The following is a 51,592-nucleotide window of genomic DNA, read 5'->3' as shown; positions in this document are numbered from 1 at the left end:
GGCTTCGGGGGTGGCGGGGGCTCCGAGGGCGTCCGGCTCGCGCTGCTCCGCCGCCTTACCCTCCTTGTTCTCCTCACCCACCTCACCCACCTCACTCTGCTCGCCGTGCCCGCCCGGCCCGTCCTCGTCCCCGTCCGCGAGTGAGGGCGGGGGCGCCTCGGTGCCGAACACGGAGGTGTGCTGCGGCCCGGGCCGCGCCTCGGGCTGCTCCGGCTCCCGCTCCGCCGCCGTGCCCAGGTTCCCCGCGAACCGCGTCAGCAGCCGGGCCGCGGCCGACGTCACCGACTCCTCGGGCAGCTCCGTGACGCGCCCGTCCGCGGTGGCCGTCCCGGCGAACGTGAGGGTGCAGCCGCCGTCGGCGTCCGACACGCGGAGGGTGAGCGCGAGCGTGACCGTGCCGGTGCCGCGCGACTCGGTGGCGTCGCCCTCGACGGCGTACGCGCCGTCTTCGCGCGCGGACAGACGCACGGAGCCCCGGTAGGTGATGGAGTGACTGCCGATGCGCACCTTGAGCCGCCCCGCGACAGGCTCGGCACCGGCGTCCTGCTGGAGCCCCGGAACCGCCCGGGCGACCCGGACGGGGTCGGCCAGCACGTCCCTGAGCCGCTCGGCCGGAACCGGAACGAACACCTCATGCTCCATGTCACGCCACCCTACCCAGCGGGCGCCCGACGCACCCCCCGTCGGCACAAAGTCACCCGCCCCCTCCCACGCCTCCCGCGAGACCCGCCCGAACTCGTTCGTACGAGGGACGGGGACGGGGGCGCGGACGGAGGCGCGGACACGAGCACGGGCACGGCCCGACGCGGGCTCAGTACCGCGGATGCACCAGCGTCGACGGCGGCAGGCCGTCGATCCGGGCACGGGACGCGGTGCGGGCGTCCTGGGCCAGGGACCGGGCCGTGAGGGTGCGCGGGCGGGGGCCCGTCGGTTCGAGCCGCAGGGCGGGGGGCGTGCGGGCGGCCAGGAGGAAGCCCCAGTCGCGGGGTGCGTCCGGGGTGGCGGCCGTGCGGTCGGGACCCGGCGCGAGGCCGGTGTCCCGGGCGGCGACGCGGTAGGGGGCGGTGCGCAGCCCGGCCGCGTGGAGCGTGGCGTCCACCGTCCAGAAGGCCCGAGGGCGGGCGGAGAGCGGACCGGCGTGCACGAGCAGCCGCCCGTCGGGGGCGAGCACTCGCCGGAGCAGGCCGTAGAACTCCTGCGAGTACAGCTTCGTACTGGCCGTGAGGCCCGGGTCGGGCAGGTCCGAGATCACCACGTCGTACGTCGCGGTGGGCGTCGAGCGCAGCCGGCGGAAGGCGTCCGCCGTGGTGACGTGGACGCGCGGATCGCCGTAGGCGTGCTCGTTCAACGCGGACAGTCCGGGGTCGTGCCGGGCCAGCCGGGCGAGCCCGGGGTCGAGTTCGACGACGTCGACGCGGCGCACGTCCGGGTGGCGCAGTACCTCCCGCGCGGCGAGGCCGTCGCCGCCTCCGAGGATCAGCACGCGCGCGTGCGGGCCGCTCATGGCGGGGTGCACCAGGGCCTCGTGGTACCGCCGCTCGCCACTGCCACCGACCCGCAGCCGGCCGTCCAGGAACAGGTCGAGCGGCCGGCCGTCGGCGTCGCCGGTGAGGACGACCTCCTGCACGTCGGTCTTCACGGCCACGCGGACGTCCTGGCCGTACACGGCGTGCCGGGCGGCGCGTTCGAAGTCGCCGGCGAGGACGGTCGCCGTGGCGAGCAGGGCGAGTACGACGGCGTTGGCGGCCAGCAGCAGCCATCGGGCCCGGCGGGTCATGTCCCGCCGGAACAGGCCGAGGACCAGGGCGGCGCCGACGAGCGCGTTGACGGTGCCGGTGAGCAGCGCGCCGGTCAGCTGGCCGAGGAAGGGCAGCAGTACGAAGGGGAAGGCGAGGCCGCCGACGAGCGCGCCGACGTAGTCCGCGGCGAACAGGTCGGCGACCGCGCCGCCCGCGTCCTGACGGCGGACGCGCTGGATCAGCTCCATGAGCAGCGGCACCTCGGCACCGATCAGCACGCCGATGGTGAGCGAGAAGGCGACCAGCAGGAAGCGCGGGCCGTCGGCCCACAGGCCGCCCCAGCCGCCGGTCCAGGCGAAGACGGCGTACAGCACCATCGCGCTGGAGCCGCCGACGAGGGCGAGAACGGCCTCGACCGCGCCGAAGCCGGCCGCCGCGAACCTGCGCAGCCGTTTGGCGGCGAGTGAGCCGAGGCCCATGGCGAAGACCATGACGGACAGGACGACGGACGCCTGGGTGACCGAGTCGCCGATCAGGTACGAGGCGAGGGCGACGAGTTCGAGTTCGTACACGAGCCCGCAGGCCGCGCAGACGAACACACCGGCCAGCACCAGGAACCGCCCGACGGCCGGCCGGACGGGCAGCCGCGCCGGCCCACCGGCACCGGAGGCGTCGGAGGGAACGGGTGAACCCGGTGAACCCGGTGAACCCGGTGAACCCGGTGAACCCGGTGAACCCGGTGAACCCGGTGAACCCGGTGAACCCGGTGAACCCGGTGAAGCGGAAGCACCTGATGGGCCGGAAGCACCGGACGTACCGCCAGTGGAACCGGGAGAGCCGCCGGGGCGGTCGGGAGAACCGTCGGGGCCGCCCCAGGACGGCGGAGAGCCGGGCGGAGCGGGCGCGTGCGGTTCGATCACGGGGTGACGTTACGTCACTCCCGCACTGCGCTTCGTCACCCACACGTGTGAAACTGACGATCTGTTGGGCACCACAGGTTTATCCCGCCCGGGCCGGCCTGGCCCCCCGCCCGCACCCGCTCACACCCCGGACGGGCTGAGCTGCGACGTCGGCACCCGGACGCCCACCCGGGTCCGGGTCGCCACCAGGTGGCCGTCCTGCGGATAGGCGTGCCACGTCCGCCAGTGCACCTGCCCCTCGTGCCGATGGGCCAGCAGCGCGGTGAAGGCGTGCGGGCTGCCGGGGAAGACGCCGGCCAGCCCGTGCGGGTGGTCGGCGACCAGGGCCAGCAGCTCCTGGGCACGTCCGGCGAAGGAACCCGGCGTCAGCACCTCCACGCGAGCGGCGAACTCGTACTCCCAGTCGCCCTTCCGCTTGGCGACGCCCAGCGGAAGGGGGGTGCTGCTGCCGGGGATGCACGCCACCGTCTCCGAACAGCTTCCCCGCTCCTCCTCCAGCAGGACTTGATGAGAGGCCCCCAGGAGTCTCAACTGCATTTTCGCGCCCGCCAGTTCGATATCGAGACTGGCGAGCGCGGGCAACGGCTCGCGCCCAAGGGCCCAGGCGAGGTCGGCCGCGCGCGTGTCGGTGTAGGCGGTTTTCAGGGTCGTGAGCATGGATCGGCTCCGCAAGCACACAAGGAGAGGAAGGTGTGGGGCCAGCGCATCCCGGTCACTGCCGGGGATGCGGCCCGCTCAGCCCAGTCGGCCGGTCAGGAGGGGGGGTCAACAGGTCGTCCGAGGAGCTGCGTTGGTGATGGAGAGGGAATCATGAACTGTGGCGCCGTCACAGCGTTTTTACCCAAGTTCGTGGGGTTTCCATCCCTCAGGGGGCTCCACAGCTCAACTGTTCAACCAGGGCGCACACCCCGCCCGTACGGCGCGCGCCGGTGTGTGGGAGCGCCCGCCGGGTGGGTTTCCCGGCGGGCACCGTGATGGGGCGCGGGACCCGCTCCCAGGTGCGGGCCCCGTGACGAGGATGCGGTTCCCCCTGCGGAGGCTCGGCTGCCCCGTGTCAGCCGCCGCCTCCTCCGCATCCGCCGCCGCCCCCTCCTCCCCCGCAGGACGACGACCCGCCTCCGCAGGACGAGCCTCCGCCGCAGGAGGAGCCTGTGTTGTGCCCGCCTGGCGACGAGCCGTCGGCCCACCAGCTGTTCCGGCGGCGGCCGCGGCTGCCTCCGCCACCGCTCCGCGCTCCCGCCAGAAGCCCCCGGACCACCAGGGCGCCGACCACGATCAGGATGATGCCGGTGACCATGGCGCCACCTCCTTCCGCTTCCCGGGCTCGCGCCCGGAGTTCCCCCGAAGCAGCCCCCCGTTGGGCGCCTCGCTCTCTGTTCGAAGCTCGTTGTGACGCTGCGAAGTTCGTTGCGTGAACGGGAGATGCCCCCCGCCATCACGCCCCAAAGCAGAGTTGAGGAACTCCAGAGCTTCGGCGCAGGATGACCTCCATGACCTCCATGAGCTCCAGCGCCCGCCCCTTCCTCAACCGCCGGCTCGCCGAGTTCGGGACGACGATCTTCGCGGAGATGTCCGCCCTGGCCGTGCGCACCGGGGCGATCAACCTGGGCCAGGGCTTCCCGGACACCGACGGTCCCGAGGAGATCAGGGAGGCCGCCGTACGGGCACTGCGCGACGGGCGCGGCAACCAGTACCCGCCGGGCCCCGGTGTCCCGGAGCTGCGTACCGCCGTCGCCGCCCACCAGGAACGCCGCTACGGCCTGTCCTACGACCCGGACACCGAGGTCCTGGTCACGGCCGGCGCCACGGAGGCCATCGCCGCCTCCCTGCTCGCCCTGCTGGAGCCCGGCGACGAGGTCGTGGCGCTGGAGCCGTACTACGACTCGTACGCGGCCTGCATCGCGATGGCGGGCGGTACGCGCGTACCCGTGACCCTGCGCCCGCACGAGGGCACTTTCCGTCTCGACCTCGACGAACTGCGCGACGCGGTCACCGATCGCACCCGCCTGCTGCTGCTGAACACCCCGCACAACCCGACGGGCACCGTCCTGACCCGCGACGAGCTGGCGGCCATCGCCGAGCTGGCCGTGGAACGGGACCTGCTGGTGGTGACGGACGAGGTCTACGAGCACCTGGTCTTCGACACGGCCGAACACATCCCCCTGGCGAGCTTCCCCGGGATGCGCGAGCGCACGGTGACCATCGGGTCGGCCGGCAAGACGTACTCGTTCACGGGCTGGAAAGTCGGCTGGATCACCGCCTCACCCGCCCTGGTCACGGCGGTCCGCTCGGCCAAGCAGTACCTGACGTACGTGGCCTCCGGGCCCTTCCAGTACGCGGTCGCCGAGGCCCTCGCACTGCCCGACTCGTACTTCACCGCCTACCGCGCGGACATGCGGGCCAAGCGGGACCTGCTGTCGGCGGGCCTGGAAGAGGCGGGCTTCGGCGTCTACCGCCCCGCCGGGACGTACTTCGTCACCACCGACATCCGCCCCCTCGGCGAGAGCGACGGCTTCGCCTTCTGCCGCGGCCTGCCGGAACGGGCCGGCGTCGTCGCCGTCCCCAACGCGGTCTTCTACGACCACCGTGAGGCGGGCGCCCCCTTCGTCCGCTTCGCGTTCTGCAAGCGGACCTCGGTACTGGAAGAGGCGGTGCGGCGGCTGAAGACGCTGGCGGGATGAACGGTGAGAGCCCGGCCCCGGCATCACCGCCGGGCCGGGCTCTCCTCACACGGGACGGACTATTCGCCGTCCTCGTCCGTCGGCTTCTCCGACTCGTTGACCTCCTGCTCCAGGCCGAGCTGCTCCACGAGCCACCGGTCGAACTCGATGGCGGCGCGGACCCAGCTGACCGTCGAGGAGACGAAGTGCTCCAGGCTGATGCCCATGCCGATCAGCATCTGCGCCTCGCCGATCAGGCGGACCGTGCCGTCGTCGTGGGTGTGGGAGTACACCTTGGGCCACAGGGTGCGCCGGTTCCAGTCGTCGATCGACTCCAGCAGCTGCGGCTTCTCGTCGATCTGGTGAGGCCGGTCGTAGAACGTCCGCACCGAGAAGACCTGCTGGTCACCCTCGCCGCGGAACATGAAGTACGTACGGAACTGCTCCCACGGCGCCGCGAGGTCACCCTCGTCGTCGACGACATACTTCAGCTCCATCTGTTCGAGGAGCTGCTTCACAAGATCCTGATCCGGGACGACGGGGCCCGCCGGTCCTTGGGACTGCGGCTCGGGCTGCTTGCCCCCGAAGTTCGGAATCGAGGACGGATCGATGGTCACCGTGAATTTCCCTTCGTACGGATCTGGCCATCCTCCCCCATGCGGGGAGGGGCGTGGCAAGCCCGCCGGGGGCCTGTCAGCCCTGGGCTGACACGATCCGGCCGGTCGGGTGGACGCCGGGCGGACGGACGCGGGCCATGGGGCGGACACGGAACGCGGTGGCGGGGCACGCGGGTCCGAACCGGACGACCGGAACGCCGGCCAGGCCGCCCTGCCGGACGGCGCGCGGCCGGTCGGGGAGCGCGCGACTCAGGGCTTCCAGGACATTCATGACTGCGCGACCTCCCGCATGCCTGGCACGGGTGTCCAGGACCGGCCGGCGCACACCTGCCCGGACGCGCCCGCGCCGGGGTTCCGCGCGGGCGTCGACGTCGACCTCACCGTGTGACGCACGGCGGCCCGCCACCCACCGGGGGTGACGGGCCGCCACGCAACGCGCGGGGACGGAGGGCCGGCCACGCATCGCGCCGTGCCTCCGGCGCCTCGCCGCCCTAGAGCGTCTTGCCGCTCGCGGCCGGGCCCACGATCAGCTCGTCGCCGAAGCGGTCCACGCGGACCGTGTCGCCGTCCTTGATCTCGCCGGAGAGGATCTCCCGGGCGAGCCGGTCACCGATCGCGGTCTGCACGAGGCGACGCAGCGGGCGCGCGCCGTACGCCGGGTCCATGCCCTCGTCGGCCAGCCAGGCCAGGGCCTCGTCGGTGACCTCCAGAGTGAGGCGGCGCTCGGCGAGCCGCCGGGCGAGGGAGCCGATCTGGAGCCGCGCGATCCGGCTCAGCTCGTCCTTGCTCAGCGCCGAGAAGACCACGAGGTCGTCGAGCCGGTTGAGGAACTCCGGCTTGAACGACGCCCGGACCACCTCCAGGACCTGCTCCTTCTTCTCCGCCTCGCCGGTCAGCGGGTCGACCAGGTACTGGCTGCCCAGGTTGGAGGTGAGGACCAGGATGGTGTTGCGGAAGTCGACGGTGCGGCCCTGCCCGTCGGTGAGGCGCCCGTCGTCCAGCACCTGGAGCAGGATGTCGAAGACCTCGGGGTGCGCCTTCTCGACCTCGTCGAGCAGCACGACGCTGTACGGCCGCCGCCGCACGGCCTCGGTGAGCTGGCCGCCCTCCTCGTACCCGACGTATCCGGGCGGGGCGCCGACCAGCCGCGCGACGCTGTGCTTCTCGCTGTACTCGCTCATGTCGATGCGGACCATCGCCCGCTCGTCGTCGAAGAGGAAGTCGGCGAGCGCCTTGGCCAGCTCGGTCTTGCCGACGCCGGTCGGGCCGAGGAAGAGGAAGGATCCGGTGGGCCGGTCGGGGTCGGCGATCCCGGCCCTGCTCCGCCGTACGGCGTCGGAGACGGCCCGCACGGCCTCCCCCTGCCCGATGAGCCGCTTGCCCAGCTCGTCCTCCATCCGCAGCAGCTTCTGCGTCTCGCCCTCCAGCAGCCGCCCGGCGGGGATGCCGGTCCAGGAGGCGACGACGTCCGCGATGTCGTCGGCGCCGACCTCCTCCTTGACCATGGTGTCCTTCGCGACCTCCTCCTCGGCCTCGGAGGCGGCCTCCAGGTCCCGCTCCAGGGTCGGGATCTCGCCGTACAGCAGCTTGCTGGCCGTGTCGAAGTCACCGTCGCGCTGGGCCCGCTCGGCCTGGCCGCGCAGCTCGTCGAGCTTCTCCTTCAGCTCGCCGACCCGGTTGAGGGACTGCTTCTCCTTCTCCCAGCGGGCGGTGAGGCCGCGCAGCTCCTCCTCCTTGTCTGCGAGGTCGCGCCGCAGCCGCTCCAGCCGTTCCAGGGACGCGGCGTCGGTCTCCTTGCCGATCGCCAGCTCCTCCATCTTGAGCCGGTCGACGGCGCGCTGGAGTTCGTCGATCTCGACGGGGGAGGAGTCGATCTCCATGCGCAGCCGCGAGGCGGCCTCGTCGACGAGGTCGATGGCCTTGTCGGGCAGGAAGCGGGAGGTGATGTACCGGTCGGACAGCGTCGCGGCGGCCACCAGCGCGCTGTCCGCGATCTGCACCTTGTGGTGCGCCTCGTACCGCCCCTTGAGGCCGCGCAGGATCGCGATGGAGTCCTCGACGGTCGGCTCGGCGACCAGCACCTGCTGGAACCTGCGCTCCAGCGCCGGGTCCTTCTCGATCCGCTCGCGGTACTCGTCCAGCGTCGTGGCGCCCACCATGCGCAGCTCGCCGCGCGCCAGCATGGGCTTGAGCATGTTCCCGGCGTCCATGGCGGAGTCGCCGCCGGCCCCGGCCCCCACCACGGTGTGCAGCTCGTCGATGAAGGTGATGATCTGCCCGTCGGAGTCCTTGATCTCGGCGAGGACGGTCTTCAGCCGCTCCTCGAACTCACCCCGGTACTTCGCCCCGGCGACCATCGCGCCGAGGTCCAGCGCGACCAGCCGCTTGTCCTTGAGCGACTCGGGCACGTCCCCCTTGACGATCCGCTGGGCGAGCCCTTCCACGACGGCGGTCTTGCCGACACCGGGCTCGCCGATGAGGACGGGGTTGTTCTTGGTGCGCCGGCTGAGCACCTGCACCACCCGCCGGATCTCCTGGTCCCGTCCGATGACGGGATCGAGCTTGCCCTCGCGGGCGGCGGCGGTGAAGTCGGTGCCGAACTTCTCCAGCGCCTTGTACTGACCCTCGGGGTCGGCGGTGGTCACGCGGCGCCCTCCCCTGGCCTTGCGGAAGGCCTCTTGAAGCTTCTTCGCACTGGCACCCTGCCCCTCCAGTACCTCACCGGCCGCGCCGCCCTTCGCGGCGATGCCGAGGAGCAGGTGCTCGGTGGAGAGGTACTCGTCCCCGAGATCCTTGGCGCGGGCCTGGGCGTCGGCGACCACGGCGAGCATCTCACGGCTGGGCTGCGGCGGTGCGACCGTGGACCCGGTCACGCTGGGCAACCCGGCGACGATGCGCTCGGCGCCGGTGCGCACGGCCGCGAGGTCCGCCTCGACGGCGGCGAGCAGGTCGGTGATGTTCTCGTTGTCCTGCCCCTGGAGCAGAGCCAGGAGCAGGTGGGCGGGGGTGAGGTCGGCGTTTCCCTCGGTCACGGCCCGGTTGCTGGCCGCGTTGATCGCGTCCCGGCTCCGGTTGGTCAGCTCGGCGTCCACGTTCTGGCTCTCCTCCTCGCGTCGGCCGTCGGCGGTCCGGCCATGTCTCCCAGTGCTGACTCAGGCAACGTACACAAAGTTGAGTCTATTCCACTCAAGGAGAAAGCGGGCGCGGGTCCCCGCCGAGGTGCCACACGGGTGCCCACTCCCCCCCGCACGAGAGCCTTTTTCTGCCAGCCCGGGAGCAGGGCCGACACCCCGAAACGTCGCCGAAAACGACAGCGGCGTCACCGTGTTCAGGTCACGGTGACGCCGCTGCCGGGGGGAAGCACCTGAGCGATTTGTAACGACGGGGGAATCGCGTCAGGCGCTGCGGGGGGTGGCCGAGATGGTCCTCACTTCGAGGTCCTCCGGCTGCGCGAGCCGGTGGTCCCTCTGGTCCAGGTTCACAAAGATCATTCCGTATCGGATGGCGCACCGCACCGGCTGCGGCGCCCCCCGAGGCCGCCGCAGACACCGGTACGCCCGCACATCGCCGTCCTCGTCCAACGTGACGACGACCGGTTCGCCGAAGACGGTCACCATCAGGGAGTCACCGGCGTGGGGGATCGCGGTGACCAGGTCGATGAAGTGCCATCCGGAGCGGTAGGCGGTGGCCATTTCGCGACGGAAGGAGCGGTCGTCGGGTGGTGTGGTCATCAGTCAGCCCCAAGTGCTGTCGTCTTCACCAAGGGGAGCAGGTGCCGCACTGGCCACGGTCGTAACCGTGGAAGCAGCCATTCCCCAGGTGCTGTCCGCCCGAGTGTCGACCTTCGCGCCAGAGAGACCAGTCAGTGCACCGACGGCCACGACGGCGGAGAAGGCGACAGCAAGCACCGAGCGAAGCAATCTGTTGCGCATAATCGGCTTCGTCCTCACTTGAAGGTCCCCTCTTCCCCCGTCGAACAAGACGATGGCTCATTCGGGCACGTCATGGCCACACAATCAGTGCATCATGTTCCTGCATGTTCAGGACCCTGGGGGGTGTAGATTTGATAACGAATCGGACTAAAAGGCCACATCCCCATGCGATGTCCGAACTGTGCGAGGAGGGTAGTCGCCTCTACGCAACCGCCCTGCGTATTGGACGCGTTGCCCGAGGAGACGCAGAAGCGGTTCCATGTCTGATGGAGTTCGCCCTTCTCCACCCAGATCCGGACGATGCGAACTGGCTGCGCCCTGTGCCTCCATCGGTCGCCTTGGCCCAGCGTCTCAACTCGATCGAGCGGGAGATCGCCGAACGCAGGCGAATGTCGATCGAGCTGGCCGATGCCTTCGAACCGTTCCTGACTCTCGGCGCACACGCCACCACAAACACGCACTCGATCGCAGTCCTCGAGGGACTCGACCGCATAAACGCGGCACTGGACCTGGCCACGTCCGAGTGCCAGTCCGAGATGCTCACGGTCCAGCCGAGCAGCCGGCGCCTGGAACACACGCTGCTGCAAGGGCTGGAGCGCGACAGGCCGCTGCTCGAACGGGGAGTGCGTATCAGGACTCTCTACCAGCACACGGCCCGGTACAGCCCGGAGACACTGGGCTACGTGTCCCAGTTCTCGGACGGCAAAGTCGAGTACCGGACGATCGACGAGTTGGTGGAACGCCTCATCGTCTGTGACGAGTCCGTCGCCTTCATACCCACGCGCGATGATCGCCAGGTGGCCCTGGAGCTCCGGCACCCAGGGCTTGTCCGGTACCTGATCAAGGTTTTCGAGTTCATGTGGTCCCGTGCGGTTCCGTTGAGTACAGGCGCTCCCTACGAGACCGCGCCCGACGGCATCACGGAAATTCAGCACTCCATCGCCAAGCTCCTCGTGGAGGGGCACGTGGACGAAGCCATCGCCCGCCGTCTGGGCATGAACGTGCGCACGTGCCGAGCCCACATCGCGAAACTCGCCACGGCTCTGGGAAGCGGAAGCCGAGCCCAACTCGGCTATCTCATAGCCCAGTCGGGGATCCTGGAGCAGGAGCCCCGGGGTCTGGGAGGAGAAAACCGCTCATGACCGACGAGACGCACCGGCATGGGGACGAGGCACTGTGCGAGACAGGTCTCAAGCTGTACTCCCGCGCACTGCGTGAAGGCGGCGTACCCAGCGCCACGGCAGCGACAGCACCTTGCCTGATCGACACCGGTCTCCTGCACCCGGCCATCGACAACCTGGACACGCTGGAGCCGACCGAACCGACCGTCGCCCTGCAGCGACTGCTGCGCACGTCGGAAGAGTACGTAGCCCGCGAGCGACGGCGCGGTGAACGTCTGGCGGATGTGTTCGAGCCTCTCATCCGCCTTGGCACGCGTGCGGCGGCGAGCGAGGCCACTCCGGCACTCAGAATCCTCAGTAGCAAGGAGCGGACGGGGCAGGCCATCGAGGACGCCATGGTCGAGGGCAGGCACGAGTTGCTGGCGATTCAGCCCCACGATTCGAAGGTCACCAGGCGCCCTGACATCCTCGAAGGGGCCATTAGGCGGGACCAGGCCTTTCTCGACCGTGGTGCTCGCATGCGCGCGCTTTACCAGCACACCGCACGCCACGCCGCATACTCACGCGCCCGCTACGAACACCTGACGGGCAACGTGGAGGCGCGGACCCTCGACGAGGTCACCGACCGCCTCATCGTCGTGGACCGCACCGTCGCCTTCATCCCCGCCAGCGCCGACCGCTCACTCGCCCTCGAAGTCCGCCACCCCGCCCTGATCGCCTACTTCATCAACACCTTCGACCGCCTCTGGCGCCTCGCTACCCCCATGTACCCCGAAACCGTCGAACGTCAGTCACTGGGCGGCATCACCCCCCGCCAACGAGCCATAGCCGCCCTCCTCATCGAAGGCCACACCGACGCCGACATAGCCGACCGCCTCGGCATGAACGTCCGCACCGCCCGCGTCCATATCGCCAAACTAGCCGCCACCCTCGGCAGCGAAAGCCGGGCCCAACTCGGCTACCTCATCGGGCAGTCGGGGATCCTCGACCCGGAGCCTGATCGGGCACCCTGATCGTGGCGGGCAGGCGCGGGGCGCCGTCCAGGCCGGCCTGGGCGATGCGTACCCCCAGCTGGGTACGGCTCGCCGCCCCCAGCGTCTCCGACAGGCGGGCGATGTGGGCCCGCGCCGTGCGGACGCTTATGCCCAGCCGCTCCGCGATCACCGCGTCCTGGTGGCCCTCCGCCAGCAGCGCCGCGATGGACTGCTCGCGGTGGGAGATGCCCTCGATGCCGGTGTCGGGGAGGGGCACGGTCAGGGGGATGGCCAGGCGCCAGAGGCGTTCGAAGACCGTGCCCAGGTAGGCGATCAGGGCGGGGTGGCGCAGCTCCAGGGCCATCGTGCGGTCGGTGTTGGCGGGGATGAAGGCGACCGTGCGGTCGAAGAGGATGAGGCGGTCGATGACCTCGTCGAGGGTGCGGGCCTCCACCGCGTCGCCCATCAGCTCCAGGTAGTTGAGCAGGCCCTGCCCATGCCGGGCCACGTGCGTGTACAGGTCCCGCATCCGCACCCCGCGCCCGCGCAGCGCCAGCGCCCGGTGCAGTCCCTCCGACAGCTCGGGCTCACGCCGGATGCCGCCGGGCTGGACGGTGAGCACCTCCGCCGTGCACGCCTGCGTCGCCTCGTCCATCGCGGCCTGGATGCGGGCCAGACCGTCCAGGACGCGGATCGCCGCGCCTTCCGTGCCGGCCGGGGTCTGGAGCTGGCGGCCGAGGCCCGCGTACCGCTCGAAGGCCTCCACCGCGGAACCCACCCGCCGCTGACTGGCGTTGACCTCGTCGTGGACACCGCGCAGCAGCCGGGTCATGACCTCCTGCGGCGAGGTCGGCACCAGCCAGTCCATGTCGTCGGGGTCGGGGTGCAGCAGGGCCAGTTCCAGGAGGCAGGGGACCGGCTCGGCGTCCCGGCGGGTCACCCGGCCACGTCGTACGGCCCGGGAGTACACGTGGTCCCCGGCCGCGCACAGCCGGTCGGCACCGTGTGGATGCTCATCCGCCCCGTGCCCGGCCATCGCCCATCCCACCCCCGGTTCCGGCTCTTTCCGCAGCGCAACTATGCGCGGCCGGGACCGGGTCCGCAACACGGCTCGGCGTGTGACGGCGGCCGGAACATGCCGGTTGCCGCAGGTATGTCCAGGGCGGTGGACGGGGGCCGAACCGGACTACTTGAGCCCGATCTCCGCGCAGTCCGCCGCGTACTTGGCCGTGCAGATGTCGGAGACCTTGTAGAAGCCGTCCGCGATGACGGTCTGCTCGATGTTGTCCTGCGTCAGGGCGACGACGGGGACGAGCTGCGCGGGGATGCCCTTGTGGGTGGGGCTGTCGACCTTGTCGCGGGCGAGGGCGTCGAACTGGATGTCCCGGCCCTGGACGCGCGCCACGGCCATCTCCGCGGCGCTCTCGGCCTCCTGCGGGTAGGACTTGTACACGCTCATGTACTGCTCGCCGGTGACGATCCGCTGCACCGCGGAGAGTTCCGCGTCCTGGCCGGTGATCGGCGGCAGGTCGGTGACGCCCGCGTCCTCCAGGGCCTTGATGACGCCGCCCGCCATGCCGTCGTTGGCGGAGTAGACGCCCGCGATGTTGTTCTTGCCGATCTTCTCGATCGCCTTGGCCATGTTCGCCTCGGCGTTCTCCGGCTTCCAGTCCTTGGTGTCGAAGGACTGGGCGATCGTCACCTTGCCGTTCAGCTCGGACGTCGCCCCCGCCTTGAACTGCTTGGCGTTCGGGTCGGTGGACGAGCCGTTCATCATGACGATCTTGTCGGAGCTGTCCGCGCCGTCGCCGAGCGCCTCGACGAGAGAGCGGCCCTGCACCTCGCCGACCAGTTCGTTGTCGAAGGAGATGTAGGCGTCGATCGGCCCCTCGGCCAGCCGGTCGTAGGCGATGACGGGGATGCCGGCGTCCTTGGCCTTCTGCACGGCGGTGCCGATGGACTTCGCGTCCACCGCGTCCAGGACGATCACGTCGACCTGGTCGTCGATCATCTGCTGCATCTGGTCGGCCTGCTTCGAGGCGTTCGCCTCGGCGTTGGCGTACTTGACGTTGCCCTGGTCGCGCGTGAGGTCGGCGACCTTCGCCTTGAAGTAGGGGTAGTCGAACTGCTCGTAGCGCGTGTTCGCCTTCTCCGGCAGGAGCAGCCCCACAGTGATGTCGTTGCCCTTGGTCGGACTCGCCTCGTCACTGCTCTCGGACGCGCCCAGCACACCACAGGAGGCCAGCGAGATGGTCATCATGGACGCGGCCAGGGATATGGCGATACGACGGGCACGGCTGTTCACTGCGCTTACCTTCCGACACACGGGTGTTGTGGTGACCCAGGTGAAGGAAGCCAACGCTGTCTTCACTAAATCGTCAAGAAGTACTAGACCAATGAGACAGCAACGTTGCGAACCGGCCCGGAGCGCCGGGTGGATCCGGTGGAACCTCCGGGCCGGTCGTCGCCGTTCTGCCTTGTGCGGGGCCGTCAGTCCGAGGACTGGCCGTGCCGCTTGGGCCGCCACACCACCAGGGCGCTGGTCTGCTGTACCTCCTGGTACGGGACCAGGTCGCGGCGGTACGAGGCGTGTACCGCCGCCTCGCGCTGGCGCATCGCCGTGGCCGCCCCGTCGAGGGCGTCCTGCAGCTCCGCCATGCGGGCCTGGAGCGCGGCGACCTGGTTCTCCAGTTCGATGATGCGCTTGATTCCGGCCAGGTTGATGCCCTCGTCCTGCGACAGCTGCTGCACCGTGCGGAGCAGTTCGATGTCGCGGGCCGAGTAGCGCCGCCCGCGGCCGGCCGTGCGGTCCGGGGAGACCAGGCCGAGGCGGTCGTACTGGCGCAGGGTCTGCGGGTGCAGGCCGGAGAGCTGGGCCGCCACCGAGATGACGTAGACCGGGGTGTCCTCGGTCAGTTCATACGGATTGCGCCGACGACCGTCCATCTCCGTCAAACTCCCTTCGCGGCCTGGAACAGCTCCGCCCGCGGATCCTCGTCCGCGGTCGCCTCGCGATACGCCTCCAGCGCATCACGAGCCTTCCCCGTCAGGTCCTTCGGAACACTCACCTCGACGGTGACCAGAAGGTCGCCGCGGGTGCCGTCCTTGCGGACCGCTCCCTTGCCCCTGGCACGCATGGTTCTGCCGCCCGGGGTGCCCGCCGGCAGCTTCAGCGTGACGGGCGGGCCGCCCAGCGTCGGGACCCGGACCTCGCCGCCGAGGGCCGCCTCGGCGTACGTCACCGGGACGGTGACGGTGAGGTTGTCGCCCTTGCGGCCGAAGACGGGGTGCTCCTTGACGTGCACGACCACGTACAGGTCGCCCGCCGGTCCGCCCCGCTCGCCCGGCGTGCCCTTGCCGCGCAGCCGGATGCGCTGTCCGTCCGACACCCCGGCCGGGATGCGGACCTGCATCGTCCGGGAGGACTTGGCCCGTCCGGAGCCCTTGCAGACGTCGCAGGGGTCCTCCGCGATCAGGCCGCGGCCCTTGCAGTCCGGGCACGGGTCGGTGAGCGAGAAGCCGCCGCCCGAGCCCCGGGCGACCTGGCCGGTACCGACGCAGGTCGGGCACACGCGCGGCGTGCCGTTCTTGTCGCCGGTGCCCGAACAGGCCTTGCAGGGTGCCTGCGAGGACATGCGCAACGGGACCGTCGCGCCCTCGATGGCCTCCGTGAAGCTCAGGGTGACCTCGGACTCGATGTCCTGGCCACGCCTGGGCTGGGTCCGCGTGCCGGTGCCGGGGCCGCCGGCGCCGGTGCGGTTGAACAGGCCCCCGAAGACGTCACCGAGCCCCCCGCCGAAGCCGCCGGCCCCTCCCTGGCCCCCGCCCTGGGCACCGCCTCCGAAGAGGTCGCCCAGGTCGAAGTTGAAGGTGCCGCCGCCGCCCGCGCCCGGCCCCGGACGGAAACCGCCGTTGCCGAAGAGGCTGCGGGCCTCGTCGTACTCCTTGCGCTTCTTGGGGTCACCGAGGATGTCGTTGGCCTCGGAGATCTCCTTGAAGCGCTCCTCCGCCTTGACGTTTCCCTTGTTGGCGTCCGGGTGGTACTCGCGGGCGAGCTTCCGGTACGCCTTCTTGATCTCGGCCTCGGTGGCGTCCTTGGGGACGCCGAGGACCTTGTAGTAGTCCTTCTCGATGAAGTCCTTGGTGCTCATCCCCGACGTCCCTCCTCTCTCGTCACGTCAAGCTCAGCCCTCGTCCGGGCCACCGCTCTCCTTGTTCCCGGCGGTTCCGGCGGTTCCGGCGTTCCCGGTGTTCCCGTCGTTCTCCGCGGAGTCGGCCGGTGCCTCGGTGTTCTCCTCGGCCGGCTTGGCCGTCTGCGCACCCGGCTGCGGCTCGGCCACCGCCACCCGCGCGGGGCGGATGGTGCGCTCGCCGATCCGGTACCCGGGCTGCAGAATCGCCACGCACGTCGTCTCGGTGACATCCGGCGCGTACGAGTGCATCAGGGCCTCGTGGATCGTCGGGTCGAAGGGCTCGCCCTCCTTGCCGAACTGCTGGAGGCCCATCTTGGCGATGACCGACTCCAGCGACTCCGCGACGGACTTGAAACCGCCGACGAGTTCGCCGTGCTCCCGGGCGCGGCCGATGTCGTCGACCACGGGAAGCAGCTCGGACAGGAGGTTCGCGACGGCGACCTCCTTGACCGCGACGCGGTCCCGCTCGACGCGGCGGCGGTAGTTCTGGTACTCGGCCTGGAGTCGCTGGAGGTCCGCCGTGCGCTCGTTCAGCGCCGTGCGCACCTGGTCCAGCTGGGCCACCAGGCCCGCGTTCTCACTCGCGTCCCCGGCCGGGGCCGCGCCCTCCTCCGAAGAGGGAGCGGCGGCCTTCGGCTCGGCGTCGTCAGGGGTGGCGCCGGAGGGGACGTCGGGCTTCTCGTCAAAACCCGGGGTCTCCTCCGTCACGCGGCACCGTCCTTGCGCTCGTCGTCCACGATCTCGGCGTCGACGACGTCGTCGTCGGCCGCCTTGTCACCGGCACCGGCGCCGGCACCCGGAGCCTCGCCACCGGCGGCCTGCGCGCCCTGGGCGTCGGCGTACATGGCCGAGCCCAGCTTCTGCGAGACGGCGGCGACCTTCTCCGTGGCGGTGCGGATCTCGGCGGTGTCCTCGCCCTTGAGCTTCTCCTTCAGCTCGGCGACGGCCTCCTCGACCTCCGTCTTGATCTCGCCCGGGACCTTGTCCTCGTTGTCCTTGAGGAACTTCTCCGTCTGGTAGACGAGCTGCTCGCCCTGGTTGCGGGACTCGGCGGCCTCGCGGCGGGCGTGGTCCTCCTCCGCGTACTTCTCGGCCTCCTGGCGCATCCGGTCGACCTCGTCCTTCGGCAGCGAGGAGCCGCCGGTGACGGTCATCTTCTGCTCCTTGCCGGTGCCGAGGTCCTTCGCCGTGACGTGCATGATGCCGTTGGCGTCGATGTCGAAGGCGACCTCGATCTGCGGGACGCCGCGGGGCGCCGGGGGCAGACCGGTCAGCTCGAACATACCGAGCTTCTTGTTGTACGCCGCGATCTCGCGCTCGCCCTGGTAGACCTGGATCTGCACGGAGGGCTGGTTGTCCTCGGCGGTGGTGAAGATCTCCGAACGCTTCGTCGGGATCGTCGTGTTCCGCTCGATGAGCTTGGTCATGATGCCGCCCTTGGTCTCGATACCGAGGGACAGCGGGGTGACGTCGAGGAGCAGGACGTCCTTGACCTCACCCTTGAGGACACCGGCCTGCAGGGCGGCGCCGATGGCGACGACCTCGTCCGGGTTGACGCCCTTGTTGGCGTCCTTGCCGCCGGTCAGCTCCTTGACGAGCTCGGCGACGGCGGGCATACGGGTGGAGCCACCGACGAGAACGACGTGGTCGATCTCGGACAGCTGGATTCCGGCGTCCTTGATGACGTTGTGGAACGGCGTCTTGCAGCGCTCCAGCAGGTCGGACGTCAGCTGCTGGAACTGGGCGCGGGTGAGCTTCTCGTCCAGGTGCAGCGGGCCCTCGGCGGAGGCCGTGATGTAGGGGAGGTTGATCGAGGTCTCGGTGGACGAGGACAGCTCGATCTTGGCCTTCTCGGCGGCCTCGCGGAGGCGCTGGAGGGCCATCTTGTCCTTGCCCAGGTCCACGCCGTGGCCGGACTGGAACTGCTTGACCAGGTAGTCGACGACGCGCTGGTCCCAGTCGTCACCACCGAGGTGGTTGTCACCGTTGGTGGCCTTCACCTCGACGACGCCGTCGCCGATCTCCAGCAGCGAGACGTCGAACGTACCGCCACCGAGGTCGAAGACGAGGATGATCTGCTCGTCCTTGTCGAGGCCGTACGCCAGCGCGGCGGCCGTCGGCTCGTTGACGATGCGCAGGACGTTGAGGCCCGCGATCTCACCGGCCTCCTTGGTGGCCTGGCGCTCGGCGTCGTTGAAGTACGCCGGGACGGTGATGACCGCGTCGGTCACCTTCTCGCCCAGGTAGGACTCGGCGTCCCGCTTCAGCTTCTGCAGCACGAAGGCGCTGATCTGCTGCGGGTTGAAGTCCTTGCCGTCCAGGTTGATCTTCCAGTCGGTGCCCATGTGGCGCTTGACCGACCGGATGGTCCTGTCGACGTTCGTGACCGCCTGGCGCTTGGCCACCTCGCCGACCAGCACCTCGCCGTTCTTGGCGAAGGCGACGACGGACGGCGTGGTCCTGGCGCCCTCGGCGTTGGTGATGACGGTGGGCTCGCCGCCCTCCAGAACGCTGACGACGGAGTTAGTCGTGCCCAGGTCGATGCCGACCGCACGTGCCATGGTGAATAACCTCCAGCTGACTTGAGTGGAACAGGCTCAAGTGTGCATGACGCCGATCGCTGGGTCAACAGACGTGAGTCGAGCAGACTCAACTCTTATCCGTTCCTTACACGCAAAGGCGCGCTGACCTGGGGTTCCTCGCCGCGCCTGCCCTGACGGACCGGAAAAATCGCCGCCCGGGAGGGCGCACGGGACAGGCCGGCCGTCGCCTCGGGGGACTCCTGGGGCCGTCCCCGCGGTTCCGCGCGAGGCCCGTGAAGTGACGCACGGGTCCGGGGATCCGTCCCCGCCCTCCGGGGCTCGTACACCCGTACCCGCAGCAGCCCCAGTACTCCGGCCGCGGCCCCGCCCGCCGGCCACAGCAACGCCGCCTCCCCCGCCCATCCGGTGTGCACGAGCGCGCCCACGAGCACCCCGCCGAACGAGGCCGCTCCGAGGGCCACCACGGCGCCCTGCGGAGTGAGCCCGAGCCGCCGCAGCCGGTGGGCGATGTGGTCGGGCCCGCCGCGCAGCAGGGGCCGTCCGGCCAGCCGGCGCGAGAGGAGTACGAGTACGGCGTCGACGCTCGCGAGGGCCGTCAGCGCGAACAGCACCCCCACGCCGGCCCCGGGCTCGTGCCCCGCCCGGGTGAACACCGCCGCCCCGGCGAGCAGGAAGCCCGCGAAGAGCGACCCGCAGGCCCCGAGCGCGATCCGCGCGGGATGCCAGTTGTGCAGCAGGAACCCGGTCAGCGCGGCGGCCAGCGCGCTCAGCAGCACCGCCAGCCCGTCCATCAACTCGGCGGCGGCACAGGCACCGACACCGAAGGCGGTGACCACCCCCACCGTGCCGGCCACCCCGTCGGCGTGGTCGAGCCCCCGGAAGGCGACGGCGACCACCGCGATCCAGCCCACGGCGAGCGCCCCGGCCACCGGCCCGGTCACCTCGTACGGCACCACGCACGCCGCCGCGACGGCCGTACCGGCGAGCAGCCACCGCCGCCGCAGCCGCCACACGTCGGCGGCCAGGCCGAGCGCGCCGACGGCGGTACCGGCCATCAGCAGCCGGCCGACCAACGACCCCAGCGGCACGACACCGGTCCAGTCCCCGGCCCACGCGACCAACCCGGTGACGAGGACGACGGCCACACCTCCGAGCAGGGGGACGGGCCGCTGCCGTCGCCGGTCGACGAGGGCGAGGCGCAGCGCGGACGCCCGCAGCAGCGCGGTGAGCAGGGCGGCGAGGAGGAAGGACGCGGTGGCGGCGATGATCCCGTAGAGCACGGGCACAACCTATGCCCGGAACAAGCCGAATATCATGATTTGCGAAGAATGGCGCGTCCGACTCAGCGAGACGCCGCGCCCCGCGACCGGGCCCGCCGGTCAGGGTTGCCTCAGCGACGCAGATCACCGCACGTCCGGCTACAGTGCGGCGGAGGATGGGGGTAGTCTCAGACGAACTACCTAAGTTACCGCTTAGTAATACCGCCCCCCTCGAAACCTCGCAGGCCCGAGGAGCCCCCAAATGCAACTCGCCGCGATCATCGTGTCGCTGGTCCTGATCGTGGTCGGCGTCGCACTGTTCGGCCGCGCCGTCCTGCAGATCTACAACTCCATGCGGCTCGGCCAGCCGGTACCGGCCGGCACGCGGACCAACGAACCCGCACAGCGAACCATCACCGTGGTCAGGGAGTTCCTCGGCCACACCCGGATGAACCGCTGGGGCATCGTCGGCGTGGCGCACTGGTTCGTGGCGGTGGGCTTCTTCTCCCTGCTGCTGACGATCGTGAACGCGATCGGCCAGCTGTTCGAGGCCGACTGGATCCTGCCGGTCATCGGCGACTGGGCGCCGTACAACGTCTTCGTCGAGTTCATCGGCACGATGACGGTGCTCGGCATCCTGGTCCTGATCGGGATCCGCCAGCTGAGCAAGCCGAACAAGCCGGGCCGCAAGTCCCGCTTCGCCGGCTCCAACTTCGGCCAGGCGTACTTCGTCGAGGCCGTCATCCTCATCGTCGGCGTCTGCATCTTCATGCTGCACGCCCTGGAGGGCGCCCTCCACCACGTGGACGGCTACGAGGCGTCGTTCTTCATCTCGTACCCGGTCGTCTCCGCGCTCCAGGACCTGGACGTCTCCACGCTCCAGAACCTCGTCTACCTCTTCGCCGGCCTGAAGATCGCGACCTCCTTCATCTGGATGATCACGGTCGCCCTGAAGACCGACATGGGCGTGGCCTGGCACCGCTTCCTCGCCTTCCCGAACATCTGGTTCAAGCGCGACGCGAAGGGCGGCACGGCCCTCGGCGAGCTGCTGCCGATGACCTCCGGCGGCAAGCCGATCGACTTCGCCGACCCCGGCGACGACGACGTCTTCGGCGTCTCCCAGGTCGAGCACTTCTCCTGGAAGGGCCTGCTCGACTTCTCCACCTGCACCGAGTGCGGCCGCTGCCAGTCGCAGTGCCCCGCCTGGAACACGGGCAAGCCGCTCTCCCCCAAGCTCCTGATCATGTCCCTGCGCGACCACGCGCACGCCAAGGCCCCCTACCTGCTGGCCGGCGGCGGCAAGACGATGGAGGGCGAGGAGAAGGCGTCCGAGGAGCAGCTGGCGGGCGTCCCCGCGGCCGCCCTCGCCGAGGCCGAGCGCCCGCTGGTCGGCACCCTCGAAGAGAACGGCGTCATCGACCCGGACGTCCTGTGGTCCTGCACCACCTGCGGCGCCTGCGTCGAGCAGTGCCCGGTGGACATCGAGCACGTCGACCACATCGTCGACATGCGCCGCTACCAGGTGATGATCGAGTCGGCGTTCCCGTCCGAGGCGGGCACGATGCTCAAGAACCTGGAGAAGAAGGGCAACCCCTGGGGCCTGGCGAAGAAGCAGCGCCTGGAGTGGCTCAAGGAGCTGGACTTCGAGGTCCCGGTCGTCGGCAAGGACATCGAGGACCTCACCGAGGTCGAGTACCTCTACTGGGTCGGCTGCGCCGGCGCCCTGGAGGACCGCGCCAAGAAGACCACCAAGGCCTTCGCCGAGCTGCTCCACATCGCGGGCGTCAAGTTCGCGATCATGGGCGGCGACGAGAAGTGCACCGGTGACTCCGCCCGCCGCCTCGGCAACGAGCCCCTGTTCCAGGAGCTCGGCATGGAGAACGTCATGTCCCTCAACGCCGCCTTCGGCGAGGAGATGGACGAGGACGGCAAGGTGGTGCCCGAGTCGGCGAAGCCCAAGTCGGCCAAGAAGATCGTCGCCACCTGCCCGCACTGCCTCAACACCCTCGGCAACGAGTACCCGCAGCTCGGCGGCGACTACGAGGTCATCCACCACACCCAGCTGCTCCAGCACCTCGTCGACGAGGGCAAGCTGCTCCCGGTCACCCCGGTCGAGGGCATCATCACGTACCACGACCCGTGCTACCTGGGCCGCCACAACAAGATCTACACGCCCCCGCGCGAGATCATCGCCAGCGTCCCGGGCATCCGCAACGAGGAGATGCACCGTCACAAGGAGCGCGGCTTCTGCTGCGGCGCCGGTGGTGCGCGGATGTGGATGGAGGAGCGGATCGGCAAGCGCATCAACAACGAGCGCGTCGACGAGGCCCTCTCGGTCAACCCGGACATCGTCTCCACCGCCTGCCCGTTCTGCCTCGTCATGCTGACCGACTCGGTCAACGGCAAGAAGAACGACGGCAAGGCCAAGGAGTCCATCCAGGTCGTCGACGTCGCCCAGCTCCTGCTGGACTCCGTCAAGACCCCGGCCGACCCGGCGGGCGAGCCGGAGACGGAGAGCGAGCCGGCGCCGGAGCCGGTGAAGTAACCGGCCCCGCCCGGCCCGGCAGTCCGAGTGACGGCGGCCCCTGACCCCGAGCGGGTCAGGGGCCGTCGCCGTTCCTCCCCCGGCGGGCCGGACCGCCGGTGCCTGGTCCGGGGCCGCTGAGGTCTGCCCGCCCCCGTACGGCCGGCCCCTAGGGGACGCCCCGCTCAACCCCCGTAGGGGATGTCACAGCTCGGCAGCAAAGGGCCCCCCGAAAGGCCGGGCCACGCACGTCACTCTCCGGGACCAGGTACGTTCGAAGGCGTGGCTGGATTCAGGATCGGACGCGGCCGGAACAACGGCGCTCCCAACGCGCGACCGCAACACCCTCCGTACGGACAGCAGGCGCCCCAGGGACCGTCGTACGGCGGTCCCGCGACGCCCCGGCAGCCGTACCCGCAGCAGCCGTACGGCGGCGGCCCCGGCGCCGGCGGATCACCGTGGCCGCAGCCGCACGGCGGCGGGCACGGCGAGCCGGAGTACTTCGGCGACGGCGGCTACCCCCACGGGGGCCACCACGGGGGCGGCCAGGCCCCGCACGACCCGTACGCGGCCAACAACCCGGGTCACACCCAGGCGTTCACGGTCGGCGACGACCCGTACAACCAGGGCGAGACCTACCGCGCCGGCTCCGCCCCGCCGCCCGGCCCGGTCGGCCCCCGTCTGCACTGGAAGGCACTGCTGAGGGGCGTCGTCGTCGCCCCCAACCAGACCTTCCTCCAGATGCGGGACTATGCGATGTGGGCCCCGGCGCTCATCGTGACCTTCCTCTACGGCCTGCTGGCGGTCTTCGGCTTCGACGGCGCGCGCGAGGAGGCGATCAACGCCACCCTCTCGAACGCGGTCCCGATCGTCCTGACCACTGCCGTGGCGATGGTGCTGAGCGCGTTCGTCCTGGGCGTGGTCACCCACACCCTGGCCCGCCAGCTCGGCGGCGACGGCGCGTGGCAGCCCACGGTCGGCCTCTCCATGCTGATCATGTCGATCACGGACGCCCCGCGTCTGATCGTCGCCATGTTCGCCGGCGGCGACGCGCCCTTCGTCCAGATCCTCGGCTGGGCCACCTGGGTCGCGGCCGGCCTCCTGCTGACCCTGATGGTCGGCCGCTCCCACGACCTGCCCTGGCCGAAGGCGCTCGGCGCGTCGGCGATCCAGCTGATCGCGCTGCTGTCGATCGTGAAGCTGGGCACGTTCTGACGACGCCCCGACCGGCACGAGAAGGGCCCCCGGCATCGCGCCGGGGGCCCTTCTCCTTGCGTCCGTATCCGTCCCTATCCGTCCGCCTCCGTCCGTCTCCGCGGATCAGGCGTCGAGCACCTGACCGGCCCGCCGCACGACGGGAGGCTGAACGCTCCACGGGAAGTTGATCCACTCATCGGTCCGCTTCCACACGTACTCGCACTGGACGAGCGAGTGGGACTTCTCATAGATCACGGCGCTGCGCACCTCGGCGACGGTGTCCAGGCAGAAGTCCCGCACCAGCTTGAGCGTCTTGCCGGTGTCGGCGACGTCGTCGGTGATGAGGACCTTCTTGCGGGAGAAGTCGATGACGTTGGGCACGGGCGCGAGCATGACCGGCATCTCGAGCGTGGTCCCGACCCCGGTGTAGAACTCGACGTTCACCAGGTGGATGTTCTTGCAGTCGAGCGCGTACGCCAGCCCGCCGGCCACGAAGACCCCGCCACGGGCGATGGAGAGCACTATGTCCGGCTCGTACCCGTCGTCGGCGACGGCCTGCGCGAGTTCGCGCACGGCGACGCCGAACTGCTCGTAGGTCAGATTCTCCCGAACGTCACTCATGCTCGCGTCCCGCCTGCGTTCTCGCTGCTCATACCCGGCTCATACCTGGGTCCGATGGAAGTTGATGAAGGACCGGGAGGCGGTCGGCCCCCGCTGCCCCTGGTAACGGGACCCGTACCGCTCGCTGCCGTAGGGGTGCTCGGCCGGCGACGTGAGCCGGAACATGCACAGCTGCCCGATCTTCATCCCGGGCCACAGCTTGATGGGCAGGGTCGCGAGATTGCTGAGCTCGAGCGTCACGTGCCCCGAGAACCCGGGGTCGATGAACCCGGCGGTGGAGTGCGTGACGAGACCGAGCCGCCCGAGCGAGCTCTTCCCCTCCAACCGCGAGGCGAGATCATCGGGCAGCGAGACGACCTCGTACGTACTGGCCAGCACGAACTCGCCGGGGTGCAGGATGAACGGCTCGTCCCCCTCCGGCTCCACGAGCCGGGTCAGGTCCGTCTGCTCGACGGAGGGGTCGATGTGCGGGTACCGGTGATTCTCGAACACCCGGAAGTAGCGGTCGAGGCGCACGTCGATACTCGACGGCTGCACCATGGAGTCGTCGAAGGGTTCGATGCGGACCCGCCCGGAATCGATCTCGGCCCGGATGTCCTTGTCTGAGAGAAGCACGCACCGAGGATACGCAAGGCGCGCGGAGCAGCGACAATCGCCGCCGCCCCACGCGCCCGGTCCTGCTGACTGACTACTACTGGGTCCTTACTGAGGTCTCCCCGACAGGGAGGCCGGCTACCGCTTCTCCGACCCCACCGGCACGGCACTCCGCAGCCGCGCGCACCGCGGACATCGGACGAGCCGGCCGGGGCCGAGTCGCTCGGCCTGCTGCATCGGGAACGAGGCGGCGGTGAACACGTGCCCATCGGCACAGCGGAGGACGGTGCGATCCATCAAGTCCTTCAAGTCCCTTCCCCAAGAGCCGCGTCTGGCTTACTACCCTGACGACAAAAGCCACAGTACGGGATCAAAGAGACGACTCTCCAGGCGGCACTCCGGCCCCTCCGGGACCCCTCGCCCACGCGCCCACCGTACGCCCCAACTCCGGCCCTCCGCAGCCGCATCACCCCCGCCGAAACGCCCGCCGGCCCCACGGCGCGAACACCGGGGGCCAGCGATGAGGTAGAGTGAGCGAGCGTCCAGGCACCGACGTGGTCGGCGTCTTACGCGGGTGTAGTTTAATGGTAGAACATCAGCTTCCCAAGCTGAGAGCGCGAGTTCGATTCTCGTCACCCGCTCCATACTGAGGCCCAGGTCAATGACCTGGGCCTCAGTCGTTTCCGGGCCGCGCCATGCCAGGCCGCTCAGCAGGCGCTCTACGACCTCCCTCGTTCCGACCTCGGTGTCATAGGTATGAGGCAGGCTGATCCAGGCAGGCACCGGCCCCTCATCTGCAAGGGCCGGCGAGGAACCTTCTGAAGGGGGCGTGGCATGCCGAAGGTGTCGAAGGGAGCGGCGTGCGGGACAGGCTGCCGTGAACGCGTTGCGCACCCTGCTCGAAGACCACGACCACATCGTTCAAGAGATATCCGGGCAGAACGACTTCGGGGAGGATTTCTACATCACCTTCGCCGACGACGGACATCTCACGAGCGACACGATCAAGGTCCAGGGTGGGAGTAGCTGGCGCCGAGGCAACGGCTACGCGGAGCCTGTCGACCAGCACGGTGACACCTGGGCGGACGGGAACATTCCTGTCTACTGCGTGGTGTACGACCCGGACACCAGACAACTGCACTGGGCGAACGCCACCCAACAGCTCCGACGGTCCGGTCCACTGCCCCCCGTTTCATCGGCGTCAGCCCCAACGCTGTGCTGAACGACAGCACTGTGCCGTTCTTTGTCGCCCAGGCCCGCCGCTACGTCGGACGCTACCGGGGCCGTCAGGCGGTCCTGACCCACCTGAGCGAGATGTCCGGAGTGGAGTTCGATTCGACGGACCACGTCCTGCACTTCGTCAACGGCTTCGATGAAGATCTCATCTTCTGGAAGCGCCCGGGGACGCGCTGGCGACGCTGCTGATGAGCGCGCACGGCTGGGAACCGTACCTCGTCAGTGCGGAGTTCCTGCTGCGCTCCGAGATGACGCCGCCGGAGGGTCGAGACGGAGATGGCAGTGATCCCGGTAGTCAATGGGGCGGCCCCGACCTGTCGACCGCCGAGAAACCGGAGCTAGACCGTGCCGAGATTATGTGGGTGGTCTCGTGCTTCGTCTCCACTCAGGAGGCTGACGAACCCACCGAGTGCGAGGGGTGCCCGAGTTGCACGGGCGAGGAACCGGTGGAGCACGGCGACATCGAGGCGGATGTGCTCCATGACTACGTCATCGCCCGAATCGTCGACCGGGTCGAATCGGAGCCCGACCTGCTGAGACGGTCGGTCCAGGCCATGCGCGAGGAGGCCGAACTCGATCCGGAGATCCTCAGCGAGCTCGGCCCACTCGAAGCCGATTCAAGCGTCGTGCGCCAAGTGAACAAGCTGAGCCGGGCCACGGTGACGAAGTCGACCGACATCGAACCGGAGGCATTTCGACTGGCCGTTCTCTACTTCATCCACTGCATATACATCGCCCCTCGCTTCCTCTCGACGAGCAAGTCCGCATCGTCTGGCGCGTGCCGGAGCCCGAGTCCATGCCCTTCCAGGGGCTTCGAAACGGTGGGGGGTGCCGCTACTCGGGCGTGACACGCCCCTGTCCGATGCCGACCATGCCATCGTTCAGCCTGATCCGAGCAGGTCGAGAGGGTGTCCCTCCCAGCCGACCTGCCGACTGGGCAGGAGACCGCTGAGCCAGAGCCGAGTCCGCACGGCGAGCACCGCCTCTACAAGGCGTCGCGGCTCAGACCTTCTCCGCACTCAGGCGCGGATGCTCGGCAGTGAGCAGCCCGATGTCTTCCACGTCCGAAGTCAGAATCGTCACCCGGCCGGGATGCTGCAAGGCGGTCGCGCACAGCATGGCGTCGATGGCGTACTTGTGGCCGTGCAGCCCCGCTGCCCGCAGCAAGGCGGCAGCGGATTGTGCGACGGCTTGGGTCACCGGCTCGACGCTCAGGCGGGACAGGGTCCACTTCAGTGCGGCGTCGTTGATCCTCGGATGGATCACCTCGACCAACACGGCCGCCGAGGTGATCACGGGCAGGTCCGCGTCGCGAGCAGCCGTCAGCCACTCGTGGATTTCCCGATCCCGGTGTACGGCCTTCGCCAGACCCTCGCTGTCCAGGACCAGGACACCGCTCACGCGGCCGCCCCAGCGTCCGTGGTGCCTCCGGTCAGCCGGGCACGCTTGGCCGCCACGGCCTCGAGATCGGCCGGACCGTGCACCTTGTCGAAGTCTGCGATCAGCTCGTCCAGATTGTCGCGCTCGATCTGCCGCTGGGCCGCCTTCTCCAGGTAGGCCGAGACACCTCGCCTGCCGACCCGCTCACGGATGGCCTGCAGGGTTCCGGCGGTCAAGGTGACGGAGATACCGCTGGTGGGGCCGTCGCCGGGCGGGAAGTCAACTTCGTCGTCAGTCACACTCCGAGTATGCCATTCGAAATAGCACAGCGGGCGGAGAGTGCACCGCGCGGCTCTGATCGAATGACAGGGGACCCGGCGCCAGGCGCTCGTGGATACAGTGCGGCCGCAACGTCCCGTTCAACAGCTGATCCCCGCACTGGACGGACCGTGTGCAGCCGTCTCCTCGGTGACGCTGGCCTACCACTTCCGAGGTCCCGTGCCCTTCGCATGCCCGTAAGGGCGGAAACCCACGGTCAACGACAGTGCGTTCCGACACGCCCGATCACCTTGGGGTCAGGTATCAATGCTGGTCAGAGCCATGGAGCCTGTGCGAGCGCCGTCGCTTCCCAAGCTGAGAGCGCGAGTTCGATTCTCGTCACCCGCTCCATGAAGCTCTGCGGGGGAGGGGGAAGGACCCTGTGGAGCACAACGCGGTGAGCGGTGCCGGCGGTGCCCTTCGACCGTCTTGCTGCCGGCCCTCGGGGCCAGTCGAAGAAGCGCCCTGGACAGCCGTAGACAGGAAGCACCGGATACCGGGCAGCCGTAGCTCTCCCCAACGACCGTCCCTGTTCCTGGCTCCGCCCTGCTCTCCCCTGCGCCAGGCTTCTGCTCAGACGGCGAGCACGGTGACGATGCTGGCGTAGACGGCGATGAGCAGGATGCCGTCGAAGCCCACCCTCAGCCAGCCGCGCCTCTGGCGGACCAGAAGGCCACCGAGCAGGACCGCCGTCATGACCATGGCCCCGCTGGTGAGGAACAGCTCGTCCGGGTTGGCGGCGTGGAACAGGGACCCGCCTCGGTAGGCGGCGTCGCCGACGACCAGGTTGAGCGCGTCCAGGCAGTTGCCGCCGATGATGGCGGCGATGGCGAGGGTGACGGCTCCGCGCCGGACGGCGGCGATGGACGTGACGGTCTCCGGCAGGGCGTTGACGAGGCCAATGAACACGGCGCCCACAAGGCCGGCGTTCAGGCCCCTGTGCTCCACGATGCCCTCCGCCGCGCGGGCCACCGCCCAGCCCCCGATCATGACGAGGACCGCGACCGCCGCGAACTCGGGACTGAGCCGCGGCCGGAGTCACGTTGGCAGCCCGTGCCTGGCTCTCGGCCCTCTCGTTCAGAGCGGTGTCGCGGCGTGCAGGATGAAGAACATGGTCACGGCCGAGTTCGCGGACGACATCGCCGACACGACGGTGCCCGCCGCCGCCGCCCACGCCGCCCACCCCACCGAGGTGGACGCCGACGGCCAGTTGCGCGGCGCCGGAGCGGGCTTCAGCAGGGCGGCCACCCTGCGCGGCACCGGCCCCGGCCCGGCCATGCCCGCCAGTGTCGCCACGGGCACCTCGCGTGACACCAGGGCCGCCTTGCCGATCGCGTGCGCCACGACCCGCCGGCTCCCCACGGCACGGGCCGCTTCCTCGTCGGCCCACCGTTCCGCCGCGTACGTCACTGTGGAACGCAGTGGTCGCAGGAACGGGTTGGCGCGTGAGGCGAGTTGCACGGCGAGCAGATAGCGGTGGTGTCGCCCGACGAGGTGTGCCCGCTCGTGGGCGAACAGCGCGCGGCGTTCCGCCGGTTCCAGGCAGCCCAGCAGGGCGGTGGTCACCACGACTCGGTCTCGCCGTGCGCCGGGCAGGGCGTACGCGTAAGGGACGTCGTCCACGAGTACGGCCACCGTGGTGTCCGGCAGTCCGGCCAGTGCGCGGTGAGCACGACGACGTACCCGGCCGTGCCGCCACAGCGTCCGCCCGCAGGACAGGAGAACCGCGCACAGAGCCGGGATCGCCGCCTTCCCGGCCACTTCGTCGAAGGGGACCGCCGCCCGCACCTCCGGGTCGGACCAGCCGTCGGGCAGAGGATTCCCCGGTAGTTGCGCCGTCCCGACCACCATGACCAACGCCAGGCACACCGTGCTGCACAGTGCCATCACGGTGGCCACAGCCGTGAGCAGCCTGGTCGCTGTCCGCGGGTGCAGATGCTGCTCGGCCAGCCGGGAGATCGGCCAAGCGGTAAGCGGCAGGACGAGCGGCAGGAAGACGAAGACTCCCATGAGGTGTCAGTCTCCTCCGTCGCTCCGTGGCTGGGCCAGCAGGCCGCGCAGAAGCCGTTCGTCAGCCGGGTCGAGGGCGGTGAGGAAACTGGTCAGCACCGCCTCCCTGTCGTTCTCCGCGTCCAGGACCCGGCGCATCTTCCGCGCCGCCAGACCCGCCTGGTCGGCGACCGGCCGCCAGACGAAGGAACGGCCTGCCCGCTCACGGGTCACCACACCCTTGTCCAGCAACCGGGTCAAGATCGTGATCACCGTCGTATAGGCGAGACCCTCGCCAAGCTGCTCGTGCACCCGGCCGGCCGTGGCCGGCCCGCCCGTCTCCCGCAGCGCCGACAGCACCAGCGCCTCCAGCTCACCCTGCCCCCGCCGCCGGGGACGTCGACTGTCCGCCACGTCCCGTCCCCCTTCCGCCCACCGCCAGCTTCCCGGGCGGACATCGTATAGACGCCCTCCGACCACCACACCATCTACATCACTGTAGAAGATAGGCTGTCCGAGGGCCGTTCGCCTCATGAACAACCCAGCGGTAAGGAGCGCAGAAGGATGGGTGTCATCGCCTGGCTGGTGCTGGGACTGCTCGCCGGAGCGATCGCCAAGGCGATCCTGCCCGGACGGGATCCCGGCGGTTGCGTCGGCACGACGGCGATCGGCGTCGCCGGTGCCTTCCTCGGCGGCTGGCTGTCGGCCGAGTTCCTCGACCGCCCGGTGCAGCGGGAGTTCTTCGACGCCGCGACGTGGGGGTCCGCCATAGTCGGCGCCCTCGCGCTGCTGGTCGGCTATCGCCTGCTGTTCGGCAGCTCCCGGGACTGACAGGCCCCCCACAAGCTCTGTCCCTCTCTTCGACATCCGTGGCCTCGCACACGGCGCGGACCACACCTACCGAGAAGGAGTACGCAATGGGAGTCTCCCTGGCCAAGGGCGGCAACGTCTCGCTGAGCAAGGAGGCGCCGGGCCTGACCGCCGTACTGGTCGGTCTGGGCTGGGACGTGCGAACCACCACCGGCACCGACTACGACCTGGACGCCTCGGTGCTGCTCCTCGACGCCTCCGGCAAGGTGCCCTCGGACGGGCACTTCGTCTTCTACAACAACCTCACCAGCCCGGACGGCTCGGTCGAGCACACCGGCGACAACCTCACCGGCGAGGGCGAGGGCGACGACGAGGCCGTCAAGGTGAACCTCGCCACCGTCCCCACCGAGATCGACAAAATCATCTTCCCGGTCTCCATCCACGACGCCGAGAACCGCGGCCAGAGCTTCGGCCAGGTCCGCAACGCGTTCATCCGCGTCGTCAACCAGGCCAACAACCAGGAAATCGCCCGCTACGACCTCTCCGAGGACGCCTCCGCCGAGACCGCCATGGTCTTCGGCGAGCTCTACCGGCACGGCGCCGAATGGAAGTTCCGGGCCGTCGGCCAGGGCTACGCCTCGGGGCTGGCCGGCATCGCCGCCGACTTCGGCGTCAACGTCTGACGGAGCCGCCTCGGTCCTGCTCGCCCAGAGCAGGACCGCACTCTCCCTCCGAGCCGGCTCAGCTCACTGCTCACGCTCCTTCAACGCCTTCTTCTCGCCCTTGAGGACGCGTGCGGCCCTGCCCGCAGAGCGCATCAACTCGGGCCCCTTCTTGACCCCGAGAACGACGACCACCACAACCAGCACCAGAGCCAGTTCACTCAGACCGAACACCGAATCCGCTCCCTTCACAACGGGCGCAGCCCGGAAACGGACGCTTCACCGACCGCACGGCGCCAACTACAGTGCTGTAGAAGTCTCTTGCCGGCGCGATCTTCCAGCAAGGACGCATTCCAGCCCTGGTGGCCGGTACGACGACTCCGACTTCCGCGCCCTCGTGCCGGGCAGGTCCGTTCCCGACCGGTGCATGACGGGGGACTGGCGACCCCCTGAAGGGGCAGTCGTAAGCGCGAGATAAAGACAACGAAGGAGTAGACGTGGAGATCTCCGGCATCATCAGCGCCATTGTGATCGGCATCGTCATCGGGGTCCTGGGCCGACTCGTCATTCCCGGACGGCAGCGCATCGGCATCCTGTGGACCATCGCGGTCGGCATCGTCGCGGCTCTCATCGGCTCAGCCCTCGCCGCAGCCTTCGGTGTCGCCGACACCGACGGCGTCGACTGGGTCGAGTGGCTCATCCAGATCGCTCTCGCGGCCCTCGGTGTCGCCGCCCTCGATCGCGCCAAAGCACGTCGCTGACACCGCGGCGCCCCCCACGCCCGGCGCGCGGCGGCCTTCCGGGCCGGCCCCGTCTGCCAGGTCGGCCTCCTCCCTCGTGATCGTCTCAGGCACCCCGGACGCAGGCTGACGGCACCCGCCCACCCGGAAGCAGAGAGCGCGGGGCAGACTCTGTGCCGTAGGCACGAAAACGGAGGACGACTCGAACATGATCACGCTGACGAAGGAAGACGGCCCCGCGGACCTGGACGGGGTGACCCACCTGTCCATCGGCGTCTCCTGGGACCCGACCGCCGGCAGCAGCGGCGGGGTGCTCGGCAAGCTCCGCCGCAAGACCGGCACCGACCTCGACCTCATCGCCGTCGCCATGCAGGGCGGCGACCCGGTACGCCTGGCCGGCCTCGACTCCCTCGACCCCATGGGCAACGGCTCGCTCCTGCACAGCGGCGACAACCAGACCGGGCACGGGGACGGCGACGACGAGACGGTGACCGTCGAGTTCGCCCGCCTCCCCGCCCCCATCACGTCCGTCGTCTTCGTCGCCGCCGCCTACAAGAAGGGCAGCGACTTCCAGAAGGCGCGCAACATCAGCTTCAAGGTCTACGACGCGACCGGGGGCAGCACCCAGCAGGTCGCCGACATCTGGCCCAGCCTGCTCAGCCAGGACAACGCCTGCGCCGTGGCCAAGGCCGTGCGGGTGGGCGGCGCCTGGAAGCTGGAGGTCGTCAACGAGACGGGGAAGGTCAAGCAGGGCGACGAGCACGCTCTGATGCGGTTCGCCGTCAGCAAGTAGTCGACGGCCGGGGCGCTCCAGCCTGCCGGTGTGGAGCGTCGGCACTTTACGGGCATTGTGTGCTGCGGCGACCAGAGTCAGCGCCGGCTTCCAACGTGCGCGTCCGACGGCCACCCGCCGCCGAAGAGGGCGATCGACCACCTCGTCGAGCGGCCTGCCCGTAAGGCCGGTCAGGCACGGTCGACAAAGGTGGGCCCACGCACCGTCGCGGCGGCCCGCAGCGGCCCGACTTCGCAGGTCAGGCGCTCTCGGGGTCCGCTAGCGGTGATCGTGGCGCTGCGTGCAGGTCGCGCCTGCCCCCCGGTCGCGTTGAACGCCGACGCTCGAAGGCCAAGTGGCCGCGCCGGGAACAGCCGGTGCGTCCGGCGCGGTTGCACCGACCGAGGGGCCGGCGCCAGACGGCGGGAGCGCTGATGCCGCAAGGTCGCCCGCCCCACCAGGATCCGGGCTCCAGAATCGCGGCACGCCCGCCGCGTACTCGGGCCAGGACTTATATCCGCAGGAGGACTGCATGACTGACCGGCCCTTGACGCTCATGGCAGTACACGCCCACCCCGACGACGAGGCCACCGGAACCGGAGGTGTCCTCGCGCGGTACGCGGCGGAAGGCATCCGCACGGTTCTCGTGACGTGTACCGACGGCGGTTGCGGTGACGGACCGGGGGGTGTCAAGCCGGGCGAGCCGGGGCACGACCCGGCGGCGGTCGCCTTGATGCGTCGTCAAGAACTCGAAGCGAGCTGTGACGTCCTGAAGATCAGCGACCTGGAGATGCTGGACTATGCAGACTCCGGGATGGTGGGCTGGCCGAGCAACGACGCCCCTGGATCCTTCTGGCAGACCCCCGTGGAGGAGGGCGCGGCCCGACTCGCGGAACTCATGCGGCACTACCGACCTGATGTGGTCGTCACCTACGACGAGAACGGCTTCTACGGCCACCCCGACCACATCCAGGCCCACCGCATCACGATGGCGGCGCTGGAGATGACCGCGCTGACACCGAAGGCGTACTGGACCACGATGCCCCGCTCGGGGATGCGACGGTTCGGCGAGATCATGCGCGAGTTCCATCCGGACATGCCGGAGCCGGATCCCGCCGAGGCCGCCGCGATGGCCGAGATCGGCCTCCCCGACGATGAAATCACCACGTGGGTGGACACCACCGCGTTCAGCAGTCAGAAGTTCGACGCGTTGGCCGCGCATGCCAGTCAGGGCGAGAACATCTTCTTCCTCAGGATGGGCAAGGAGAGGTTCGGCGAGTTGATGGGCATGGAGACCTTCGTACGTGTCCAGGACACCACCGGCGCGGCCCTGCCCGAGAATGATCTCTTCGCCGGACTGCGCTGATCCGCCCGTAGGACCGGCCGGGAAAGCGCGTCGACCGCACGACGCGATCGAGCGGGTCGCTCACAGCGCTTCGGCACCCGCTCCACTGGAAGCCCCGGGTCAGCGGCCTGGGGCTTGTGCTTTGGCGGGGATTTCCGCACAGGATCTGTCCTCCGACGCCGCAGCACTGTTCGTTGCCCAACTCCTGTCGAGAAGACAGGACTTCAACGAGTGCGCCGCGGTGGACACGGATGCGCCGGGAGGTCGCCATCTCCGGTATGACGACGCGGGCCACCAGCGCCCTCCCCGCGTACCCGGCGTGGTGGCGGCGCGGCGCCCGCGCGGCACGGTGTGGGCCCGGGGGTCCTCACGGACGAGGCGGCGTGTCCGGGACGGTCACGGTGCCGGCGTCCGGCCGGTCCCCGGGGCGGGCGTCCCGGCGGGGGTGACCTGCTCGGTCCAGATCGTCTTGCCGGTCGCCGTGTAGCGCGTACCCCAGCGCTGGGCGAGATGGGAGACGATCAGCAGCCCCCGGCCGCCTTCGTCGGTGGTCCGGGCATGGCGCAGCCGCGGGGACGTACTGCTGGAGTCCGAGACCTCGCAGATCAGTCCGCGGTCCAGGATCAGGCGGAGCAGGACCGGTCCGGACGCGTGGCGGATGGCGTTGGTGACCAGTTCGCTGACGATGAGCTCGGTGGTGAACGACAGCGCGTCCAGGCCCCACTCGGCCAGCCTCCGTTCGGCGAAGGCACGGGCCTGCGCCACGGCCGCCGGGTCCCTGGGCAGGTCCCAGGAGGCGACCCGGTCGGGGCTCAGGACCCTGGTCCGGGCGAGCAGCAGGGCCGAGTCGTCGGGCGGGGGCACCGCGAGCAGGGTCTCGACCGCACTGCGGCCCGCCTCCTCCAGCGTCTGTCCGCCCCGCGCCAGGGCGGTACCGAGGAGGGAGAGTCCAACATCGATGTCCCGGTCGCGGCTCTCGACGAGGCCGTCGGTGCAGAGGGCGATGAGACTGCCCTCGGGCAGCTCCAGCTCGACGGACTCGAAGGGGAGGTATCCCAGCCCGAGGGGCGGTCCGGCGGGCAGGTCCAGAAGATCGGCACGTCCGTCCGGACGGACGACCAGGGGCGGGAGGTGGCCGGCCCGGGCCAGCGTGCAGCACCTGCTGACCGGGTCGTACACGGCGTACAGGCAGGTGGCTCCCAGGAACGCGTCTCCCACCGTCCCGTCACCGGCCTGCGCCTGCTCGTCGTCGTCTCCCCCGATGAGACCGATGACCAGGTCGTCCAGGTGGGCCAGCACCTCGTCCGGGGCGAGGTCCAGGTTGGCGAGCGTGCGGACCGCGGTGCGCAGGCGCCCCATGGCGATCGCCGCGTTCATGCCGTGGCCGACGACGTCACCGATGACGAGCGCCACCCGGGCCCCGGAGAGCGGGATCGCGTCGAACCAGTCGCCGCCCACACCGCTGGGCACGTCCGCCGGGAGGTACCAGGACGTGACGTCCAGGGCCGAGCCGCCCGTCAGCCTGTTCGGGAGCAGCGAGCTCTGCATGGAGCGGGCCGCGGTGCGCTCCCGGTGATAGCGGCGCGCGTTGTCGATACTCACCGCCGCGCGGGCGACGAGTTCCTCGGCGAGGCGTACGTCGTCCTCCTCGAAGGCCCACGCCGCACGGGACCGGGCGAACGTCGCGACGCCCAGGGTGACACCGCGGGCCCGCACGGGTACCACCATCAGCGAGCGGAGGCCGAACGCCAGGACGGAGTCGCCCAGGGACCGGTCCTCGGTCACCCAGGCGCTGGTGGCGGGGTCCAGGACGGGCTCCACCAGGGTCCTGCTCTCCAGCAGGCACCGGGTCACCGGCGACGAGGGCGCACGCCGTACCGTTTCTCCCACGGCCAGGGTCACCTCCGGCCAGTCCTCGCGCACCGACCGCCGCGCCGCGCGACGGAGGACCGGGGTCAGGCCCACCGGCCCGGGAGCCGGTTCCTCCCCCCGCATGACCGCGTCCAGCAGGTCGACCGCGACCAGGTCGGCGAGGGACGGCACGGCCACGTCGGCCAGCTCCTGCGCGGTCCGCGTCACATCCAGGGTGCCGCCGATGCGGGCGCCGGCGTCGTTCAGCAGGGCCAGGCGCTCCTGGGCCCGCCAGCGCTCGGTGACATCGATGATCATGTACCAGACGCCCACCTGCCGGTCCTGGCGGTCCCTCATGGCGAAGAAGGACGCGGAGTACGCCCGCTCCTGGAGGGGGTCGGTCGGGCCCGGGCCGCGGAACTCGTGGTCCGTCACCGGGCGCCCGGTCTCGAGGACCGTCCGCATGCGCTCCTCGAACTCCTCGGCGTTCGCCCCGGGCAGTACCTCCCGCGCCTCCTTCCCCAGCCGCCGCGCGAGCGGGACCATGCGGTCCAGCGGCTGGTTCACCCAGACGTAGCGCAGGTCGGTGTCCAGAACGGCGATGCCGACCGGTGCGTGGGTGAGGAAGGGGGCCATCATCAGCTGGTTCACCCCGCCGCCCGGCATCCGCCAGAAGGCCCGTTTCGGCGGGCGGCCGACGAACCTGCCGAAGACCAGTGCGGCGAGTGTGGCGGCCAGCACGCCCGGAACCATCTCGTAGACGTCCGACTCGAGCGGACCCAGCAAGGGGTTGATCCTGTCCCAGAGCAGTACGGTCGCCGCACCCGCCACGATCCCGGCCATGGCGCCCGCCCAGGTCATGCGCGGCCAGTACAGCGAGAGCAGCACGACCGGGCCGAAGGCGGCTCCGAAGCCCGCCCAGGCGTAGGCGACGATGCTCAGCAGCCCGTCGGCTCTCAAGGCGATCACACAGGCGATCAGGATCACCACGACGACGGCGCCGCGCCCCACCCACACCAACACCCGGTCCGGGGCTCGACGGTTGAACAGGGCGTGGTAGAAGTCCTCCGTGAGGGCGACGGACGACACGAGGAGCTGACTGTCCGCGGTCGACATGATCGCCGCCAGTACGGCGATCAGCATCAGTCCGGCGATCCAGGGGTTGAGCAGGGTCCGGCTCAGGACGATGTACACGGTGTTCGGCTCGGCCAGCGGTGTGCCGAGCCGCGCGATCCCGACGAGGCCGATGAGCGTGGCACCGCTCAGTACGACGATGACCCACAGCGTGCCGATCCGGCGGGCCGCGGGGATGGCACGGACGCTGCGGATGCCCATGAAGCGGGCCAGGATGTGCGGCTGGCCGAAGTAGCCCAGACCCCAGGCGAGCAGCGAGACGACGGCGACGGCGCCGAGCGGCCCGCCCGCGGACCACCGGCCGTCCGTGTAGTGGACGTCGGTCCCCAGGTCGAGCAGCCCCGGTGTCCTGCGGGTGAGGGCGTCGCCGAGTTCTCCGAAGCCGCCGAGGGCCACGACACCGGTCAGCGAGAGCACCACCAGGGCCAGGAGCATCAGCGTGCCCTGCAGGACGTGCGTGTGGCTCACGGCGAGGAAGCCGCCCAGACACGAGTAGATGACGATCAGCAGGGCGGTCAGGGACACTCCGAGCCCGAAGGGGAGGTCGAACACGTTGTTGACGAGCAGTCCGCCGGCCACCAGCCCACTGGCGACATACACCGTGAAGAAGACCAGGGTGACCGCGGCCGAGGCCATCCGGAGCACCCGGGTCCGGTCCTCGAACCGCTCCTCCAGGTACGCCGACAGACTTACGGCGTTCTCGGCGCGTTCGGTGTACGTGCGCAGTCTCGGCGCGACGAAGAGCCAGTTGAGGTAGGTGCCGGCCACCAGACCGACAGCGATCCAGCCGGCGCCGAGTCCGGCCGCGTACACCGCTCCCGGAAGCGAGAGGAACAGCCAGCCGGACATGTCGCTGGCCCCCGCGGAAAGGGCGGCGACGAGCCCGCTGAGCCTGCGGCCCCCCAGGGCGAAGTCGGTGAACGTGTGCGTGCGGGCGTAGGCCCAGACACCCGTTCCGATCATGGCGGCCACATACACGAGGAACATGGCCACAATCGGCGCGCTCAAGTCGAACATACGGCCCTCGCCTGCATGGCTCATATGCGCCGGCACGACCCGTGCGCACTCGGCAGTGGTACACCGCGTCACAAACCTACACATCCGGGTCGGCAGCGGCGACCCGGCGAGGTGCGGATCCGCCAGGGCCGCACAGGCAAGACCGTCCGTGATTCTGCCCGAGCGCCGCGGCGGTTGTACCCAGCGGACCACCCGGGGGCAGGTACATGTCATGCATGAAGGATGGAATGCCGGGTACGGGTGCGTCCGTGAACGGGGAATGAGGGCGGTGCCGGTGGGAGCCCACGCTGATCGAGGTGATTGCGGGGTACCTGACGGGCACGTGGCTCAGGCGGGCTTCGTCCTGGGCGGAGGCGACGGCTGCATCGCGGAAGCCCGTAGGCTCGCCGCCGTCTTCCTCGAACAGGCCCGCGGCGATCACGAACTGCCGGTGTCGGCCCACGTGATGGATCTGACGCAACTGGTCGTCAGTGAGCTGGTCACCAACGCCCGCAAGTACGCTCCCGGCCCCGTCGTGATGGAACTGTGTGTCGCCTCGGACGCTGTGCACATCGGCGTGTTGGACAGCGACCCGACCATCCCGGAAGCTCGTCCCGCCGACGCCGGGCGGATCGGCCAGCACGGCTTGGAGATAGTCAAAGCCGTGGCCCTGGATCTCCGGATCCGCCACGAGGCGGCGGGCAAACGCATCACGGCCCACATCGGCCTGTGAGACCTCCACAGCGGTAGCACCACCGCCCCATCGACGGGGACGACCGACAGCACCTGGCCTGTGCGGCGCCGACCCACGGCGCGCGGCCCCGTGCGCGCGACGGGTTCGCCCGGGGCCAGGGCGGACATGTCACTGGCCCGGGCGGGCAGGAGACGCGCATCCCGCTTTCCGCACAAGGCGGCACCGTGGCGTCCTCCGTGAACGCTCGCACGGCCTCCGCCGTCTCCCGGGACGAGCGCGAGAGCCGCGGCCCTGCCACTCACTCCGATGGCGGGAGGCGGGTTCCTCCACGGGGACCTGATCCCCGACCGGCCTCGGACGGCCGACCGGACGCCTGTGGTGCCACCGGCGTCACCGGCGTCACCGGCACAAGCGCCCCCTCCCCACGCCCCTGTGCCGCGGCCGGCTCACAGACGTCTACGGCCGGCCCCTGGGAAACCCCGCCTGACGCCGGACTGCCAGGTTCGGCAGGTATCTGAGAAAATGTTCCATATGGACGTGCGGAGCAGGAACCATGTGACGGTGACCGGGCGCTCCGGAGGGCCGGTGGTGATGCTGGCGCACGGGTTCGGGTGTGACCAGAGCATGTGGCGTCTCGTGGTGCCGGCGTTGGAGCGCGACTTCACGGTGGTTCTCTTCGATCACGTGGGCGCGGGAAACTCGGACCTGTCGGCATGGAGCCGAGAGCGGTACTCCACCCTGAACGGGTACGTCGACGACCTCCTGGCACTGTGCCGGGAGCTGGCACTGGGCCCCGTGACGTTCGTAGGCCATTCGGTGAGCGCGATGATGGGTGTGGTGGCCGCCGCGCGGGAGCCCGAGGCATTCGCCGGGCTGGTCCTGCTCGCCCCGTCGCCGTGTTTCATCGACGACCCGGAGACCGGTTACCGGGGCGGATTCAGCGCGGAGGACATCGAGGAGCTGCTGGAGTCGCTGGAGGCGAACTACCTCGGCTGGTCGGGCGCCATGGCACCGGTGATCATGGGTAACCCGGAGCGGCCGGAGCTGGGTGAGGAGCTGACCAACAGCTTCTGCCGCACCGACCCGGACATCGCCCGGGTCTTCGCCCGGGTGACGTTCCTGTCCGACAACCGCGCCGACCTCGCCGAGGTGGGAGTGCCGACGCTGGTCGCCCAGTGCTCCACCGACGCGATCGCCCCGCGGGAGGTGGGCGCGTTCGTGCACGCGCGGATACCGGGAAGCCGATTGGTCACGCTGAACGCCACGGGGCACTGCCCTCAGCTCTCCGCACCCGAGGAGACCGCCGCCGCCATCGCCGCCTTCGCGGGCGGCACCCGGTGATGTGCGAGACCAACGACGAAGAGGGCGGCGGTCCCGAAGGAGACGAGGGGCCGGTGGACGAACAGGCGCAGTTCTCCGCGCTGCTGGAGGACAGTGCCGAGGACCTGTACGAGCACGCGCCCTGCGGTTACCTGTCCACCCAGCTGGACGGCCGGATCGCGAAGATCAACACCACCCTGCTGGACTGGCTCGGCTACCAGCGCGAGGACCTGGTCGGCCGCAAGCACTTCTCCGACCTGCTCACCGTGGGCGGCCGGCTCTACCACGAGACCCACTTCGCCCCACTGCTCAGGATGCAGGGCGAGATCAACGGCATCGCCCTGGAGCTGAAGGCCGCCGACGGCGCTCGCCTGCCGGTCCTGGTCACCTCGACGGTGAAGACGGGCAGCGACGGCCAGCCGTTGCTGATCCGCACCACCGTCTTCGACGCCCGCGACCGCCGCGCCTACGAGACCGAGCTGCTGCGCGCCCGCCGGGAAGCCGACCAGGAACGCGACCGCCTCCAGGTGCTGGCCACCACCTTGCAGCAGACCCTCCTGCCGCCCGCGCTGGTCGACGTCCCCGGCCTGGATGTGGCCGCCCACTACCACATCGCCTCCGTCGACCAGGTCGGCGGCGACTTCTACGACCTCTTCCCCCTCGCAGCCGGCACCTGGGGCCTCTTCCTGGGCGACGTGTGCGGCAAGGGCGCCGCAGCCGCGGCCATCACCTCCCTGGCCCGCTACACCCTGCGCGCCGCCGCCGTCTACGACCCCGACCCGGTCGCCGTCCTCGGCAACCTCAACACCGTCCTGAACCACGAGTACAACGGCGACGACCCCCGCTTCTGCACCGTCGTCTTCGGCCTGCTCACCCCCGACCCCGACCGTGGCGGTTTCCACATCACCCTGGCCAGCGGCGGGCACCCGCCCGCCCTGCTGATGCGCGCCGACGGCACCGCCGACTTCCTGCCCACTCCCGGCGGACAGCTCATCGGCGTCCTGCGCGACGCCCACATCGCCACCACCACCGTCCACCTCGTCCCCGGCGACACCCTGCTCCTGCACACCGACGGTCTGACCGAAGCGCACACCGGCCCCACCGCGGGAGGCGATGACCGCTACGGCGACGACGCCCTCCTCGACTTCGGCCGCGCCCTCGCCCCCACCACCGCCTCCAGCACCATCAGCGCGGTCCGCGACCTGCTCGACACCTTCGGCAGCGGCGTGGAGGACGACACCGCCCTCCTCGCCATCCACGCGCCGCAACCCCCCAGTGAAGAGCAGCAGTGACCAAGCACCTGACCCTCCGCACCCGGACCACCACCGCCGGGCCGGTCGTCGAAATCGCCGGAGACCTCGACTACGACACCGCCGACAAGGTCCGCGCCGCGCTGCCCGGCCTCGGCCTGCGCCCCGGTCAGCAGCTCGTCCTCGACCTCGCCGGCCTCTCCTTCTGCGACTCCAGCGGCATCACCGTACTCATCGCCGCCCGCAACCACGCCCTGGCCGCCGGCGCGAGCATCGCCCTCGCCGCGGTCCCCGACCGCGTCAGCCGCATCTTCCGCATCGTCGGCCTGGCGCAGGTCTTCCCCACCCACCCCACCGCCGCGGCCGCCGAGGCCGCCTGGCGGCCCACCGGCGGCTGACGCAGAAGACAGAACCCGGCCGCCTCGTGGCGACCGCCCACAGCGAGACCCGTCTGCGCAAGGCGCCGCGGCTCGGGCCTTTCCGCACGCGGGCGCGAATGCTCGGCGGTGAGCAGCCCGACGTCTTACGTCTCCGGAGTCAGGAAGCCACCCGGCCGGGATGACGCAGGGCGGTCGCACAGGGCATGGCGTCGATCCTCGTCGCCCGCTTCATGAGGAGGGCCCAGGACATCGACCCGGGCCCTCCTGCTCTCCCTGGGCGCTCGCGGTCTCGTCCGGGTGGAGGGCGTCGAGGATGAGGGTGATGCCGAAGGCGAACTCGTCCGCGTAGTCGTAGCCGGGGGTGAGGGTGTACTCGGTGGCCAGTTCGGTGAGGTGGGGGTAGGCGTCGGCGGGCATGTCGCGCAGGATGCCGCCCGCGACCTCGTGCAGTTCCGCCGCGCCGGTGAACGGCAGGCTCAGCTCCTGGAGTACGAAGCCGTAGAGGTAGCTGTCGATCAGCGAGACGGTGTGCGCGGCCATGGGGACGGAGAAGCCGCCAGTGCGCAACGCTCCGATGACGGCGTCGTGGTGGCGCAGGGTGGCCGGGCCGGGCCGGGAGCGGGAGTCCATCAGGCCGATGGCCCACGGGTGGCGCCGCAGGGCGGCACGGGCGGAGACCGCGCGGTGACGCATGGCACTCTTCCAGTCCGTGTCGCGCGGCGGCAGGTCGATCTCGCCGAACACCGCGTCCACCATCCCGTCGAGGATGTCCTCCCTGCCCGCCACGTGGTGGTAGAGCGACATCGCCTCGACTCCCAGGGGTTCGGCAATGGCCCGCATGGTGAGCGCGGCCGACCCCTTCTCGTCCGCCACCGCCATCGCCGTACGAATCACGCGCTCGCGACTGAGCGGGGTGCGTGCCGACGCTCCGCGCCGGCTGTTGCCTCCCTCGCGCATCCGTCCCTCCTTACTCACTCCCTTGACCGCCTTACACCATAAGGCTAGCTTGCCTTACAACATAAGGTTGCCCGCCACCTCGGCGAAGGGACACGGCATGGGTACGGATCGTGTGAAGAAGGTCTGCATCATCGGGGCCTCCGGGAAGCTCGGGCGGTACATGGTCGGGCAGGCGCTGGAGCGCGGCTACGAGGTGGTCGGCGTGTGCCGGGAGCGCAGCGTGCAGAAGCTGGCCGCGTTCGAAGGCCGGATGACCGTGGTTCCCGGACCCACGAACGACCCGGAGGTGATCCGGCGGGCGGTCGCCGGATGCGACGGGGTCCTGACGGTGCTGGTTCCGTGGGGTGTGCGGCAGTACGCGTCGGGCACGGCACAGGCCGTGCTCGACCACGCACCGCCCGGCGCGCGTCTGGTCTTCTCCTGCGGCTGGCACATCACGCGCGACGGCGAGGACAGGTACTCGCGGATGTTCACCATGGGCGTCCGGATCGCCGCCGTGCTCGGCAGACTCGTCCGTGCCGTCGAGATCGACGACCAGGTGGAGGCGTGCCGCCGGGTGTTCGCCAGCGACACCCGGTGGACCGTGGTGCGCGGCAGCAGCCTGGAGGAAGGCCAGAGCCAGGGCCTGCCCGTGTGGAGTCGGCATGTGGGCGATCCGGTACTGGCCAGCAACCTGACGCGCCGGGTGGACTTCGCACTGTTCATGGTGGCGGCACTCACCGACGACACGCTCGTCCAGCAGGCCCCGGCGATCGTCGGCTGCCGGACTCCCAGCGCCCTCGCCCATGCCGGCGGCCTCCACAAGCACGCCTAGGGGCGTGTTACGGAGGTACCGGGAGGCGCCACCCGCCCTTGCATGCCGCCGCGCGTTCGGTCCGGCGCCGGCGTCCGGATCGCCGGACCTCCCGAGGCACGGGCGGAGACGGCCCCTGCGGTCGCCGAGTCGGCCGGGCTTCACGGCGGCGACTTCGCGAACGCCCTCGCGGGCGGGGAAACGGCCGCGGGAACGGTGCGGGGCGTCTCGCCGACCGGCGAGACACCCCTTGTGGTGCCGGTGCGGGTCAGCCGCAGGCCCACACGGCCGGGAACCGCGGGTAGCCGGCGCCCGGGCGGGCCTTCGCGCCCGCCAGCGTGCCGTCGTCGCCGAGCGCGTAGAGCATGCCGTCGCTCGGAGCCGCGCCCACGCTGCTGGTCAGCTGCCAGAGGCTGGAGACCGACTTCCTGTTGGTGCCGAGGATCAGGCCCTGGCTGTTGATGGCGCCGGCGCCCTTGCCGTTGGGCAGGGGCGTCGCCTTGCCCGTCCTGTCCCACAGGACGGCGGACCGGGCGAAGTCGGAGGTCAGGGCGTCACCGATGACATAGCCGTCGGAGATCCCGGTGACCTGGGCGTGGGCCGCGCCGGCCGGGATCGGCAGCGCCTTCGCGACACCGTCCTTCCACAGGTACGGCCGCCAGGTGCCCTTGGGGTTGTCCACGGCCGTGACCGCCACCGTGCCGTCGGTGTCGACGCCCTCGACGTTGCTGCCGCGCGGGAAGCCGGGCAGCCTGACCACGGTGCCGGGCTGGTCCGCCGGCCACTTGTAGACCTCGGTGTAGTTCGGGTCGTCGCCGCGGCCCTCGCCGTAGATGTCCCCGTTCTCCGTGATCACACGGGTCTGCACGTCGTACGTGCCGGGGAGCACCGGAAGTTGCTCCAGTTTGCCGTCGCGGGAGACGACCGGGAACCACGACCAGGACGGGAAGCCGTCGGTCACGCCGGTGATCTCGGCACCGTGCCCCACGACGATGCCCTTGCCGTTCACGTCGCTGATATAGAGGTCGAAGTCGGCACCGGCCGCGGGCCCCAGGTCCGTGAGCCGGCCGTCCTGCCAGAGGACGGCATGCTGCAGCGAGTCCTCCTCGGGGAACTCGATCTCCCCCGCGTACACCCCGTCCCCGCCCGCCGCCCTCACGGCTCCGGCCTCGATGCCCGCCGGCACCGGCAGGTGGGTGGCCCTGTACGTGCACGCCTGGGGGGCGGCCTGGGCGGACGGTGCGACGCCGGTCACCGCGGAGGCGGCGAGAAGGGCGGTGGTCAGTAACATGACGTTGCGTCTTTTCGGGTTCATGTCATCCCATCGAAGCGGTGAGTGCCTGCCCGCCCAGACTTCACAGCGCGCCTATGTTCCCCCTATGCCGCCCGGAGAGCCCGCTCGGAGCGGTAAATGACGACCGCCGCCGCCGAGTCGTCCGCGAACTCCCCCGGGATTGTCCGTGATCGGTAACGGACGCATCCCGTGGCCGCTTTCCCTCGTCCTGCCAGGTGGCCCCAAGGTGGCCGAGGGACGACGAGGAACTGCTTGGAAGCGGGGCGGACATGGCGCGGCACAGCGGCGGGCGGGGCTGGTACGGCAAGCTGGTCGGGGCGGCGCTCGGGGTGACGGTGCTCGCCGTCGGTGCCTCGGTGTGGACCGCGCAGGCCGACGCCGTGGGTGGCTCGTCGCCGAAGGCGACCGCGTCGCCCCCGCCGGGCAGTGACGTCGAGCGGGTCGCGGAGACCATCGCGCACGCTTCGGACGCGGGGGCACGCGGCGTCAACATCACCATCGACGACGGCCCCGACCCCGCGTGGACCCCTCAAGTGCTCGACCTGCTGCGCGAGTACGGGGTCAAGGCCACGTTCTGCGTGACGGGGACGCAGGCGCAGGCCCACCCCGGCCTCGTGAAGGACGTGGTCGCGGCCGGGCACCGGCTGTGCGACCACACGGTGTCGCACGACACCGCCATGGACAAGAAGTCCGAGGCGTACCAGTCGCAGGAGATTCTCGACGCCGAGCGCATGATCACCAAGGCGTCCGGCGGCGTGCGCCCGATGTACTACCGGGCGCCCGGCGGGGCCTTCACTCCCTACAGCCGCGAGCTGGCCGCGTCCCGGGGTATGCGCCCGCTGGGCTGGAACGTGGACACCAAGGACTTCGAGCGGCCCGGCGCGGACGCCATCGTCGAGACCGTGCAGCGGGAGCTGCCCAACGGGCCGACGATCCTCTTCCACGACGCGGGAGGCGACCGCTCCCAGACCGTCGAAGCCCTGCGCCGCGTCCTCCCCTGGCTCCAGGAGCAGGGCTACTCCTTCGGCTTCCCGGTGCGCTGAGCTCGTCAGGCCGGTTCGAGTTGCGGTTCCGGTCGCTGGGCCGGTGCCGCGGTCCGCGGTTCCCACCGTTTGGTGGTCCGCGCGTAGCCGTAGACGACCGAGACCATCGCCGCGATGAGAAGTGGCCCTGCGATCCAGGGGCGTTGGGCCATTTCCATCGGCAGGTAGCGAGTCGTCACCAGGAGTACGGTGAAGACCAGTGCCCCGTAAAGGACCAACTGGACTCCCGGCCGGTCCCAGCCGCGGTCGAGCGAGCGCAGTGCCGCCTCGATCGTGACCGCGAACACCACGCCGGCCACGAGATCAATTCCGTAGTGGTAGCCGAATCCCAGCGTCGCGGTGAGGGTGGCGACAAGCCAAAACGTTCCTGCGAAACGCAGGGCACGGGGGGCCCTGCGGGAATGGATGAATATCACGGTGGCCCACGCCGTGTGCAGGCTGGGCATGCAGTTGCGGGGCGTGATCTCGTCGTACGTCCACGGCTGCGGAGGGCTGATCGGGGTCGGCGTGTGCGGCCACAGGTCGGCCATCGCCCACTGCTCGCCGCCGGTGCCGAACGCGCCCGTGCCGTAGGTGAAGACCGGTCCGACGACGGGGAAGACCATGTAGACGGCCGGACCGAGGAGGCCTATCACCAGGAACGTGCGGGCCAGGTGATGACCCGGGAAGCGGCGCTCCGCCGCCACGTGGCGCATCTGGTACAGCGCGACGACGACCGCGGCCACCGCGAGCTGGGCGTAGACCCAGTCGAGAACGTGGGCGCCGACCGGGCCGGTGGCCTCGACGGCCCGTCCCACCAGCCACGACGGGTTGCCCAGCGCGTGATCGGCGACCGCCACGTACGGGTCGAGCACGTCCGGGCGGGTCTTCGACGTGATCAGCAGCCAGGTGTCGCCGGTCTTGCGGCCGGCCACCAGGAGCAGGCCCAGCCCGACGCCCTTCAGCAGCAGGACGCGTTCCCGGCCGGTTCGGCGCGCGACGGCGAAGACCGCACAGCCGAGTATCACCCACAACGCGCCGCTGCCGAAGGAATGGCCCTCGGTCACCCCCGCGTCGGCCACCCACCGCACCAGTGCGATGGCGACGTCGATGCCGACCGCGACGCCCGCCGCGATGAACCGCTGGCGCCAGGTGAGCACCACCATCATCAAAGCCATACTGGCGTACAGGAGGGGCCCCGACGCGGGGGCGGATATCAACTCCTGCGCCTGGTGGGTGATCGGGCCGGGCAGGCCGTAGCGACGCGCGGCGATTTCCAGGGTGATGAGGAATCCGAGGGCCACCGCACCCGCCACGGCCCAGAGTCTCGCCCGTGGTTGGCGCAGCACGGAGAACGCGTTTCTGCTACCTATTCGTGAGAACACCCGCAATGCCTTCTTTATCAATTTTCAGTCGATTTGCCGCTTTCCTGTTCACGAGGAGCAGCCCGTCGGCAGATAAAGACGGAAAGATTACCTCCCAGGTTCCGGCTCTGTTTCCGGTGGGTCCTACTTGCCATGCCGGGCGAGCACCGCGCGGACCACCTCCGCGGACGAGGCCATGACGTCGGCCACGAAACGACGGCGCCCGGTGCCGAGCCGGCGCAGGGCCCGGCCGTGGTCGGCGGCGACGACGAGGGCGGCCCCGAGGAGGAGGAGCCGCCACAGGGTCATCACCGGGCGGCGCACGGGGCGGGGCAGTTCCGCCAGCGAGGCGTGCAGCCGCTCGCAGTGGAAGGGGACGTGGCGCCGCTCGTCGGACAGGATCCGTCCCGCCACTTCCGAGGTGAGCGCGTCGTCGGTGCCGTCGCGCAAGGCCCGGTAGTAGCGCAGCGCCACGACCTCCGCGATCATCAGCACCAGCAGTTCCAGGCGCAGGCCCAGCAGGCGCCGCAACCTCACGAAGACGGTGTCGCTCCAGTGACTTGTCAGCGTCGGTACGCCGCCCGCGGCCAGCAGTCGGGCCAGGAGCCGGGCGTGGTTCCGCTCCTCGGCGACGAAGAGGCGCACCGCGCGCGCGTAGTCGGGGTCGCCGGCCAGGTCCGCCTTGCCTACGAGGTTCGCCCCGTCGCCGTCCTCGCCGACCTGGAAACGCTGGATGCCGGCCCACACCGCCGCGGGCAGCGTCGCCCCCTGCATCCAGTCCGGGTCGCCCTGCGCCCGTCTGCGCTCCCGCTCGACCTCGAACCGCCTTGTCCACTCGGCGAATTCGCCCGTACGCACCCCGCGCCCCTCTCCGGGACACGGCCGCCGTGCCCTGGAAGGGGACGACGCCGACGGACGCCGAACCGTTCCTCCAGCCGCTCGGGCCGGCCTCGGCGTGAGCCTCCGGCCCAACCGTTTCGAGCCCGCCCGGCGGACGTGGCCTTCGTCTCCCTGGGTCGATTTCAGCGCTTTTGTCTGCTGCACCGTGACTACGGCGTCATCGGCGGCGCTTTCCCGCGTCGCAGGAGGTCACGGCGCTGCGGGCCGGGGGGCGGGTGACAGGCCTACGGCCCTCGGGGAGCAATATCTGCCGCGATGACAGGAGAAATCGGCCGGACGCCCGGGGAATATTCCTCCGTCGGCCAGTCGGGGCAAGATTATCGCCAGCGCCCGGGCGATCACGGCGTGCTACTGTCGACGGCAGTTGCAGTTGTGGTTGCCTGAAGGTTTTTTCCGACGGGGTGATCATCACGGCGACCGGAGATCACACAGGGTGAACTCCGAGCACCGTACCGAAGGAGAAACATGGCTTCCGGCACCGTTAAGTGGTTCAACGCGGAAAAGGGCTTCGGCTTCATCGAGCAGGACGGCGGCGGCCCCGACGTCTTCGCCCACTACTCGAACATCAACGCCCAGGGCTTCCGCGAGCTGCTCGAGGGTCAGAAGGTGTCGTTCGACATCGCGCAGGGCCAGAAGGGCCCGACGGCCGAGAACATCGTTCCGGCCTGACGCTCACGCGTACTTCGCAGCTGGGGCCCGCACCTTGGGGTGCGGGCCCCAGCTCGCCGCATTTCCGGGCGCAGAGCGCCCCGCGGGGGTCCGCATATCTCCCCCCGCATTCGAATTTCCCTTTTTCATCAATTCTCCCGGTCCACACGGCTGCATCAGCCGGAACCGACCGGGGCCGGCTCGTTCTTGCGATTCCCTGCGCCGTTCCCTTGCTGCGGGTCTCCCTTGATACGTGCCATATCAAGGAAGGTTCCCCATGAACCGCGTACGCACCAATGACCGACGACGCTCCGGCGGCGGCCCCCGCCGCTCCCAGACCTCCGGCCGCCGGCCGGCCGCCCCCCAGGGCGAGTTCGCGCTGCCGAAGACGGTCACCCCGGCGCTGCCCGCCGTCGAGTCGTTCGACGAGCTCGACATGCCGGCGCGACTGCTGACCGCCCTCGCCGGCGAGGGCGTGACCGTGCCGTTCCCGATCCAGGCGGCGACCCTGCCGAACTCCCTGGCCGGCCGCGACGTACTCGGCCGCGGCCGCACGGGCTCGGGCAAGACGCTCGCCTTCGGCCTCGCCCTGCTGGCCCGCACGGCCGGCCGGCGCGCCGAGCCGCGACGTCCGCTCGCCCTCGTCCTCGTCCCCACCCGTGAGCTGGCCCAGCAGGTCACCGACGCGCTGACCCCGTACGCCCGCGCCGTGGGCCTGCGGTCGGCCACCGTCGTCGGCGGCATGTCGATCGGCCGGCAGGCCGGCGCACTGCGGTCCGGTGCCGAGGTCGTCGTCGCGACGCCCGGGCGGCTCAAGGACCTCATCGACCGGGGCGACTGCCACCTCGGCGACGTCACCATCACCGTCCTCGACGAGGCCGACCAGATGACCGACATGGGCTTCATGCCCCAGGTCACCGCCCTGCTCGACCAGGTCGCCCCGGACGGGCAGCGGATGCTGTTCTCGGCCACCCTGGACCGCAACGTCGACCGGCTGGTCCGCCGCTACCTGACGGACCCGGTGGTCCACTCCGTCGACCCGTCGGCCGGTGCCGTCACCACGATGGAGCACCACGTGCTGCACGTGCACGACACGGACAAGCACCGCGCGACCACCGAGATCGCGGCGCGCGACGGCCGGGTGATCATGTTCCTGGACACCAAGCACGCCGTGGACCGGCTGGTGAAGCACCTGCTGAACAACGGCGTGCGCGCCGCGGGCCTGCACGGCGGCAAGTCCCAGCCGCAGCGCACCCGGACCCTCGCCCAGTTCAAGGACGGGCACGTGACGGCCCTGGTGGCGACCAACGTCGCGGCCCGCGGCATCCACGTCGACAACCTCGACCTGGTCGTCAACGTCGACCCGCCCAGCGACCACAAGGACTACCTGCACCGGGGCGGCCGTACGGCCCGCGCCGGCGAGTCCGGCAGCGTCGTCACCCTGGTGACCCCGGGCCAGCGACGCGACATGACCCGGCTGATGGCCTCGGCCGGCATCACCCCGCAGGTCACGCCGGTCCGTTCGGGCGAGGCGGAGCTGTCCCGCATCACCGGGGCGCAGACCCCGTCCGGTGTCCCGGTCGTCATCGCCGTACCGGTCGTGGAGCGCCCGCGTCGCGCCGGGTCCGGCGGGGGTTCCTCGTCCCGTGGCCGCCGCAGCCGCTCCGCACAGGGCCGCACCGGCCAGGCCTCCGCCACCCAGCAGGGCCGCTCCGGCCAGGGCCGCGGCATCCAGGGCCGGCCCGCCGGGGAAGCCCCGCGCCGCAGGCCGCGGCGACAGTCCGCCGGTGGCTCGGCGGCGTAACCCCTCCCAGACCCGTCGCGAACGGCCAACCCACCCGCCCCATCTCCCCCTTGTGGAGGCATCATGCGCTGTGTCATCGCCCGGTACCCGTTCGACCTCACCAAGGGTGGGGTGCTGGATTCGATGAAGGGCATCACGCCCGAGACCATCACGGGTGAGTCCGTGACCATCGGCCGCCGCCGCTACCCCGTCAAGCAGGTGGGCGAGATCATCACCCGGCAGGACCGTCGCGACTTCTCCAGCGGCGAGGTCACCCGGGCCATGGCCCGCCTCGGCTTCACCTGCCACCCGGACCCCGAGCTCGCGCCCGCGCCGGAGCCCGCCGCCACGCCGGTGCAGACCGCGTCGGCGCTGCTCGGCGGCACGCCTCCGCCGGTCGCGTGACGCGGGGGGCGTCGTCCGCCCCCTCCCACGTCAGAACAGTCCCGTAGCCCGGCCCCCGTCGTCCCACCGGACCTCCAGCACGCGCCGGACCTCCAGCACGCGCTGGACGGCCGTGCGGTCGAGGGGGCCGAGTACGTGCGGGAACAGCGTGCCCTCGGCGGCCCCGGGCGGCGGCGCGGGTACGGCCGCCTCCCACACGCACCTCGCGGTGAGCCGGTCCTCGTCGAGGAGCAGCGCCAGCAGGGGCCGGGGCGCGTCGCGGTAGAAGGCGTTGACGACGGTGAGCGTGGTCTCCTCGTCGGGCGAGCAGTGGACGAACCCGTCCTCCGCGAGGGAGGCGGGCGCGTAGGGACGGCCGGGATCGGCGTTCCATTCGGCGAGCGGCACCACGTGATAGATCATCGTCCGGTTGTAGCAGCCTCGCCCGCGCGCTCCGAGGGCGTGGGCACGGCACTCGGCTCCGCCGACGGCTCGACTCCGGGTGCGCTCGACGGCGCCCGGCCCGCGGCGGGCGGCGTGCTCGGCACGGCCGACGGCGCGGAACCCGGCGTGGCATGCGACGCCGGGCCCGGCGCTGAGCGCGACGCCGAGCCCGCGGGGGGCCCGGACGGCTCGGGGGACGCTGCCAGCGAGGGACCGCGGGACGGGGCCGGGC

48 protein-coding genes, 1 tRNA gene and 2 pseudogenes are annotated in these 51,592 nt (G+C 70.4%); 24 read left to right on the top strand and 27 right to left on the bottom strand.

Going from position 1 to position 51,592, the window contains the following annotated elements:
• The 3 genes from EBH09_RS19015 to EBH09_RS19005 all read right to left on the bottom strand — a co-directional run.
• Window positions 1-642 (bottom strand): SRPBCC domain-containing protein (locus tag EBH09_RS19015; protein ID WP_193776400.1); only part of this gene is annotated, 642 nt, incomplete at its 3' end.
• Between the two features lie 169 nt (window positions 643-811).
• Window positions 812-2,383: a polyamine aminopropyltransferase gene (locus tag EBH09_RS19010; protein ID WP_121748425.1), complete on the bottom strand. Its 1,572-nt coding sequence runs from the start codon at window positions 2,381-2,383 to the stop codon at window positions 812-814.
• Window positions 2,384-2,779: 396 nt separating this feature from the next.
• Window positions 2,780-3,316 carry a DUF2617 family protein gene (locus tag EBH09_RS19005; protein WP_193776399.1) on the bottom strand — a complete coding sequence of 179 codons (537 nt, stop codon included), beginning with the start codon at window positions 3,314-3,316 and terminating at the stop codon, window positions 2,780-2,782.
• Window positions 3,317-4,149: 833 nt separating this feature from the next.
• Between EBH09_RS19005 and EBH09_RS18995 the strand changes: the two genes are divergently transcribed.
• Window positions 4,150-5,340 (top strand): pyridoxal phosphate-dependent aminotransferase, encoded by a 1,191-nt coding sequence (locus tag EBH09_RS18995; protein ID WP_121748424.1) that lies wholly within the window; start codon window positions 4,150-4,152, stop codon window positions 5,338-5,340.
• 59 nt (window positions 5,341-5,399) lie between these two features.
• Here EBH09_RS18995 and EBH09_RS18990 read toward each other — a convergent pair whose 3' ends face one another.
• From EBH09_RS18990 to EBH09_RS18975, 3 genes are all read right to left on the bottom strand, one after another.
• Entirely contained in the window at window positions 5,400-5,936 is a 537-nt protein-coding gene (locus tag EBH09_RS18990) for a YbjN domain-containing protein (RefSeq protein WP_121748176.1), read from the bottom strand.
• Window positions 5,937-6,427: 491 nt separating this feature from the next.
• Window positions 6,428-9,028 (bottom strand): ATP-dependent chaperone ClpB, encoded by a 2,601-nt coding sequence (gene clpB / locus EBH09_RS18980; RefSeq protein WP_121748174.1) that lies wholly within the window; start codon window positions 9,026-9,028, stop codon window positions 6,428-6,430.
• A 303-nt stretch (window positions 9,029-9,331) separates the two neighbouring features.
• Window positions 9,332-9,667 carry a hypothetical protein gene (locus EBH09_RS18975; protein WP_121748173.1) on the bottom strand — a complete coding sequence of 112 codons (336 nt, stop codon included), beginning with the start codon at window positions 9,665-9,667 and terminating at the stop codon, window positions 9,332-9,334.
• Window positions 9,668-9,972: 305 nt separating this feature from the next.
• Between EBH09_RS18975 and EBH09_RS18965 the strand changes: the two genes are divergently transcribed.
• The gene (locus EBH09_RS18965) at window positions 9,973-11,010 is read left to right on the top strand and encodes a helix-turn-helix transcriptional regulator (protein ID WP_193776398.1); all 1,038 of its coding nucleotides are present in this window, start codon (window positions 9,973-9,975) and stop codon (window positions 11,008-11,010) included.
• A complete protein-coding gene (locus EBH09_RS18960) occupies window positions 11,007-12,002 on the top strand; it encodes a helix-turn-helix transcriptional regulator (protein WP_121748171.1) in 996 nt (331 codons plus the stop codon). Before EBH09_RS18965 ends, EBH09_RS18960 begins: the two co-directional genes overlap by 4 nt.
• On the opposite strand, the gene EBH09_RS18955 is transcribed toward EBH09_RS18960, so the two are convergent.
• From EBH09_RS18955 to EBH09_RS18925, 7 genes are all read right to left on the bottom strand, one after another.
• The gene (locus EBH09_RS18955; protein ID WP_121748170.1) at window positions 11,953-12,999 is read right to left on the bottom strand and encodes a helix-turn-helix transcriptional regulator; all 1,047 of its coding nucleotides are present in this window, start codon (window positions 12,997-12,999) and stop codon (window positions 11,953-11,955) included. The two genes, EBH09_RS18960 and EBH09_RS18955, sit on opposite strands and share 50 nt — an antisense overlap.
• A gap of 150 nt (window positions 13,000-13,149) precedes the next feature.
• Window positions 13,150-14,268: a substrate-binding domain-containing protein gene (locus tag EBH09_RS18950; protein WP_121748169.1), complete on the bottom strand. Its 1,119-nt coding sequence runs from the start codon at window positions 14,266-14,268 to the stop codon at window positions 13,150-13,152.
• A 185-nt stretch (window positions 14,269-14,453) separates the two neighbouring features.
• Window positions 14,454-14,909, bottom strand: a complete 456-nt coding sequence (locus tag EBH09_RS18945) for a helix-turn-helix domain-containing protein (protein WP_121748168.1) — start codon at window positions 14,907-14,909, stop codon at window positions 14,454-14,456.
• Window positions 14,910-14,914: 5 nt separating this feature from the next.
• A complete protein-coding gene (gene dnaJ, locus EBH09_RS18940) occupies window positions 14,915-16,114 on the bottom strand; it encodes a molecular chaperone DnaJ (RefSeq protein ID WP_121748167.1) in 1,200 nt (399 codons plus the stop codon).
• A gap of 33 nt (window positions 16,115-16,147) precedes the next feature.
• Complete coding sequence (gene grpE / locus EBH09_RS18935; RefSeq protein WP_121748166.1) at window positions 16,148-16,864, bottom strand: nucleotide exchange factor GrpE; 717 nt, start codon at window positions 16,862-16,864, stop codon at window positions 16,148-16,150.
• Window positions 16,861-18,717 (bottom strand): molecular chaperone DnaK, encoded by a 1,857-nt coding sequence (gene dnaK, locus EBH09_RS18930; RefSeq protein WP_121748165.1) that lies wholly within the window; start codon window positions 18,715-18,717, stop codon window positions 16,861-16,863. The genes grpE and dnaK overlap by 4 nt, the downstream gene beginning before the upstream one ends.
• Before the next feature lie 95 nt (window positions 18,718-18,812).
• Entirely contained in the window at window positions 18,813-19,979 is a 1,167-nt protein-coding gene (locus EBH09_RS18925) for an MraY family glycosyltransferase (protein ID WP_121748422.1), read from the bottom strand.
• A 241-nt stretch (window positions 19,980-20,220) separates the two neighbouring features.
• On the opposite strand from EBH09_RS18925, the gene EBH09_RS18920 reads away from it, so the two are divergent.
• Window positions 20,221-22,503, top strand: a complete 2,283-nt coding sequence (locus EBH09_RS18920; protein ID WP_121748164.1) for a (Fe-S)-binding protein — start codon at window positions 20,221-20,223, stop codon at window positions 22,501-22,503.
• Window positions 22,504-22,683: 180 nt separating this feature from the next.
• Window positions 22,684-23,697 carry a YIP1 family protein gene (locus tag EBH09_RS18915; protein WP_121748163.1) on the top strand — a complete coding sequence of 338 codons (1,014 nt, stop codon included), beginning with the start codon at window positions 22,684-22,686 and terminating at the stop codon, window positions 23,695-23,697.
• A 105-nt stretch (window positions 23,698-23,802) separates the two neighbouring features.
• Here EBH09_RS18915 and EBH09_RS18910 read toward each other — a convergent pair whose 3' ends face one another.
• Together EBH09_RS18910 and dcd are read right to left on the bottom strand one after the other, a co-directional pair.
• Complete coding sequence (locus EBH09_RS18910) at window positions 23,803-24,300, bottom strand: phosphoribosyltransferase (protein ID WP_121748162.1); 498 nt, start codon at window positions 24,298-24,300, stop codon at window positions 23,803-23,805.
• A 39-nt stretch (window positions 24,301-24,339) separates the two neighbouring features.
• Entirely contained in the window at window positions 24,340-24,915 is a 576-nt protein-coding gene (dcd, locus tag EBH09_RS18905; RefSeq protein WP_121748161.1) for a dCTP deaminase, read from the bottom strand.
• 549 nt (window positions 24,916-25,464) lie between these two features.
• Between dcd and EBH09_RS18900 the strand changes: the two genes are divergently transcribed.
• The 4 genes from EBH09_RS18900 to EBH09_RS39045 all read left to right on the top strand — a co-directional run bounded on the left by EBH09_RS18900 (window position 25,465) and on the right by EBH09_RS39045 (window position 26,978).
• A tRNA-Gly gene (locus EBH09_RS18900) sits at window positions 25,465-25,538 on the top strand.
• Window positions 25,539-25,771: 233 nt separating this feature from the next.
• A complete protein-coding gene (locus tag EBH09_RS39055) occupies window positions 25,772-26,116 on the top strand; it encodes a DUF4365 domain-containing protein (protein ID WP_238697362.1) in 345 nt (114 codons plus the stop codon).
• Window positions 26,110-26,319 (top strand): hypothetical protein, encoded by a 210-nt coding sequence (locus EBH09_RS39050; RefSeq protein WP_238697361.1) that lies wholly within the window; start codon window positions 26,110-26,112, stop codon window positions 26,317-26,319. Before EBH09_RS39055 ends, EBH09_RS39050 begins: the two co-directional genes overlap by 7 nt.
• A complete protein-coding gene (locus tag EBH09_RS39045; protein ID WP_238697360.1) occupies window positions 26,319-26,978 on the top strand; it encodes a hypothetical protein in 660 nt (219 codons plus the stop codon). Before EBH09_RS39050 ends, EBH09_RS39045 begins: the two co-directional genes overlap by 1 nt.
• A 154-nt stretch (window positions 26,979-27,132) precedes the next feature.
• On the opposite strand, the gene EBH09_RS18890 is transcribed toward EBH09_RS39045, so the two are convergent.
• The 5 genes and pseudogenes from EBH09_RS18890 to EBH09_RS18870 form a co-directional block, all read right to left on the bottom strand.
• Window positions 27,133-27,531 (bottom strand): PIN domain-containing protein, encoded by a 399-nt coding sequence (locus tag EBH09_RS18890; protein WP_121748160.1) that lies wholly within the window; start codon window positions 27,529-27,531, stop codon window positions 27,133-27,135.
• The gene (locus EBH09_RS18885; RefSeq protein ID WP_121748159.1) at window positions 27,528-27,809 is read right to left on the bottom strand and encodes a hypothetical protein; all 282 of its coding nucleotides are present in this window, start codon (window positions 27,807-27,809) and stop codon (window positions 27,528-27,530) included. The genes EBH09_RS18890 and EBH09_RS18885 overlap by 4 nt, the downstream gene beginning before the upstream one ends.
• Before the next feature lie 592 nt (window positions 27,810-28,401).
• Window positions 28,402-28,845: pseudogene (locus tag EBH09_RS18880) on the bottom strand (cation transporter); the annotation flags it as partial.
• A gap of 60 nt (window positions 28,846-28,905) precedes the next feature.
• Window positions 28,906-29,838 carry a M56 family metallopeptidase gene (locus EBH09_RS18875; protein ID WP_121748158.1) on the bottom strand — a complete coding sequence of 311 codons (933 nt, stop codon included), beginning with the start codon at window positions 29,836-29,838 and terminating at the stop codon, window positions 28,906-28,908.
• A 6-nt stretch (window positions 29,839-29,844) separates the two neighbouring features.
• On the bottom strand, window positions 29,845-30,231 hold the full coding sequence (locus tag EBH09_RS18870; RefSeq protein ID WP_193776397.1) for a BlaI/MecI/CopY family transcriptional regulator: 387 nt from the start codon (window positions 30,229-30,231) through the stop codon (window positions 29,845-29,847).
• A 150-nt stretch (window positions 30,232-30,381) separates the two neighbouring features.
• Between EBH09_RS18870 and EBH09_RS18865 the strand changes: the two genes are divergently transcribed.
• Together EBH09_RS18865 and EBH09_RS18860 are read left to right on the top strand one after the other, a co-directional pair.
• Window positions 30,382-30,648, top strand: coding sequence for a GlsB/YeaQ/YmgE family stress response membrane protein (locus EBH09_RS18865; RefSeq protein WP_121748157.1), 267 nt, complete (start codon window positions 30,382-30,384; stop codon window positions 30,646-30,648).
• A gap of 86 nt (window positions 30,649-30,734) precedes the next feature.
• Window positions 30,735-31,310: a TerD family protein gene (locus tag EBH09_RS18860; RefSeq protein WP_121748156.1), complete on the top strand. Its 576-nt coding sequence runs from the start codon at window positions 30,735-30,737 to the stop codon at window positions 31,308-31,310.
• A 63-nt stretch (window positions 31,311-31,373) separates the two neighbouring features.
• Here EBH09_RS18860 and EBH09_RS18855 read toward each other — a convergent pair whose 3' ends face one another.
• Window positions 31,374-31,523, bottom strand: coding sequence for a twin-arginine translocase TatA/TatE family subunit (locus EBH09_RS18855; protein ID WP_121748155.1), 150 nt, complete (start codon window positions 31,521-31,523; stop codon window positions 31,374-31,376).
• Window positions 31,524-31,786: 263 nt separating this feature from the next.
• Here EBH09_RS18855 and EBH09_RS18850 point away from each other — a divergent pair, with 263 nt between their 5' ends.
• From EBH09_RS18850 to EBH09_RS18840, 3 genes are all read left to right on the top strand, one after another.
• A complete protein-coding gene (locus EBH09_RS18850; protein ID WP_121748154.1) occupies window positions 31,787-32,050 on the top strand; it encodes a GlsB/YeaQ/YmgE family stress response membrane protein in 264 nt (87 codons plus the stop codon).
• Window positions 32,051-32,237: 187 nt separating this feature from the next.
• On the top strand, window positions 32,238-32,822 hold the full coding sequence (locus tag EBH09_RS18845; RefSeq protein ID WP_121748153.1) for a TerD family protein: 585 nt from the start codon (window positions 32,238-32,240) through the stop codon (window positions 32,820-32,822).
• Between the two features lie 511 nt (window positions 32,823-33,333).
• Window positions 33,334-34,167: a PIG-L family deacetylase gene (locus EBH09_RS18840; protein ID WP_121748152.1), complete on the top strand. Its 834-nt coding sequence runs from the start codon at window positions 33,334-33,336 to the stop codon at window positions 34,165-34,167.
• A 375-nt stretch (window positions 34,168-34,542) separates the two neighbouring features.
• On the opposite strand, the gene putP is transcribed toward EBH09_RS18840, so the two are convergent.
• A complete protein-coding gene (putP, locus tag EBH09_RS18835) occupies window positions 34,543-38,148 on the bottom strand; it encodes a sodium/proline symporter PutP (RefSeq protein ID WP_121748151.1) in 3,606 nt (1,201 codons plus the stop codon).
• Window positions 38,149-38,470: 322 nt separating this feature from the next.
• Between putP and EBH09_RS18830 the strand changes: the two genes are divergently transcribed.
• The 4 genes from EBH09_RS18830 to EBH09_RS18815 all read left to right on the top strand — a co-directional run bounded on the left by EBH09_RS18830 (window position 38,471) and on the right by EBH09_RS18815 (window position 41,789).
• Window positions 38,471-38,860, top strand: coding sequence for an ATP-binding protein (locus EBH09_RS18830; protein WP_345940942.1), 390 nt, complete (start codon window positions 38,471-38,473; stop codon window positions 38,858-38,860).
• 492 nt (window positions 38,861-39,352) lie between these two features.
• Complete coding sequence (locus EBH09_RS18825; protein ID WP_121748150.1) at window positions 39,353-40,162, top strand: alpha/beta hydrolase; 810 nt, start codon at window positions 39,353-39,355, stop codon at window positions 40,160-40,162.
• Window positions 40,162-41,433 (top strand): SpoIIE family protein phosphatase, encoded by a 1,272-nt coding sequence (locus EBH09_RS18820; RefSeq protein WP_121748149.1) that lies wholly within the window; start codon window positions 40,162-40,164, stop codon window positions 41,431-41,433. Before EBH09_RS18825 ends, EBH09_RS18820 begins: the two co-directional genes overlap by 1 nt.
• The gene (locus tag EBH09_RS18815; protein WP_121748148.1) at window positions 41,430-41,789 is read left to right on the top strand and encodes an STAS domain-containing protein; all 360 of its coding nucleotides are present in this window, start codon (window positions 41,430-41,432) and stop codon (window positions 41,787-41,789) included. The genes EBH09_RS18820 and EBH09_RS18815 overlap by 4 nt, the downstream gene beginning before the upstream one ends.
• A gap of 210 nt (window positions 41,790-41,999) precedes the next feature.
• On the opposite strand, the gene EBH09_RS18810 is transcribed toward EBH09_RS18815, so the two are convergent.
• Window positions 42,000-42,728, bottom strand: coding sequence for a TetR/AcrR family transcriptional regulator (locus EBH09_RS18810; protein WP_193776396.1), 729 nt, complete (start codon window positions 42,726-42,728; stop codon window positions 42,000-42,002).
• A 97-nt stretch (window positions 42,729-42,825) separates the two neighbouring features.
• Here EBH09_RS18810 and EBH09_RS18805 point away from each other — a divergent pair, with 97 nt between their 5' ends.
• Window positions 42,826-43,542: an NAD(P)H-binding protein gene (locus tag EBH09_RS18805; protein ID WP_121748147.1), complete on the top strand. Its 717-nt coding sequence runs from the start codon at window positions 42,826-42,828 to the stop codon at window positions 43,540-43,542.
• Window positions 43,543-43,789: 247 nt separating this feature from the next.
• Here EBH09_RS18805 and EBH09_RS18800 read toward each other — a convergent pair whose 3' ends face one another.
• A complete protein-coding gene (locus EBH09_RS18800; RefSeq protein WP_153182681.1) occupies window positions 43,790-44,836 on the bottom strand; it encodes a hypothetical protein in 1,047 nt (348 codons plus the stop codon).
• Window positions 44,837-45,084: 248 nt separating this feature from the next.
• Here EBH09_RS18800 and EBH09_RS18795 point away from each other — a divergent pair, with 248 nt between their 5' ends.
• Window positions 45,085-45,858: a polysaccharide deacetylase family protein gene (locus EBH09_RS18795; RefSeq protein ID WP_121748145.1), complete on the top strand. Its 774-nt coding sequence runs from the start codon at window positions 45,085-45,087 to the stop codon at window positions 45,856-45,858.
• Window positions 45,859-45,863: 5 nt separating this feature from the next.
• Here the strand turns inward: EBH09_RS18795 and EBH09_RS18790 are convergent, their stop codons facing one another.
• A complete protein-coding gene (locus tag EBH09_RS18790; RefSeq protein ID WP_121748144.1) occupies window positions 45,864-47,153 on the bottom strand; it encodes a phosphatase PAP2 family protein in 1,290 nt (429 codons plus the stop codon).
• Between the two features lie 192 nt (window positions 47,154-47,345).
• Entirely contained in the window at window positions 47,346-48,059 is a 714-nt protein-coding gene (locus tag EBH09_RS18785; RefSeq protein WP_121748143.1) for a ferritin-like domain-containing protein, read from the bottom strand.
• 507 nt (window positions 48,060-48,566) lie between these two features.
• Here EBH09_RS18785 and EBH09_RS18780 point away from each other — a divergent pair.
• The 3 genes from EBH09_RS18780 to EBH09_RS18770 all read left to right on the top strand — a co-directional run bounded on the left by EBH09_RS18780 (window position 48,567) and on the right by EBH09_RS18770 (window position 50,937).
• Window positions 48,567-48,770: a cold-shock protein gene (locus EBH09_RS18780; RefSeq protein WP_121748142.1), complete on the top strand. Its 204-nt coding sequence runs from the start codon at window positions 48,567-48,569 to the stop codon at window positions 48,768-48,770.
• A gap of 256 nt (window positions 48,771-49,026) precedes the next feature.
• Window positions 49,027-50,553 carry a DEAD/DEAH box helicase gene (locus EBH09_RS18775; protein WP_121748141.1) on the top strand — a complete coding sequence of 509 codons (1,527 nt, stop codon included), beginning with the start codon at window positions 49,027-49,029 and terminating at the stop codon, window positions 50,551-50,553.
• A gap of 63 nt (window positions 50,554-50,616) precedes the next feature.
• A complete protein-coding gene (locus tag EBH09_RS18770; protein WP_121748140.1) occupies window positions 50,617-50,937 on the top strand; it encodes an SCO5918 family protein in 321 nt (106 codons plus the stop codon).
• Between the two features lie 30 nt (window positions 50,938-50,967).
• Here the strand turns inward: EBH09_RS18770 and EBH09_RS18765 are convergent, their stop codons facing one another.
• Window positions 50,968-51,339 (bottom strand): DUF952 domain-containing protein, encoded by a 372-nt coding sequence (locus EBH09_RS18765; protein ID WP_121748139.1) that lies wholly within the window; start codon window positions 51,337-51,339, stop codon window positions 50,968-50,970.
• Window positions 51,340-51,378: 39 nt separating this feature from the next.
• Between EBH09_RS18765 and EBH09_RS39040 the strand changes: the two are divergent.
• Window positions 51,379-51,592, top strand: a pseudogene (locus EBH09_RS39040) (hypothetical protein); the annotation flags it as partial.

This window comes from Streptomyces sp. E2N166 (assembly GCF_003671715.1).
In the GTDB taxonomy this organism is placed as follows: Bacteria; Actinomycetota; Actinomycetes; order Streptomycetales; family Streptomycetaceae; genus Streptomyces; species Streptomyces thinghirensis.
The sequence above is the reverse complement of the archived record's forward strand: the minus strand, read 5'-3'. Positions and strand labels throughout refer to the sequence as shown.

Coding starts and splice junctions, on each gene's coding strand:
- EBH09_RS19005 (WP_193776399.1), bottom strand. CDS start 3,316: ATGCTCACGACCCTGAAAACCGCCTACACCGACACGCGCGCGGCCGAC.
- EBH09_RS18995 (WP_121748424.1), top strand. CDS start 4,150: ATGACCTCCATGAGCTCCAGCGCCCGCCCCTTCCTCAACCGCCGGCTC.
- EBH09_RS18975 (WP_121748173.1), bottom strand. CDS start 9,667: ATGACCACACCACCCGACGACCGCTCCTTCCGTCGCGAAATGGCCACC.
- EBH09_RS18965 (WP_193776398.1), top strand. CDS start 9,973: ATGTTCAGGACCCTGGGGGGTGTAGATTTGATAACGAATCGGACTAAA.
- EBH09_RS18960 (WP_121748171.1), top strand. CDS start 11,007: ATGACCGACGAGACGCACCGGCATGGGGACGAGGCACTGTGCGAGACA.
- EBH09_RS18955 (WP_121748170.1), bottom strand. CDS start 12,999: ATGGCCGGGCACGGGGCGGATGAGCATCCACACGGTGCCGACCGGCTG.
- EBH09_RS18945 (WP_121748168.1), bottom strand. CDS start 14,909: ATGGACGGTCGTCGGCGCAATCCGTATGAACTGACCGAGGACACCCCG.
- dnaJ (WP_121748167.1), bottom strand. CDS start 16,114: ATGAGCACCAAGGACTTCATCGAGAAGGACTACTACAAGGTCCTCGGC.
- dnaK (WP_121748165.1), bottom strand. CDS start 18,717: ATGGCACGTGCGGTCGGCATCGACCTGGGCACGACTAACTCCGTCGTC.
- EBH09_RS18920 (WP_121748164.1), top strand. CDS start 20,221: ATGCAACTCGCCGCGATCATCGTGTCGCTGGTCCTGATCGTGGTCGGC.
- EBH09_RS18915 (WP_121748163.1), top strand. CDS start 22,684: ATGTCACAGCTCGGCAGCAAAGGGCCCCCCGAAAGGCCGGGCCACGCA.
- EBH09_RS18910 (WP_121748162.1), bottom strand. CDS start 24,300: ATGAGTGACGTTCGGGAGAATCTGACCTACGAGCAGTTCGGCGTCGCC.
- EBH09_RS39045 (WP_238697360.1), top strand. CDS start 26,319: ATGAGCGCGCACGGCTGGGAACCGTACCTCGTCAGTGCGGAGTTCCTG.
- EBH09_RS18875 (WP_121748158.1), bottom strand. CDS start 29,838: ATGGGAGTCTTCGTCTTCCTGCCGCTCGTCCTGCCGCTTACCGCTTGG.
- EBH09_RS18865 (WP_121748157.1), top strand. CDS start 30,382: ATGGGTGTCATCGCCTGGCTGGTGCTGGGACTGCTCGCCGGAGCGATC.
- EBH09_RS18860 (WP_121748156.1), top strand. CDS start 30,735: ATGGGAGTCTCCCTGGCCAAGGGCGGCAACGTCTCGCTGAGCAAGGAG.
- EBH09_RS18845 (WP_121748153.1), top strand. CDS start 32,238: ATGATCACGCTGACGAAGGAAGACGGCCCCGCGGACCTGGACGGGGTG.
- EBH09_RS18840 (WP_121748152.1), top strand. CDS start 33,334: ATGACTGACCGGCCCTTGACGCTCATGGCAGTACACGCCCACCCCGAC.
- putP (WP_121748151.1), bottom strand. CDS start 38,148: ATGTTCGACTTGAGCGCGCCGATTGTGGCCATGTTCCTCGTGTATGTG.
- EBH09_RS18825 (WP_121748150.1), top strand. CDS start 39,353: ATGGACGTGCGGAGCAGGAACCATGTGACGGTGACCGGGCGCTCCGGA.
- EBH09_RS18820 (WP_121748149.1), top strand. CDS start 40,162: ATGTGCGAGACCAACGACGAAGAGGGCGGCGGTCCCGAAGGAGACGAG.
- EBH09_RS18810 (WP_193776396.1), bottom strand. CDS start 42,728: ATGCGCGAGGGAGGCAACAGCCGGCGCGGAGCGTCGGCACGCACCCCG.
- EBH09_RS18805 (WP_121748147.1), top strand. CDS start 42,826: ATGGGTACGGATCGTGTGAAGAAGGTCTGCATCATCGGGGCCTCCGGG.
- EBH09_RS18800 (WP_153182681.1), bottom strand. CDS start 44,836: ATGAACCCGAAAAGACGCAACGTCATGTTACTGACCACCGCCCTTCTC.
- EBH09_RS18795 (WP_121748145.1), top strand. CDS start 45,085: ATGGCGCGGCACAGCGGCGGGCGGGGCTGGTACGGCAAGCTGGTCGGG.
- EBH09_RS18780 (WP_121748142.1), top strand. CDS start 48,567: ATGGCTTCCGGCACCGTTAAGTGGTTCAACGCGGAAAAGGGCTTCGGC.
- EBH09_RS18775 (WP_121748141.1), top strand. CDS start 49,027: ATGAACCGCGTACGCACCAATGACCGACGACGCTCCGGCGGCGGCCCC.
- EBH09_RS18770 (WP_121748140.1), top strand. CDS start 50,617: ATGCGCTGTGTCATCGCCCGGTACCCGTTCGACCTCACCAAGGGTGGG.
- EBH09_RS18765 (WP_121748139.1), bottom strand. CDS start 51,339: ATGATCTATCACGTGGTGCCGCTCGCCGAATGGAACGCCGATCCCGGC.